The organism is Streptomyces sp. NPDC031100 (assembly GCF_055570785.1).
The window spans coordinates 167,130-211,080 of the sequence record NZ_JBVIGN010000016.1; the positions used below are offsets into that span (position 1 = coordinate 167,130).

At 69.5% G+C, this 43,951-nt stretch carries 44 protein-coding genes, 4 tRNA genes and 1 pseudogene (1 of these 49 running past the window's edge); 26 read left to right on the plus strand and 23 right to left on the minus strand.

All coding sequences use genetic code 11. The features are described 5' to 3' along the window. From ACZ5DS_RS36020 to ACZ5DS_RS36035, 4 genes are all read left to right on the plus strand, one after another. Positions 1-455: the 3' portion of an NADH-quinone oxidoreductase subunit M gene (locus tag ACZ5DS_RS36020; protein WP_468247078.1), read on the plus strand. The gene continues 1,120 nt to the left of window position 1, outside the view; only the last 455 of its 1,575 coding nucleotides appear in the window; its start codon lies beyond the left edge, outside the window; it ends in the stop codon at positions 453-455. Beyond that, positions 452-1,975, plus strand: coding sequence for an NADH-quinone oxidoreductase subunit N (locus ACZ5DS_RS36025; protein ID WP_468247080.1), 1,524 nt, complete (start codon positions 452-454; stop codon positions 1,973-1,975). The genes ACZ5DS_RS36020 and ACZ5DS_RS36025 overlap by 4 nt, the downstream gene beginning before the upstream one ends. Positions 1,976-2,187: 212 nt before the next feature. Beyond that, positions 2,188-3,051, plus strand: coding sequence for a zinc metalloprotease HtpX (gene htpX / locus ACZ5DS_RS36030; protein ID WP_468247083.1), 864 nt, complete (start codon positions 2,188-2,190; stop codon positions 3,049-3,051). Beyond that, on the plus strand, positions 3,048-3,440 hold the full coding sequence (locus ACZ5DS_RS36035) for a YccF domain-containing protein (RefSeq protein ID WP_468247084.1): 393 nt from the start codon (positions 3,048-3,050) through the stop codon (positions 3,438-3,440). Before htpX ends, ACZ5DS_RS36035 begins: the two co-directional genes overlap by 4 nt. Position 3,441: 1 nt before the next feature. On the opposite strand, the gene ACZ5DS_RS36040 is transcribed toward ACZ5DS_RS36035, so the two are convergent. After that, positions 3,442-4,719 carry an APC family permease gene (locus ACZ5DS_RS36040; RefSeq protein WP_468247085.1) on the minus strand — a complete coding sequence of 426 codons (1,278 nt, stop codon included), beginning with the start codon at positions 4,717-4,719 and terminating at the stop codon, positions 3,442-3,444. Positions 4,720-4,874: 155 nt separating this feature from the next. Here ACZ5DS_RS36040 and ACZ5DS_RS36045 point away from each other — a divergent pair, with 155 nt between their 5' ends. Beyond that, the gene (locus ACZ5DS_RS36045; RefSeq protein ID WP_468247088.1) at positions 4,875-5,141 is read left to right on the plus strand and encodes a GlsB/YeaQ/YmgE family stress response membrane protein; all 267 of its coding nucleotides are present in this window, start codon (positions 4,875-4,877) and stop codon (positions 5,139-5,141) included. Between the two features lie 56 nt (positions 5,142-5,197). Here ACZ5DS_RS36045 and ACZ5DS_RS36050 read toward each other — a convergent pair whose 3' ends face one another. Then, entirely contained in the window at positions 5,198-5,686 is a 489-nt protein-coding gene (locus tag ACZ5DS_RS36050; RefSeq protein WP_468247090.1) for a YajQ family cyclic di-GMP-binding protein, read from the minus strand. A gap of 212 nt (positions 5,687-5,898) precedes the next feature. Between ACZ5DS_RS36050 and ACZ5DS_RS36055 the strand changes: the two genes are divergently transcribed. After that, positions 5,899-5,980: transfer RNA gene (locus ACZ5DS_RS36055), tRNA-Tyr, on the plus strand. A 110-nt stretch (positions 5,981-6,090) separates the two neighbouring features. On the opposite strand, the gene ACZ5DS_RS36060 is transcribed toward ACZ5DS_RS36055, so the two are convergent. Then, on the minus strand, positions 6,091-6,747 hold the full coding sequence (locus ACZ5DS_RS36060; protein WP_468247092.1) for an NAD(P)H-binding protein: 657 nt from the start codon (positions 6,745-6,747) through the stop codon (positions 6,091-6,093). A gap of 139 nt (positions 6,748-6,886) precedes the next feature. After that, on the minus strand, positions 6,887-8,152 hold the full coding sequence (locus ACZ5DS_RS36065; protein WP_468247095.1) for an amidohydrolase family protein: 1,266 nt from the start codon (positions 8,150-8,152) through the stop codon (positions 6,887-6,889). 309 nt (positions 8,153-8,461) lie between these two features. Here ACZ5DS_RS36065 and ACZ5DS_RS36070 point away from each other — a divergent pair. The 6 genes from ACZ5DS_RS36070 (at position 8,462) to ACZ5DS_RS36095 (ending at position 11,080) form a co-directional block, all read left to right on the plus strand. Next, a tRNA-Thr gene (locus ACZ5DS_RS36070) sits at positions 8,462-8,534 on the plus strand. Positions 8,535-8,579: 45 nt separating this feature from the next. Then, positions 8,580-8,652: transfer RNA gene (locus ACZ5DS_RS36075), tRNA-Met, on the plus strand. Positions 8,653-8,741: 89 nt separating this feature from the next. Beyond that, positions 8,742-8,906, plus strand: a complete 165-nt coding sequence (gene rpmG, locus ACZ5DS_RS36080; protein WP_003948671.1) for a 50S ribosomal protein L33 — start codon at positions 8,742-8,744, stop codon at positions 8,904-8,906. 106 nt (positions 8,907-9,012) lie between these two features. Then, a complete protein-coding gene (locus tag ACZ5DS_RS36085) occupies positions 9,013-9,465 on the plus strand; it encodes an FAS1-like dehydratase domain-containing protein (RefSeq protein ID WP_468247097.1) in 453 nt (150 codons plus the stop codon). 7 nt (positions 9,466-9,472) lie between these two features. Then, positions 9,473-9,901, plus strand: coding sequence for a MaoC family dehydratase (locus ACZ5DS_RS36090; protein WP_468247099.1), 429 nt, complete (start codon positions 9,473-9,475; stop codon positions 9,899-9,901). 123 nt (positions 9,902-10,024) lie between these two features. Beyond that, a complete protein-coding gene (locus ACZ5DS_RS36095; RefSeq protein WP_468247101.1) occupies positions 10,025-11,080 on the plus strand; it encodes a UDP-N-acetylmuramate dehydrogenase in 1,056 nt (351 codons plus the stop codon). A 31-nt stretch (positions 11,081-11,111) separates the two neighbouring features. Here ACZ5DS_RS36095 and ACZ5DS_RS36100 read toward each other — a convergent pair whose 3' ends face one another. After that, positions 11,112-11,744, minus strand: a complete 633-nt coding sequence (locus tag ACZ5DS_RS36100; protein ID WP_468247103.1) for an NAD(P)-dependent oxidoreductase — start codon at positions 11,742-11,744, stop codon at positions 11,112-11,114. A 108-nt stretch (positions 11,745-11,852) separates the two neighbouring features. On the opposite strand from ACZ5DS_RS36100, the gene ACZ5DS_RS36105 reads away from it, so the two are divergent. Together ACZ5DS_RS36105 and ACZ5DS_RS36110 are read left to right on the plus strand one after the other, a co-directional pair. Beyond that, entirely contained in the window at positions 11,853-12,488 is a 636-nt protein-coding gene (locus ACZ5DS_RS36105; RefSeq protein WP_468247105.1) for a TetR/AcrR family transcriptional regulator, read from the plus strand. An 18-nt stretch (positions 12,489-12,506) separates the two neighbouring features. Continuing rightward, positions 12,507-13,217: a hypothetical protein gene (locus ACZ5DS_RS36110; protein WP_468247107.1), complete on the plus strand. Its 711-nt coding sequence runs from the start codon at positions 12,507-12,509 to the stop codon at positions 13,215-13,217. Here the strand turns inward: ACZ5DS_RS36110 and ACZ5DS_RS36115 are convergent. Beyond that, positions 13,162-14,202, minus strand: coding sequence for an adenosine deaminase (locus ACZ5DS_RS36115; RefSeq protein WP_468247109.1), 1,041 nt, complete (start codon positions 14,200-14,202; stop codon positions 13,162-13,164). The genes ACZ5DS_RS36110 and ACZ5DS_RS36115 overlap by 56 nt on opposite strands. A gap of 123 nt (positions 14,203-14,325) precedes the next feature. After that, positions 14,326-15,552 (minus strand): pyridoxal phosphate-dependent aminotransferase, encoded by a 1,227-nt coding sequence (locus ACZ5DS_RS36120; RefSeq protein ID WP_468247111.1) that lies wholly within the window; start codon positions 15,550-15,552, stop codon positions 14,326-14,328. 260 nt (positions 15,553-15,812) lie between these two features. Between ACZ5DS_RS36120 and ACZ5DS_RS36125 the strand changes: the two genes are divergently transcribed. From ACZ5DS_RS36125 to ACZ5DS_RS36170, 10 genes are all read left to right on the plus strand, one after another. Further along, positions 15,813-15,885: transfer RNA gene (locus ACZ5DS_RS36125), tRNA-Trp, on the plus strand. A 107-nt stretch (positions 15,886-15,992) separates the two neighbouring features. Beyond that, positions 15,993-16,280, plus strand: a complete 288-nt coding sequence (secE, locus tag ACZ5DS_RS36130) for a preprotein translocase subunit SecE (protein ID WP_468247113.1) — start codon at positions 15,993-15,995, stop codon at positions 16,278-16,280. Positions 16,281-16,360: 80 nt separating this feature from the next. Next, positions 16,361-17,236, plus strand: coding sequence for a transcription termination/antitermination protein NusG (nusG, locus tag ACZ5DS_RS36135; RefSeq protein WP_468247115.1), 876 nt, complete (start codon positions 16,361-16,363; stop codon positions 17,234-17,236). A gap of 169 nt (positions 17,237-17,405) precedes the next feature. After that, positions 17,406-17,840 carry a 50S ribosomal protein L11 gene (gene rplK / locus ACZ5DS_RS36140; RefSeq protein WP_316750050.1) on the plus strand — a complete coding sequence of 145 codons (435 nt, stop codon included), beginning with the start codon at positions 17,406-17,408 and terminating at the stop codon, positions 17,838-17,840. 81 nt (positions 17,841-17,921) lie between these two features. After that, positions 17,922-18,647: a 50S ribosomal protein L1 gene (gene rplA, locus ACZ5DS_RS36145; RefSeq protein WP_023547414.1), complete on the plus strand. Its 726-nt coding sequence runs from the start codon at positions 17,922-17,924 to the stop codon at positions 18,645-18,647. A 164-nt stretch (positions 18,648-18,811) separates the two neighbouring features. After that, positions 18,812-19,747 (plus strand): SCO4651 family lipoprotein, encoded by a 936-nt coding sequence (locus ACZ5DS_RS36150; protein WP_468247118.1) that lies wholly within the window; start codon positions 18,812-18,814, stop codon positions 19,745-19,747. A gap of 338 nt (positions 19,748-20,085) precedes the next feature. Continuing rightward, complete coding sequence (rplJ, locus tag ACZ5DS_RS36155; protein WP_100827740.1) at positions 20,086-20,616, plus strand: 50S ribosomal protein L10; 531 nt, start codon at positions 20,086-20,088, stop codon at positions 20,614-20,616. A gap of 116 nt (positions 20,617-20,732) precedes the next feature. Continuing rightward, a complete protein-coding gene (gene rplL, locus ACZ5DS_RS36160; RefSeq protein WP_468247121.1) occupies positions 20,733-21,116 on the plus strand; it encodes a 50S ribosomal protein L7/L12 in 384 nt (127 codons plus the stop codon). A gap of 568 nt (positions 21,117-21,684) precedes the next feature. Next, positions 21,685-25,170, plus strand: coding sequence for a DNA-directed RNA polymerase subunit beta (rpoB, locus tag ACZ5DS_RS36165; RefSeq protein ID WP_468247123.1), 3,486 nt, complete (start codon positions 21,685-21,687; stop codon positions 25,168-25,170). Between the two features lie 98 nt (positions 25,171-25,268). After that, on the plus strand, positions 25,269-29,168 hold the full coding sequence (locus tag ACZ5DS_RS36170; RefSeq protein WP_468247125.1) for a DNA-directed RNA polymerase subunit beta': 3,900 nt from the start codon (positions 25,269-25,271) through the stop codon (positions 29,166-29,168). 61 nt (positions 29,169-29,229) lie between these two features. On the opposite strand, the gene ACZ5DS_RS36175 is transcribed toward ACZ5DS_RS36170, so the two are convergent. From ACZ5DS_RS36175 to ACZ5DS_RS36235, 13 genes and pseudogenes are all read right to left on the minus strand, one after another. Continuing rightward, positions 29,230-29,496: a hypothetical protein gene (locus tag ACZ5DS_RS36175; RefSeq protein ID WP_468247128.1), complete on the minus strand. Its 267-nt coding sequence runs from the start codon at positions 29,494-29,496 to the stop codon at positions 29,230-29,232. A gap of 95 nt (positions 29,497-29,591) precedes the next feature. After that, a pseudogene (locus ACZ5DS_RS36180) lies at positions 29,592-29,804 on the minus strand (hypothetical protein); the annotation flags it as partial. Between the two features lie 26 nt (positions 29,805-29,830). Continuing rightward, the gene (locus ACZ5DS_RS36185) at positions 29,831-30,739 is read right to left on the minus strand and encodes a peptidoglycan-binding protein (protein ID WP_468247130.1); all 909 of its coding nucleotides are present in this window, start codon (positions 30,737-30,739) and stop codon (positions 29,831-29,833) included. Between the two features lie 112 nt (positions 30,740-30,851). Continuing rightward, positions 30,852-31,262 (minus strand): ATP-binding protein, encoded by a 411-nt coding sequence (locus ACZ5DS_RS36190; RefSeq protein ID WP_468247131.1) that lies wholly within the window; start codon positions 31,260-31,262, stop codon positions 30,852-30,854. 17 nt (positions 31,263-31,279) lie between these two features. Next, on the minus strand, positions 31,280-31,990 hold the full coding sequence (locus ACZ5DS_RS36195; RefSeq protein ID WP_468247133.1) for a hypothetical protein: 711 nt from the start codon (positions 31,988-31,990) through the stop codon (positions 31,280-31,282). Next, on the minus strand, positions 31,990-33,093 hold the full coding sequence (locus ACZ5DS_RS36200; protein WP_468247135.1) for a hypothetical protein: 1,104 nt from the start codon (positions 33,091-33,093) through the stop codon (positions 31,990-31,992). The genes ACZ5DS_RS36195 and ACZ5DS_RS36200 overlap by 1 nt, the downstream gene beginning before the upstream one ends. 27 nt (positions 33,094-33,120) lie before the next feature. Next, positions 33,121-34,140: a hypothetical protein gene (locus tag ACZ5DS_RS36205; RefSeq protein ID WP_468247137.1), complete on the minus strand. Its 1,020-nt coding sequence runs from the start codon at positions 34,138-34,140 to the stop codon at positions 33,121-33,123. A 23-nt stretch (positions 34,141-34,163) separates the two neighbouring features. Then, complete coding sequence (locus ACZ5DS_RS36210) at positions 34,164-35,225, minus strand: hypothetical protein (protein WP_468247140.1); 1,062 nt, start codon at positions 35,223-35,225, stop codon at positions 34,164-34,166. Positions 35,226-35,239: 14 nt separating this feature from the next. Beyond that, positions 35,240-36,454, minus strand: a complete 1,215-nt coding sequence (locus ACZ5DS_RS36215; RefSeq protein WP_468247142.1) for a hypothetical protein — start codon at positions 36,452-36,454, stop codon at positions 35,240-35,242. Positions 36,455-36,533: 79 nt separating this feature from the next. Then, positions 36,534-37,454 carry a phage distal tail protein gene (locus ACZ5DS_RS36220; RefSeq protein ID WP_468247143.1) on the minus strand — a complete coding sequence of 307 codons (921 nt, stop codon included), beginning with the start codon at positions 37,452-37,454 and terminating at the stop codon, positions 36,534-36,536. Between the two features lie 27 nt (positions 37,455-37,481). After that, the gene (locus tag ACZ5DS_RS36225) at positions 37,482-38,750 is read right to left on the minus strand and encodes a phage tail family protein (RefSeq protein ID WP_468247145.1); all 1,269 of its coding nucleotides are present in this window, start codon (positions 38,748-38,750) and stop codon (positions 37,482-37,484) included. Continuing rightward, the gene (locus ACZ5DS_RS36230; protein WP_468247146.1) at positions 38,747-39,937 is read right to left on the minus strand and encodes a phage tail protein; all 1,191 of its coding nucleotides are present in this window, start codon (positions 39,935-39,937) and stop codon (positions 38,747-38,749) included. The genes ACZ5DS_RS36225 and ACZ5DS_RS36230 overlap by 4 nt, the downstream gene beginning before the upstream one ends. 27 nt (positions 39,938-39,964) lie before the next feature. Beyond that, positions 39,965-40,834, minus strand: a complete 870-nt coding sequence (locus ACZ5DS_RS36235) for a hypothetical protein (protein WP_468247147.1) — start codon at positions 40,832-40,834, stop codon at positions 39,965-39,967. Positions 40,835-40,925: 91 nt separating this feature from the next. Here ACZ5DS_RS36235 and ACZ5DS_RS36240 point away from each other — a divergent pair, with 91 nt between their 5' ends. Beyond that, positions 40,926-41,357, plus strand: a complete 432-nt coding sequence (locus tag ACZ5DS_RS36240) for a hypothetical protein (protein WP_468247150.1) — start codon at positions 40,926-40,928, stop codon at positions 41,355-41,357. Positions 41,358-41,584: 227 nt separating this feature from the next. Here the strand turns inward: ACZ5DS_RS36240 and ACZ5DS_RS36245 are convergent, their stop codons facing one another. Next, the gene (locus ACZ5DS_RS36245; RefSeq protein ID WP_468247152.1) at positions 41,585-41,791 is read right to left on the minus strand and encodes a hypothetical protein; all 207 of its coding nucleotides are present in this window, start codon (positions 41,789-41,791) and stop codon (positions 41,585-41,587) included. Between the two features lie 488 nt (positions 41,792-42,279). Between ACZ5DS_RS36245 and ACZ5DS_RS36250 the strand changes: the two genes are divergently transcribed. Next, positions 42,280-43,044, plus strand: a complete 765-nt coding sequence (locus tag ACZ5DS_RS36250) for a hypothetical protein (protein ID WP_468247154.1) — start codon at positions 42,280-42,282, stop codon at positions 43,042-43,044. 18 nt (positions 43,045-43,062) lie between these two features. On the opposite strand, the gene ACZ5DS_RS36255 is transcribed toward ACZ5DS_RS36250, so the two are convergent. Both ACZ5DS_RS36255 and ACZ5DS_RS36260 read right to left on the minus strand, forming a co-directional pair. Next, positions 43,063-43,437 (minus strand): hypothetical protein, encoded by a 375-nt coding sequence (locus ACZ5DS_RS36255; RefSeq protein ID WP_468247174.1) that lies wholly within the window; start codon positions 43,435-43,437, stop codon positions 43,063-43,065. 65 nt (positions 43,438-43,502) lie between these two features. Beyond that, entirely contained in the window at positions 43,503-43,793 is a 291-nt protein-coding gene (locus tag ACZ5DS_RS36260) for a hypothetical protein (protein WP_468247156.1), read from the minus strand. Positions 43,794-43,951: the final 158 nt, after the last annotated feature.

Below are 43,951 nucleotides of genomic sequence, written 5' to 3' on the forward strand. Positions count from 1 at the left end.
AGGACCGCACGGGCACGACCGACCTCGACAGCCTTGCCGAGGAGACGGGCGCCGCGCTGTACGGCAAGGCGCCGCGCCTCGGCGGACTGCTCGCCTTCGGCGCCGTCGCCTCGCTCGGCCTGCCCGGACTCGCCGGGTTCTGGGGCGAGATGCTCGCCCTGTTCGGCGCGTTCAAGCCCGCCGCCGACCTCAGCCGGCCCGCGTTCCTCACCTTCATGGCGATCGGCGCGTTCGGCACCCTGCTGACGGCCGCGTACATGCTGATCGTGGTCCGCCGGGTCTGCATGGGCGCCACACCACAGGACATGCCCAAGCTCGCAGACGTCCACGGCTACGAGTTCGCGGCCTGGACCCCGCTCGTCGCCCTCACCGTCGTCGCCGGGCTGTGGCCGAGGGCCCTGCTCGGCCTCACCGACCCGGCCGTGCAGCAGCTCCTCGCAGGAGGCACCCGATGAGCGCCCTGGCCCAGCCGTCGGCCGAGTCCTTGATCCAGTCCGTCGACTGGCTCGCGATCGCGCCGCCGACCATCGCCGCGGTGGTCGCGCTCGCCGTGCTCGTCGCCGACCTGTTCGTCCCCGAGGCACGCAAGCCCCTGCTCGGCTGGGCCTCCGTCGCGGGCCTCGCCGCCGCCACGCTGATGCTGCTGCCCCTGCTGGACGGCGACCGCAGCACCTTCTGCCTGACCGGCCACGCGCGCGTGTGCAGCTACACCGCCGACCACTTCACCCTCGTCATCCAGTTCCTCGCCCTCGGCGGCGCCCTGGTGGCAGCCCTGATGTCGATGACGAACCTCAAGGACGAGCACCGGCGCGTCCCGGCAGGGGAGTTCTGGTTCCTGCTGCTGTCCTCCGCGGCCGGCGCCGCCCTGCTGCCCGCCTCCCGCGACCTGGCCACGCTGATCGTCGCCCTGGAGGTCGCCTCCCTGCCCGCCTTCGCCCTCGTCGGCATCCGGCACGGCGACAAGCGGTCCTCCGAGGCAGCCCTGAAGTTCTTCCTGTCCTCGGTCACCGCCACCGCGGTGAGCCTGCTGGGCATCAGCTTCGTCTACGCCTCCACCGGCACCCTCTACCTCACCCAGGTCGCCCAGCGGATCCAGCACGTCGACGGGCAGCTCCACACCCTCGCCCAGACCGGCGTCGTCCTCACCCTCGTCGGCTTCGCCTTCAAGACGGCCGCGGTCCCGTTCCACTTCTGGGTGCCCGACACCTACGTGGGCGCGCCGCTGCCCGTCGCCGCCTACCTGTCCGTCGTCGGCAAGGCGGTCGGCTTCTCCGGCCTGATCCTCGTCACCGTCGTCGCCCTCCCGTCGTACGGCGACATCTGGGGGCCCGCGCTCGCCGCGCTGGCCGCCCTCACCATGACCGTCGGCAACGTCGGCGCCCTGCGCCAGCAGGCCACGCGCGCGTACAGCGCCGTACGACTGCTCGCCTGGTCCTCCGTCGGCCAGGCGGGCTACCTCCTGGTGCCGATCGCCGCCGCCGGCTACGTCAAGGACGGCCAGAAGGCCATCGGCTCCACGGTCGCGTACGCCCTCATGTACGGCGCCGTGAACCTCGGCGCCTTCGCGGTGGCGGCCCTGGTGGGCCGTACGAAGTCCCTGAACCGGATCAGCGACTACCGGGGCCTGTCCGCGTCCAACCCGGCCGCCGCCCTCCTCCTGGCGTTCTTCCTGCTGTGCCTCGCCGGGCTGCCGCCGGGCATCATCGGCCTGTTCGCCAAAGTCACCGTGTTCTCGGCGGCCGTCGACGCGGGTCTGGGCTGGCTGGCCGTGGTGATGGCCGTCAACGTGGTGATCGCCCTCTTCTACTACCTCCAGTGGACGGCCCTGCTGTTCCGCGCCCCCGAGGGCGCCCCCGCCCGGCACCTGGTCCCAGCCCCCCTCACCGCCGCGCTCGCCCTCACCGGCGTCCTCGGCGTGGTCCTTTCCGGCGCGCCCCAGCTGGTCCTGCGCTTCGCGGCCACCGCACTGTTCTGAGGACCCGCCACGCGCGCGTGGGACACCCGTGCTCCCACGCGCGCGGAGGGGCTCAAGAGGCGTGCGAAAGGACGTAACAGCACGTCACCCGTACGGCCGACGCCCGCCGACGCCCACTCAAGGGAACTTGCGGCCGCCGCCTGGCGTTGACCAGAGCGGGAGGGTCCACTGGACCAAAGGGTTCCCCTGCGGCACGACTTGGAGGGCGTACCGTGCACCGCCGGCACAACGGGCTAAGGACGGCAGTACTCCTCGGAGGGCTGTCCGCACTCATTATCGTCATCGGCAGCTTCTTCGGCCGTACGGGTCTGATCGTGGCGGTCCTGATCGCGCTGGGGACGAACGCGTACGCGTACTGGAACAGCGACAAGCTGGCGCTCCGCGCGATGCGCGCCCGCCCGGTGAGCGAGTTCGAGGCCCCGGCGCTCTATCGGATGGTCCGCGAGCTGTCCACGCAGGCCCGCCAGCCCATGCCCCGCCTGTACATCTCCCCGACGGAGGCCCCCAACGCCTTCGCGACGGGCCGCAACCCGCGCAACGCCGCCGTGTGCTGCACCGAAGGCATCCTGCGCCTGCTCGACGAACGCGAGCTGCGCGGAGTCATCGGCCACGAGCTGAGCCACGTCTACAACCGCGACATCCTGATCTCCTCCGTGGCCGGAGCCCTGGCCTCGGTGATCATGTTCCTGGTCAACTTCGCCTGGCTGATCCCGATCGGCCGCTCGGACGACGACGACGGCCCCGGCCTGCTGGGCCTGCTGCTGATCATGATCCTGGGACCGCTCGCCGCCACCCTCATCCAGCTGGCCATCAGCCGCTCCAGAGAGTACGAGGCGGACGCCTCGGGGGCCCAGCTCACCGGCGACCCGCAGGCCCTGGCCAACGCCCTGCGCAAGCTGGAGGTCGGCACCCAGCAGCTGCCGCTGCCCCCCGAGCCCCGGATCGAGACCGCGAGCCACATGATGATCGCGAACCCCTTCCGCGCGGGCCAGGGTCTGTCCAAGATGTTCTCCACACACCCGCCGATGGCGGAGCGCATCACCCGGCTCGAAAAGATGGCAGGTCGCAACCGGTGAAGACCATCCTGAACATCATTTGGCTCGTCCTGAGCGGCTTCTGGCTGTTCCTCGCCTACCTGCTCGCGGGCGTGATCCTCTGCATCACGATCATCGGCATCCCGTTCGGCATAGCGGCCTTCCGTATCGGCCTCTACGCCCTGTGGCCCTTCGGGTACACCACGGTCGAGCGCCGGGACGCGGGCGCGCCCTCCTGCATCGGCAACGTGCTGTGGCTGATCCTGGCCGGCTGGTGGCTGGCCCTCGCCCACATCACGACCGGCATCGCCCTGTGCCTGACGATCATCGGCATCCCGTTCGGCATCGCCAACTTCAAGCTGATCCCGGTCTCCCTGCTGCCGCTGGGCCGCGAGATCGTCCCCACGGACCAGCCGTTCGCGGCGCGCTGACCTACCGGCCGGAGGCCTCGTCGGCCGTGTCGGAGCGGCGCCCCGCCCACCACCGCCGTACCCCGTAGGCGACCACGCCCACGGCCAGCACGCCCGCCCCCACGCCGACCGAGACGGCCGGGAGGGCGAACGCCAGCGTCGCGCAGCCCAGCAGCCCCACGGCCGGGACCAGCCGCGCCGAAAGGGCCGGGCTCAGCGTCCAGGCGGAGGCGTTGGCCACGGCGTAGTAGGCCAGCACGCCGAAGGAGGAGAAACCGATCGCACCGCGCACGTCCACCGTCGCCGCCAGCACGGCGACCACCGCGCCCACGGCCAGCTCGGCCCGGTGCGGGACCTGGAACCGCGGATGCACGGCGGCCAGCACCCTGGGCAGATGACCGTCACGGGCCATGGCCAGCGTCGTCCGGGACACACCGAGGATCAGCGCGAGCAGCGACCCCAGCGCGGCCACCGCGGCCCCCACCCGCACCACGGGTACGAGCCCCGGCACCCCGGCCGCCCGCACCGCGTCGGCCAGCGGGGCCGCCGCATGCCCCAGACCGTCCGCGCCGAGGACACCGAGCACGGCCACGGCCACACCCACGTACACCACCAGCGCGATCCCGAGGGCCAGCGGAATGGCGCGCGGAATGGTGTGCGCGGGATCCCGCACCTCCTCGCCCAGGGTCGCGATCCGCGCGTACCCGGCGAAGGCGAAGAACAGCAGACCGGCCGCCTGAAGCACCCCGCCCGCACCCGACGACAGCCCGACGCCGAGCCGCCCGGCATCGGCCTCGCCGGACGTCAGGCACACGACCACCACGCACGCGAGGACCGCCAGCACCACGGCCACGATCACCCGTGTCAGCCACGCCGACTTCTGGATGCCGCCGTAGTTCACGGCGGTCAGCGCCACCACGGCCGCCACCGCCACAGCGTGCGCCTGCCCCGGCCACACATACGCGCCCACCGTGAGCGCCATGGCCGCGCAGGAGGCCGTCTTGCCGACCACGAACGCCCAGCCGGCGAGATAGCCCCAGAACGTGCCCAGGCGCTCCCTGCCGTACACGTACGTCCCGCCCGACGCCGGATAGCGGGCGGCCAGGCGGGCCGAGGACATGGCGTTGCAGTAGGCCACCACGGCGGCGACGGCCAGGCCGATCAGCAGCCCCGGCCCGGCGGCGCGCGCTGCGGGCCCCAGGGCGGAGAAGACGCCGGCCCCGACCATCGAGCCGAGGCCGACGACCACGGCGTCCCGTACGCCCAGGGAGCGGCGCAGGCCGGTGCCGGAAGGTGTCATGCGCCGCACCCTACTGATCGCCGCAACCGGCCGATGGACCCGTGACGTCCTCTTCATCGACAGAGCACGAACACGCGCGCGACGTACAGCCGATCCTCACCGGATTCTCAAGGGCCGGACAGCACGGGTACAGCGCGGGAGGGCAGGTTCACGGCATGAGCATCATCGGTTGGATCATCCTCGGGCTCCTGGCCGGAGCCATCGCCAAGGTCCTGCTGCCGGGCCGTGACCCGGGCGGCTTCATCGGTACGACCCTCATCGGCATCGCGGGCGCGTTCATAGGCGGCTGGATCTCGGCGCGCTGGCTGGACCACCCGATCAGCAAGCACTTCTACGACGGCCCGACCTGGGCCGCCGCGATCGGCGGCTCGCTCGTGCTGCTGATCCTCTATCGCATCCTGTTCGGCAACTCGCGCGACTGACCGACGGGTGGGCACCACGAGGTGCCCACCCTTTCTGCTCGGGGCCCTCCGGTGATCTACCGGTAGTTCACGAACTGCAGCGCGAAGTCGAAGTCCTTGCCCTTCAGGAGGGCGATCACGGCCTGCAGGTCGTCGCGGCTCTTGGAGCTGACCCGCAGCTCGTCGCCCTGGACCTGGGCCTTCACGCCCTTCGGGCCCTCGTCGCGGATGATCTTCGCCACCTTCTTGGCGTTGTCCTGGGAGATGCCCTCCTCGATCGACGCGAAGATCTTGTACTCCTTGCCGGACAGCTGCGGCTCGCCGGCGTCCAGCGCCTTGAGCGAGATGCCGCGCTTGATCAGCTTGGACTGGAAGACGTCGAGGACTGCGTTCACCCGGTCCTCGGAGTTCGCCACCATGAGGATCTTGTCACCGGACCACTCGATCGAGGCGCCCACGCCCTTGAAGTCGTAGCGCTGCGAGATCTCCTTGGCGGCCTGGTTGAGGGCGTTGTCGACCTCCTGCCGCTCGACCTTCGAGACGATGTCGAAACTGGAGTCGGCCATGTCCTGTGGCTCCTTGTATCGGGGGGCGTGTCGGTGTGTGGCGGCGGCCGCCGAGCCCGGCGTGGCGCCGGGCCGCATCCGCACCAGCCTAGTCACCTCATGACCGGAGGGACGCAGATCAATCGGGTGGCGAAGCACCCCTCCGTATCGGGTATTGTTTACGTCGTTGCCAGGGAGCACCGCCGAAAAGCGGTTCGAACGGCAGCAACCCCGGCGGTGTGCCCGAGCGGCCAAAGGGAGCAGACTGTAAATCTGCCGGCTCAGCCTTCCCAGGTTCGAATCCTGGCGCCGCCACACTGGGGAAGACCCCCTTCAACTGCGGAAACGCGGTCGGAGGGGGTCTCTTCGTATGGGGCGCGGGAGAGCGGAAAACCCGTCTCGGGCGAACGGCCGGGGGCCGGGGCTCAGTTCCCCGCGATCGACTTCACGGCCACCGACACCGGCGTCGATCCACTGATCAGCTCCAGCGTCAGGCCTGCCGTCGCCGGGGTGTCCACCAGCTCCGCCAGTACGGCCGCCACGTCGTCCCGGGGGATCGCGCCGCGCCCGGTGTGGGCCTCCAGCCGGACCAGGCCCGTGCCCGCGTCGTTCGTCAGCGAACCGGGGCGCAGGATCGTCCAGTCGAGGGCGTCCTGACGGGTGATGTACGTGTCGGCCTCGCCCTTGGCGCGCAGGTAGACGTCGAACACCTCGTCGCCCTGGTGCGCGGGGTCCGCGCCCATCGAGGAGACCACCACGAAACGGCGTACACGCGCGCGGACGGCCGCGTCGGCGAACAGCACCGCCGCACCCCTGTCCACCGTGTCCTTGCGGGCCGTACCGCTGCCCGGGCCCGCGCCCGCCGCGAAGACCGCCGCGTCCGCGCCCTGCAGATGCGCCGCGACCTCCTCCACCGAGGCGGACTCCAGGTCGAGCAGGACCGGTTCGGCGCCGGCCGCCCTCAGGTCGTTGCCCTGCTCGGCCTTGCGGATGATCCCCGCTACCTCGTCCCCGCGCGCGGAGAGCAGCTGCTCCAGCCGCAGCGCGATCTGACCATGACCACCAGCGATGACAATGCGCATGAATCCGACCGTACGCCCGAAGAGGCGTGACCGCCGCACGAGTTAAGGCCGGGAGCGCGCCGTGGCGCCGGGGCGCATCGGCGCACGATCCGGGGCGCGTGTCCGGGAGTGCGCGCCCCATGCGCAAACGGGTGCCCCCTCAGGACAACTCCTTGCGCCCTTGCCGCGGCAGCCCCAGTTCCGCCGCTGCCGCCGAGTTGCAGTACTCGCGGACCGCGCTCGTGCGGGCCACCACGCGCCCCCGGTGCACCACGATCCGGCTGTAGGCGAGCGAGAGGGCGCCGGACAGCCGATCGCCGCGTACGGCGAGGAGTTCGGCGGGGAAACCGGCCTCCACGCGGACCTCGGGCAGGCCCAGGACCGCGCGGGCCGAGATGCTCACCGCGTCGTAGGCGTCCTCGGGGCGCAGGCCGTGGACGGACGCGAGGAGATAGGCGGCCTCCAGGGGGTCGCCACGACCCACGGGGTTCGACACGTCCCGGAGGGCGCCGCTGCCGGCGGCCACCCGCACCCCGGCCGCGCGCAGCAGCCGTACCGGGGCCGTGCCCCGCCGCTCCGCGCCCCCGCAACCGCCCTGGGGCAGGCACACCACCGTCACGCCGGCCGCCGCGAGCTGGTCCGCGAGCCGGGTGGCGGCCTCGGCGGGCAGGCGCGCGAGACCGGCGCACGGGCCGATCGTCACGCCGGGGCGCAGACCACCCGCCATGGCCGCGAGCCGGGACAGCCGGGCCGGGTCGGCGGCGTCCGTGTGCAGGTCCACCGGGCAGCCGTGCTCCGACGCCACCTCCAGCACGGCCTCCACGTAGCCCGTGGGATCCGGGTCCAGGTCCGGGCAGCCGCCCACCACGGAGGCACCCATCTTGACCGCGTCCCGCAGCATCGCGAGCCCGTCGGCCCCGGCCGCCCCGGTCAGCAGGCGCGGCATCGCCACCGTGGTCAGCTCCGCGAGCCCGCGCAGGGAGCGGCGTGCCTGCAGTACGGCGCCGAGCGAGCCGAGGCCCTGGACGTCGCCCACGCGCACGTGCGCGCGTACCGCCGTGGCCCCGTGGCCGAGTTGGAGCAGCGCCGCCTCCGTGGCCCGGCGCTGGACGTCCTCGGGGGCGTACGAGACCGGTCCGGGGTGCTCGGCGGAGAGCGCCGTGTCGCTGTGGGCGTGCGGTTCGGCCGGGGCGGGGAGGAGCAGGTAGCCGCCGAGGTCCACGCGCGCGGCGCCCTTCCGGGCCGGCCCGGACGTCAGGCTGCCGGCCGTACCGACCGCCTCGATGCGCCCGCCGCCCAGCCGTACGTCCACCATCCGGCCGTCGGTGAGCCGCGCCCCGCACAGCAGCAGGGCGGCCGGGTCGGGCTGTCCGGAGGACCCTGACGAGTTCGACGACGGGGGCGGCTGCGGATGGCTGTCGGGCATCGGACTCCAGGGGTCGGGCCGGGGGCTCGGGCAGGGCCGCGTGAGGGTGCGAAGCTGCTGTGGACCCAAGATCACGCAGAGTGAGTCGAGCCTAGGGTGGCGAGCCGTGCGGGGCGCGGAGGAGCGCAATAGTCGTACCGGTGTGGTCTGCCCGTCGCGGGGCGCCTCCCCACACGCGTGTGCCAGGGCCGCACGGGGCTTGCGAGGCTGCCGGGAGGCCGGGGAAACGGCCCGGCAAGTGGGCTGCGGAGGGCGGCCGGATACGGATTTGGGTGAACGGCGGCGGACCGTGTAATGTCTTCATCGCTCGCCCCAATAGCTCAGTCGGCAGAGCGTCTCCATGGTAAGGAGAAGGTCAACGGTTCGATTCCGTTTTGGGGCTCTGGTGTGAGAGGTTCCCGCCGCAAGGCGGGGCCGATCTCATCAAAGCGGTGTAGCTCAGTCGGTAGAGCAAGCGGCTCATAATCGCTGTGTCACCGGTTCAAGTCCGGTCACCGCTACTGACAGTAGCCGATTGCGGGGTCGGTCCTTCGATCGGCTACTCTTTCTTGCGTTAATTCATTCCATCCGTTCGTCAAGGAGCACTCACGTGGCTGCCACCGACGTCCGCCCGAAGATCACGCTGGCCTGCGTGGAGTGCAAGGAGCGGAACTACATCACCAAGAAGAACCGGCGTAACAACCCGGACCGTCTTGAGATGAAGAAGCACTGCCCGCGTTGCAACGCGCACACCGCGCACCGCGAGACGCGATAAATCAGGCTCATACGTGAGGCCGCCCCCACAAGTCGGGGGGCGGCCTCACGTCGTTTCACACGCTGCTGAGAGCAGTCACGCTGCCGAGACCAGGAGGTGCCGGGCCATGGCGCTGGACCAGTCCTTCGTCGGGCGGACCTATCCGCCCACCGAGCCCTACGAGGTGGGCCGGGAGAAGATCCGCGAGTTCGCCGAGGCGATCGGGGATACCAACCCCGCGTACACGGACCCGGAGGCCGCCAAGGCGTTCGGCCACCCCGATGTGATCGCCCCGCCGACCTTCGTGTTCTCCATCACCTTCCGGGCAGCCGGACAGGTCGTCGAGGACCCGCAGCTCGGTCTCGACTACAGCCGTGTGGTGCACGGCGACCAGAAGTTCGCCTACGCCCGCCCGGTGCGCGCCGGTGACCGGCTCACGGTCACCTCGACCATCGAGACGATCAAGTCCCTCGCGGGCAACGACGTGCTGGAGATCCGCGGCGAGGTGCACGACGAGGCGGGCGAGCACGTGGTGACCGCCTGGACCAAGCTCGTGGCCCGTGCGGCCGAGGAGGCGTGAGACAGCGATGACGGCGAAGATCGCGTACGACGACGTCGAGGTCGGCACCGAACTTCCGGCGCAGACCTTCCCCGTGACCCGCGCCACGCTGGTGCGGTACGCGGGTGCCTCCGGGGACTTCAACCCGATCCACTGGAACGAGAAGTTCGCCAAGGAGGTGGGCCTGCCGGACGTCATCGCGCACGGCATGTTCACCATGGCCGAGGCGATCCGCGTGGTCACCGACTGGACCGGCGACCCGGCCGCGGTCGTGGAGTACGGCGTCCGCTTCACCCGGCCGGTCGTCGTGCCGAACGACGACAAGGGCGCGGTGATCGAGGTCAGCGGCAAGGTCGCGGCCAAGCTCGACGACAACACGGTGCGCGTGGACCTGACCGCCATGAGCGACGGCCAGAAGGTGCTGGGCATGTCCCGGGCGGTCGTACGCCTGGCCTGACGGCCCGCATGAGGTGCTGATGTAAGGGGCGTCCGCAATTGCGGGCTGCCCCTTACGCGTACCCGTCTTCAGAAGCGGTGCCGTCTCGCAGCGCTGTCCGTGCCGTCTCGTAGTCTTGAGCGCGTGCAGGAACTCCACGACGCCCCCCTGGCCCCGCTGACCACCTTCCGGCTGGGCGGCCCCGCCACCCGGCTGGTCACCGCGACGACCGACGCCGAGGTGATCGCCGCCGTCCGGGACGCCGACGACACCCGGACCCCGCTGCTGCTCATCGGCGGCGGATCCAACCTGGTCATCGGCGACAAGGGCTTCGACGGCACCGCCCTGCGCATCGCCACGACCGGCTTCGAACTGCGCGGCACCACGCTGGAGCTGGCGGCCGGCGAGGTCTGGACGGACGCCGTCGCCCGCACCGTGGAGGCCGGGCTCGCCGGGATCGAGTGCCTCGCCGGGATCCCCGGCTCCGCGGGCGCGACCCCGATCCAGAACGTGGGCGCCTACGGCCAGGAGGTCTCCTCGACCATCACCGAGGTGATCGCCTACGACCGCCGGGCCGGCGAGACGGTCACGCTGACGAATGAGGAGTGCGCCTTCTCGTACCGGCACAGCCGCTTCAAGGCCGACCCCGAGCGCTACGTCGTCCTGCGCGTCCGCTTCGAGCTGGCGGACGCGGACGGGCTGTCGGCGCCGGTCAAGTACCCCGAGGTGGCCCGGGCGCTCGGTGTGGAGCCGGGGGAGAGGGTGCCGCTCGCCGTGGCCCGCGAGACCGTGCTGAAGCTGCGCGCCGGCAAGGGCATGGTCCTCGACCCCGAGGACCACGACACCTGGTCCGCCGGGTCGTTCTTCACCAACCCGATCCTCACCGAGGCGCAGTTCACCGCGTTCCACGCGCGCGTGCAGGAGCGGCTGGGCGAGGGCGTCGAGCCGCCCGCGTACCCGGCGGGGGAGGGCCGTACGAAGACCTCGGCGGCCTGGCTCATCGACAAGGCGGGCTTCACCAAGGGGTACGGCACCGGGCCCGCCCGCATCTCCACCAAGCACACGCTCGCCCTGACCAACCAGGGCGAGGCGACCACCGAGGACCTGCTGGCCCTGGCCCGCGAGGTCGTCGCCGGAGTCCGCGAGGCCTTCGGGATCACCCTGGTCAACGAGCCGGTGACGGTCGGCGTGAGCCTGTAGCCGCAGGCGGTGGGCGTGCGGCCGTAGCGGCTCAGTACGCGACCCCCACCCCCTGCTTCACCGTCCCCGTGTCGTCGATCATCGACAGCATCGCGTGGGCGACGTCCGCGCGCGCGATGAAGCGGCCCTTGTGCGGGAAGCCGCCGACGACCGTGCGGTAGCGGCCGGTGAGCGGCTTGTCCTGCAGGCGCGGCGGCCGTACCGACGTCCAGTCCGTGCCGCTGCGCGCCAGTTCGGCCTCCATCTCGCGCAGGTCGGCGTAGACGTCCTTGAGGATCGCCGACACCAGCCCCCGCATCCCGCGGTCCAGGAGGCCGTCGTCCTCGGGGGTCGGTCCGACCGGGGCGGCGCTGACCACCAGCAGCCGCCGCGCCCCCTCGGCCTCCATGGCCGCGAGGACCGTACGGGTGAGCCGGGCGGCCACCCCCGCGTCCTTGGTGCTGCGCGCGCCGAGGCCCGACAGGACCGCGTCCCGGCCGGCGACGGCGGCGCGCAGCTCCCCCGGGTCGGTGAGGTCCGCCCGGAACACCTCCAGCGCGTCCCCCGTGGCGGTCAGCCGGGCCGGATCGCGGACGACGGCGGTCACCTGATGACCTGCGCCGAGCGCCTGACGGACGATCTCCTGGCCGATCCCGCCGGTGGCGCCGAAAACGGTGAGCTTCATGGGGACTCCCGTACTCCCGTACCAAGGTGGGTGAGCATTCACTCACCCGGATGTTTCTCTAGAGTGAGTAAGCACCCACCCACCCGTCAAGCCCCGATTGGACGTCCCATGGAGACGAAGCCGGCGCGTGTCCGCATCCTCGACGCCGCCCACGAGCTGATGCTCACCATCGGACTCGCCCGTGCCACGACCAAGGAGATCGCCAGGGCGGCCGGCTGTTCCGAGGCGGCGCTCTACAAGTACTTCGAGAGCAAAGAGGAGCTGTTCGTCCGGGTGCTCACCGAGCGACTGCCCCGGCTCGCCCCCCTGCTGACCGGCCTCGCGGCCGAGCCGGGCCGGGGCACCCTGGAGGAGAACCTCACCGAGATCGCCCGCCAGGCGGCCCTCTTCTACGAGCAGAGCTTCCCGATCGCCGCCTCCCTGTACGCCGAGACACAGCTCAAGCGGCGGCACGACGACGTGCTGCGGAAGATCGGCTCCGGCCCCCACATGCCGATCCGGAGCCTGGACGCCTATCTGCGCGCCGAGCAGACGGCCGGCCGGGTCTCCGCCGACGCCGACACTTTCGCCGCCGCCTCGCTCCTCCTCGGCGCCTGCGCCCAGCGCGCGTTCGCCTACGACGCCACCGAGAGCGGCGCACGACCGCCCGTGGACGCGTTCGCCGCCCGGCTCGCCCGCACCCTGCTGGGCGGCATCGCCGCGGAAATCCCCGTTGCGGAGGACCCGGGCCGACCGCGAACCTGAGGCCGTGAGGCATCCCGTATGCGGCTGAGGCCGCGCGAGTTCAGGTTCCGGACCGGGCCGCACGAACACCGTGTGGTCCAGCCCTGGCAACCCCTGCGGCACACGTCACTGCGCGACCCGGCGCCGTACGGCGTCCTGACCGGCGACCACGACGGGCTCAACCGGCTGGCCGGCCTGTTCTCCTTCGCCGCCTACTCGCGGCACACCGTCGTCCACGTCCCGCTGCGCGACACCGTCACAGAGCACCACGGGGGCTGCGGCGAGCCGGTCGACCTGGTTCTGGTCCACCACACCTACGGACTGCGGCCCAGCACATGGCCCGAGCTGCGCCGCAGGCCGACCAAGGGCACCCCGCTGACCGTCCGCACCGACGAGGCACGCACCGCGCGGGACGCGGCCGCCTGGGAACGGCGCCGCTACGACAGCGGCCTGAGGGACGAGCTGCGCCACACCACCCACGCGCGGACGTTCTTCCTCGTCGGCAGCCGCGACGCCTTCGCCCAGACGTCCATGGAATGTGCGTCCGCGGCGGGCTGGGGACCGCGCCAGAAGCGGATCGTGAAGGGCGGCTCCGCCCTCATGGGCTGCATCAGCGGCCTGCAGTCCGAGGCGGACCCGTGGCGGAGCCCCGAGGTGCTGATCTGCTTCCAGGCGTATCCGCCCTACGCCCACTTCAGACGGCCGGGCGAGCCAGCCAGTCGTCCACGCCGGCCAGCAGCCGCGCCCTGACGTCCCCCGGCGCCGCCGACGCCCGCACCGACTGCCGGGCCAGCTCCGCGAGTTCCGCGTCCGTGAAATCGTGGTGCCGCCGGGCGATCTCGTACTGGGCGGCCAGCCGGGAGCCGAAGAGCAGCGGGTCGTCGGCGCCGAGGGCCATCGGGACGCCCGCCTCGAACAACGTCCGCAGCGGAACGTCCTCCGGCTTCTCGTAGACGCCGAGCGCCACGTTCGAGGCCGGGCAGACCTCGCAGGTCACGCCCCGGTCGGCGAGCCGCTTCAGCAGCCGCGGGTCCTCGGCCGCCCGCACCCCGTGCCCGATCCGCGAGGCATGCAGGTCGTCCAGGCAGTCGCGCACCGACGCCGGGCCGGTCAGCTCGCCGCCGTGCGGTGCCGACAGCAGGCCGCCGTCGCGCGCGATGGCGAAGGCACGGTCGAAGTCCCGCGCCATGCCCCGCCGTTCGTCGTTGGAGAGCCCGAAGCCGACCACGCCCCGGTCGGCGTACCGCACCGCGAGCCGGGCCAGCGTGCGCGCGTCCAGCGGGTGCTTCATACGGTTCGCCGCCACCAGGACCCGCATCCCGAGCCCGGTCTCCCGCACCGTCGTGTCCACCGCGTCCAGGATGATCTCGAGAGCCGGGATCAGCCCGCCCAGCCGGGGCGCGTACGACGTCGGGTCCACCTGGATCTCCAGCCAGCCCGAGCCGTCCTTCAGATCCTCCTCGGCGGCCTCCCGGACCAGCCGCTGGATGTCCTCCGGCTGCCTCAGGCAGGAGCGCGCCGCGTCGTACAGGCGCTGGAACCGGAACCAGCCGCGCTCGTCCGTGGCGCGCAGCCTGGGCGGCTCGCCGCTGGTCAGTGCCTCGGTCAGGGCCTCGGGCAGGCGCACGCCGTACTTGTCGGCCAGCTCCAGGACGGTCCCCGGCCGCATCGAGCCGGTGAAGTGCAGGTGCAGATGGGCTTTCGGCAGCTCAGAGAGGTCACGTACACGCTCCATCCCAGGATCCTGCCGTACGTCCCGGCCGCACCGGTAGCTCTTTCCCCGAACGTGGTCTTGCTCGCACAAAGGGACGGGGGCAGCTCCCGAAAAGGGGAGCTGCCCCCGTACGAGCAGGGGACCTCAGTCCCGCGCCTCCGCCAGCAGCTTCTGCATCCGGCTCACACCCTCGACGAGGTCCTCGTCGCCGAGCGCGTACGACAGCCGCAGGTAGCCCGGCGTGCCGAAGGCCTCGCCCGGGACGACCGCGACCTCGGCCTCCTCCAGGATCAGCGCGGCCAGCTCCACGGTGTCCTGCGGACGCTTGCCGCGGATCTCCTTGCCGAGCAGGCCCTTGACCGACGGGTAGGCGTAGAACGCGCCCTCGGGCTCCGGGCAGAGAACGCCGTCGATCTCGTTGAGCATCCGCACGATCGTCTTGCGGCGCCGGTCGAAGGCCTCGCGCATCGTCGCGACGGCCTCCAGGTCGCCGGAGACGGCGGCCAGGGCGGCCACCTGGGCCACGTTGGAGACGTTCGAGGTGGCGTGCGACTGCAGGTTCGTCGCGGCCTTGACGACGTCCTTCGGGCCGATGACCCAGCCCACGCGCCAGCCGGTCATGGCGTACGTCTTCGCCACACCGTTGACCACGATGCACTTGTCGCGCAGCTCCGGCAGGAGCGCCGGCAGCGAAGTGAACGTCGCGTCGCCGTAGACGAGGTGCTCGTAGATCTCGTCCGTGAGGACCCACAGGCCGTGCTCGACGGCCCAGCGGCCGATCGCCTCGGCCTCCTCCTGGCTGTAGACGGCGCCGGTCGGGTTGGACGGGGAGACGAAGAGCACGACCTTCGTCCTCTCCGTGCGTGCCGCCTCCAGCTGCTCCACGCTCACCCGGTAGCCGGTCGTCTCGTCGGCGACGACCTCCACCGGGACACCGCCGGCCAGCCGGATCGACTCCGGGTACGTCGTCCAGTACGGCGCCGGGACGATGACCTCGTCACCCGGGTCGAGGATCGCGGCGAACGCCTCGTAGATGGCCTGCTTGCCGCCGTTGGTCACCAGGATCTGGGACGGGTCGACCTCGTAGCCCGAGTCGCGCAGCGTCTTCGCGGCGATCGCGGCCTTCAGCTCGGGCAGACCGCCGGCCGGGGTGTAGCGGTGGTACTTCGGGTTCTTGCAGGCCTCGATCGCGGCCTCGACGATGTAGTCCGGGGTCGGGAAGTCGGGCTCGCCGGCGCCGAAGCCGATCACCGGACGCCCGGCGGCCTTCAGGGCCTTGGCCTTGGCGTCCACGGCGAGGGTGGCGGACTCGGAGATCGCGCCGACTCGGGCGGAGACCCGGCGCTCGGTGGGTGGGATTGCAGCGCTCATGGGGCCATCGTTCCAGACCCGAAATGCCCCCGGCACGCGGGTTTCACAGACTGAACATCAAGGGGTCGAGACGTGAACAGGGGTCCGAATCCGGCCCGCGGCCAGGACGATCTTCGGCCTCGCGACCCCGGTCAGGCACTTTCTGTTCGACGCAGGGGCCTGGACCACGTACACTCTCACCTCGTTGGCCTTCAGTAGCCGCTCCCCAACCGGTGCACACCGAGCACCCGGTCGGATGCGGTACGTTGGGGGACACACAAAGGGTCGTAGCTCAATTGGTAGAGCACCGGTCTCCAAAACCGGCGGTTGGGGGTTCAAGTCCCTCCGGCCCTGCTACACACACCGCCAGGATGTGTGCGCATGTACGTACAGCATTGCACCGCCGTGCGGCTCAGAAACCGGGCGCGGCACGGCCATGACCCGGGATCAGGTGAGGACGAATGACGGACGCCGTGGGCTCCATCGACACGCCTGATGCCCAGGACGAGGCGCTGGAGACGAAGAAGAAGGGCCGCAAGGGCGGCAAGCGCGCCAAGAAGGGCCCGCTGAAGCGCCTCGCCATCTTCTACCGCCAGATCATCGCGGAGCTCCGCAAGGTCGTCTGGCCGTCGCGCAACCAGCTGACGTCGTACACCACTGTGGTGATCTTCTTCGTCGCCATCATGATCGCCCTGGTGACCGTGATTGACTATGGGCTCAACCACGCGGCCAAGTACGTCTTCGGCTGAGCCAAGAGCGAAGGGCGCCGTGGTACCGGCGCCCGTTTTCGCATGTTCCACCCCTATGTATCCAGGAAGAAGCAGCCATCGTGTCTGACCCGAACCTGAACGACGACGCCACCGAGCCTCGCGGGGCTGCTGCCGAGACGGTGGACGACGAGCTCGACATCGTCGAGGGCGCGGACGAGCAGGACGAGTTCGAGGCTGCCGAGGCCGAGGCGGGCGAGCCGGCCGAAGAGACCGCGCTGCACGTCGAGGACGAGGAAGGCGAGGACGTCGACACCGGCGAGCCCGTCACCCTGGCCGACGAGGCCGCCGAGGAGGAGCCCGCCGAGCCCGCCGAGCCTGTCGACCCGATCGCGGCCCTGCGCGAGGAACTGCGCACCCTGCCCGGCGAGTGGTACGTCATCCACACCTACGCCGGCTACGAGAACCGCGTGAAGACCAACCTGGAGCAGCGCGCCGTCTCGCTGAACGTCGAGGACTACATCTTCCAGGCCGAGGTGCCGCAGGAAGAGGTCGTCCAGATCAAGAACGGCGACCGCAAGACGATCAAGCAGAACAAGCTGCCGGGTTACGTCCTGGTCCGCATGGACCTGACCAACGAGTCCTGGGGCGTCGTCCGCAACACCCCCGGCGTCACCGGCTTCGTGGGCAACGCCTACGACCCCTACCCGCTGACTCTGGACGAGATCGTCAAGATGCTCGCCCCGGAGGCGGAGGAGAAGGCCGCCCGCGAGGCCGCTGAGGCCGAGGGCAAGCCCGCCCCGCAGCGCAAGGTCGAGGTCCAGGTGCTGGACTTCGAGGTCGGCGACTCGGTCACCGTCACCGACGGCCCGTTCGCCACGCTCCAGGCGACCATCAACGAGATCAACCCCGACTCGAAGAAGGTCAAGGGCCTGGTGGAGATCTTCGGCCGCGAGACGCCGGTCGAGCTCTCCTTCGACCAGATCCAGAAGAACTAGTTTTTTCTGGGTGTACCGCTTCCGCGCAGGTCAGGCGATCGCTCGAGCGTCCGCCTGACCTGCTCGGTTTTTGGCCGCGCATCCATACCCGTTATCGTTGTGCGGTATGCCTGCGTCCGGGTGGTCCCCGGAAGCGGGCAGGACCCGAATCGAAAGGACCCGGAGAGCTATGCCTCCCAAGAAGAAGAAGGTCACGGGGCTCATCAAGCTCCAGATCCAGGCCGGCGCCGCCAACCCGGCCCCGCCGGTCGGCCCCGCGCTGGGTCAGCACGGCGTCAACATCATGGAGTTCTGCAAGGCCTACAACGCCGCGACCGAGTCGCAGCGCGGTTGGGTCATCCCGGTGGAGATCACGGTCTACGAGGACCGTTCCTTCACCTTCGTCACCAAGACGCCGCCGGCCGCCAAGATGATCCTCAAGGCCGCGGGCATCGAGAAGGGCTCCGGCGAGCCGCACAAGACCAAGGTCGCCAAGATCACCGAGGCGCAGGTCCGCGAGATCGCCCAGACCAAGCTGCCCGACCTCAACGCCAACGACCTGGACGCCGCCGCGAAGATCATCGCCGGTACCGCGCGCTCCATGGGCGTCACGGTCGAGGGCTGACCCCCACCTTCGTAGAACCACCGTGGTAGGGCCTGCTCGGCCCGTACACCACGACTCCTCACCGAACACACAGGAGCAGTTGTGAGCAAGCGCAGCAAGGCTCTCCGCGCTGCGGACGCCAAGGTCGACCGGGAGAAGCTGTACGCCCCGCTCGAGGCCGTCCGTCTCGCCAAGGAGACCTCCACGACCAAGTTCGACGGCACCGTCGAGGTCGCCTTCCGTCTGGGTGTCGACCCGCGCAAGGCCGACCAGATGGTCCGTGGCACCGTGAACCTTCCGCACGGCACCGGTAAGACCGCCCGGGTCCTGGTCTTCGCGACCGGTGACCGTGCCGAGGCCGCGCGTGCCGCGGGCGCCGACATCGTCGGCGCCGACGAGCTGATCGACGAGGTGGCGAAGGGCCGTCTGGACTTCGACGCCGTCGTCGCCACCCCGGACCTCATGGGCAAGGTCGGCCGCCTCGGCCGCGTCCTCGGCCCGCGTGGTCTGATGCCGAACCCGAAGACCGGCACCGTGACCCCGGACACCGCCAAGGCCGTGACCGAGATCAAGGGCGGCAAGATCGAGTTCCGCGTCGACAAGCACTCGAACCTGCACTTCATCATCGGCAAGGCGTCCTTCGACGACGCCAAGCTGGTGGAGAACTACGGCGCCGCGCTGGAGGAGATCCTCCGTCTGAAGCCGTCCGCCGCCAAGGGTCGCTACATCAAGAAGGCCGCCATCACCACCACGATGGGCCCCGGCATCCCGGTCGACCCGAACCGCACCCGCAACCTCCTCGTCGAGGAGGACCCGGCCGCCGTCTGAGCCTCCCGCTCACCCCGGTAGCCGCGTCAGGTACGCGTCTGTAGAGGGCGGGCCCTGGAACCTTCGAGGTTCGGGGCCCGTCCTTTCTTTGTGCGACTTTTCGTACGACTGTCAGTGGCCTGGATCACGGTGCAGGCACAGGACGCGCATAGGGGTGGGACTCCATGAAGAGCACGACCGTACGCCGAGTGACCCTTTCCGTCGCGGTGGTGACCGCGCTGACCGGGGTGGCCGCCTGCGGCTCCCAGGAGGCCGGAAAGGGCGACAAGGCGGCCGGCAGGAGTGTCACGCATGCCAGCCCCCTCGCCGCCCTGCGCTCCGCCGAGAAGTCGACCGACAAGGCCGAGTCCGCCAAGGTCCGCTCCAGCACGACCATCGGCGACGCCATGTCGATGACGGCGAACGGCGCCCTCACCTGGGGCGACGGCCTCAAGGGCAACCTCACCATCACGTACACCGGCGGCAGGATGGCCGAGGCGATGCGCAAGGCCGGCACCGCGTCGATGGAGGCCCGCTATCTGCCGGACGCCTACTACGCCAAGATGAGCGAGAAGTTCGCCCAGCAGTTCGGCGGCCAGCACTGGATCAGGTACGCGTACGACGACCTCGCGAAGGTCGCGGGCAGCTCCGGCGCGTATCTGCGGGACCAGATGCAGAACACCACGCCGAACCAGTCGGTGAAGCTGCTGCTGGCCTCCGGCGACGTGAAGAAGGTCGGCGAGGACACGGTCGAGGGCGTCCACGCCACGCACTACTCGGGCACGGTCGACGTCGCCGACCTCGCCGGCAAGAACAGCAACCTCACCGCCGACCAGCTGGCCGGCCTGAAGAAGCAGCTCACCCAGGCGGGCGTCACCACGGAGACCGTCGACATCTGGGTCAACGACCAGGACCTGCTGGTCAAGAAGGTCGAGAAGGCGGACATGACGACCGGCGCCATGACCAGCACGGCCTACTACAGCGACTACGGCGTGAAGGTCTCCGCCGAGGCGCCCCCGGCCGCCGACACCAAGGACTTCAAGGACCTCATGAAGTCCGGCGGGACCGTGTCGAGCGGCAGCGAGACCTCCCTGCCGGGCGGCTCCGGCACCAGCTCCTGACGCCTGCGGCCGCCATGACCGGGGGCCGCCTCGGAAAGCCCTGGACCGGGGCGCCGTAGAGCCCGATTTGCTCGGCGGCGCCCCGGTCCCGTACTCTCCTACAGAAGCCAAAGACCGCTGGTCGTTGCCGTGCGCTCGAACGAGGGCGCGGTGGCCGAAGGATCCGCTGCAAAGTGGACGACCCGCGCAGGTGACAGTGGAAGAACTCCCGGGGCACACGCTCACGTGTGTGCGGCCGGTCGAGTCCGCCCCGTGCGCCTGCGCCGGGGCGTTTCGTTTTCCCCAGTCCTCCTTCGGGTCCGCGCGGTCCGAATCACCCGGAAGGAGGCCGAGGCTCTATGGCGAGGCCCGACAAGGCTGCCGCGGTTGCCGAGCTGACGGACAAGTTCCGCAACTCGAACGCCGCTGTGCTGACCGAGTACCGCGGTCTCACCGTGGCGCAGCTCAAGACGCTGCGCCGGTCGCTCGGTGAGAACGCCCAGTACGCCGTGGTGAAGAACACGCTGACCAAGATTGCGGCCAACGAGGCCGGGATCACGACGCTGGACGACCAGTTCAATGGTCCGACGGCTGTCGCCTTCATCACCGGTGACCCGGTGGTGTCGGCGAAGGGTCTCCGTGACTTCGCCAAGGACAACCCGAATCTCGTCATCAAGGGCGGTGTCCTTGAAGGCAAGGCGCTGTCTGCCGACGAGATCAAGAAGCTTGCGGACCTCGAGTCCCGCGAGGTTCTGCTCTCCAAGCTGGCGGGTGCCTTCAAGGGCAAGCAGTCCCAGGCTGCTCAGCTCTTCCAGGCGCTTCCCTCGAAGCTCGTCCGCACCGTGGACGCTCTTCGTGCCAAGCGGGACGAGCAGGGCGGTGCCGAGTAATTCGGCTCGCTTTCCGATCCTCGCCGCCTGACGTGGCGAGGGTCTAGCGGGCCGACGTACGCCCGCCTTACCCAGTACATCCGGCACCTGCCGATTTGAGTGGAAGGACCGCCATCATGGCGAAGCTCAGCCAGGAAGACCTGCTCGCCCAGTTCGAGGAGATGACCCTCATCGAGCTCTCCGAGTTCGTGAAGGCCTTCGAGGAGAAGTTCGACGTCACCGCCGCCGCCGCGGTCGCCGTTGCCGGCCCCGCCGTCCCCGGCGCCCCGGCCGAGGCCGTCGAGGAGAAGGACGAGTTCGACGTCATCCTCACCGGCGCCGGCGACAAGAAGATCCAGGTCATCAAGGTCGTGCGCGAGCTCACCTCCCTGGGCCTCAAGGAGGCCAAGGACCTGGTCGACGGCACCCCGAAGCCGGTCCTCGAGAAGGTCAACAAGGAGGCCGCTGACAAGGCTGCCGAGGCCCTCAAGGGCGCCGGTGCCTCCGTCGAGGTCAAGTAAGACCTTTCGGAGTCTCCACGACTCTCTCCGCGCGCTGAGTACGGCCTCCTAGGGCTGTAACGCGACCGCACCGAAGAGCGATCACCCATCCGGGTGGTCGCTCTTCGGCGTATCGGAGGTCCGGCCTCGGTTACCTTGCAGCCCCGGTGGCGAGGGGTATGGTGATCTTCGTCGTGTCTCCGGTCGGCCCAGTTTGGGCTGGGGGGCCTTGACGAACCGCACGCAGCGCGCAATTCTCAGGACGCGTCGTCACAAGGATCCGAATCCGAGGCATGGATCGACGACGAAGAGGGCAGTATGAACGTGCGTTGAGGGCAGGCATGCCGAGGGCGTTGACGAGGGCGTTGAGAACAACGAGGGTCTCGAACAACCCGCACTGGACATCAGTGTGCCAAGTGGCTACACTGACCCTTTGCGCTGCCTGTTAGCTGTCCCCTGCCCGTCACCAGGGGTCTGCCCTCACTCGAGCACCGATGACCGAAGCTCCCTTGACCTGGGGTTTCTGTCTCTGTGTACGGGAGGGAACGGCACGCGCGTAGTGAGTCCGAGCCCTCGGAAGGACCCCCTCTTGGCCGCCTCGCGCAACGCCTCGACCGCGAATACGAACAACGGCGCCAGCACCGCCCCGCTGCGCATCTCCTTTGCAAAGATCAAGGAGCCTCTCGAGGTTCCGAACCTGCTCGCGCTGCAGACCGAGAGCTTCGACTGGCTGCTCGGCAACACCGCCTGGCAGAGTCGGGTCGAGGAGGCTCTTGAGAACGGTCAGGACGTCCCCACCAAGTCCGGTCTGGAGGAGATCTTCGAGGAGATCTCCCCGATCGAGGACTTCTCTGGGTCGATGTCCCTGACGTTCCGGGACCACCGCTTCGAGCCGCCGAAGAACTCCATCGACGAGTGCAAGGAGCGCGACTTCACGTACGCCGCCCCGCTCTTCGTCACCGCCGAGTTCACCAACAACGAGACCGGCGAGATCAAGTCCCAGACCGTCTTCATGGGCGACTTCCCGCTCATGACGAACAAGGGCACTTTCGTCATCAACGGCACCGAGCGTGTCGTGGTGTCCCAGCTGGTCCGTTCCCCCGGTGTCTACTTCGACTCCTCCATCGACAAGACGTCCGACAAGGACATCTTCTCGGCCAAGATCATCCCGTCCCGGGGTGCCTGGCTGGAGATGGAGATCGACAAGCGCGACATGGTCGGTGTCCGTATCGACCGCAAGCGCAAGCAGTCCGTGACCGTCCTCCTGAAGGCGCTCGGCTGGACCACCGAGCAGATCCTCGAGGAGTTCGGCGAGTACGAGTCCATGCGCGCCACCCTGGAGAAGGACCACACCCAGGGCCAGGACGACGCGCTGCTCGACATCTACCGCAAGCTGCGTCCGGGCGAGCCCCCCACGCGTGAGGCCGCGCAGACGCTTCTGGAGAACCTGTACTTCAACCCGAAGCGCTACGACCTGGCCAAGGTCGGCCGCTACAAGGTCAACAAGAAGCTGGGTGCGGACGCCCCGCTCGACGCGGGTGTCCTGACCGTCGAGGACGTCATCTCGACGATCAAGTACCTGGTTCAGCTGCACGCCGGCGAGACCGAGACCACTCTCGAAAACGGCCAGACGATCGTTGTCGAGACGGACGACATCGACCACTTCGGCAACCGTCGTCTGCGCAGCGTCGGCGAGCTGATCCAGAACCAGGTCCGTACGGGTCTCGCCCGTATGGAGCGCGTCGTGCGCGAGCGCATGACCACCCAGGACGTCGAGGCGATCACGCCCCAGACCCTGATCAACATCCGGCCGGTCGTCGCCTCCATCAAGGAGTTCTTCGGCACCAGCCAGCTGTCCCAGTTCATGGACCAGAACAACCCGCTGTCGGGTCTCACCCACAAGCGCCGTCTGTCGGCTCTTGGTCCGGGTGGTCTCTCCCGTGAGCGGGCCGGCTTCGAGGTCCGTGACGTGCACCCGTCGCACTACGGCCGTATGTGCCCGATCGAGACGCCTGAAGGCCCGAACATCGGTCTGATCGGCTCGCTCGCCTCCTACGGCCGGGTCAACGCGTTCGGTTTCGTCGAGACCCCGTACCGCAAGGTCATCGACGGCCAGGTCACCGACGAGGTCGACTACCTGACCGCCGACGAGGAGGACCGCTTCGTCATCGCGCAGGCCAACGCCACGCTGGGCGACGATCTGCGGTTCGCCGAGGCGCGTGTCCTGGTCCGCCGCCGTGGCGGTGAGGTCGACTACGTCAGCCCCGAGGACGTCGACTACATGGACGTCTCGCCGCGCCAGATGGTGTCGGTCGCGACGGCCATGATCCCCTTCCTCGAGCACGACGACGCCAACCGTGCCCTCATGGGCGCGAACATGATGCGTCAGGCCGTTCCGCTGATTAAGTCGGAGGCCCCGCTCGTCGGCACCGGCATGGAGTACCGCTCCGCCGTCGACGCCGGCGACGTGGTCAAGGCCGAGAAGGCGGGTGTGGTCCAGGAGGTCTCCGCGGACTACATCACCACCGCCAACGACGACGGCACGTACATCACGTACCGCCTGGCCAAGTTCGCCCGCTCCAACCAGGGCACCTCGGTCAACCAGAAGGTCGTCGTCTCCGAGGGCGACCGGGTCGTCGAGGGCCAGGTCCTCGCCGACGGTCCGGCCACCCAGAACGGCGAGATGGCCCTCGGCAAGAACCTGCTCGTGGCGTTCATGCCGTGGGAGGGTCACAACTACGAGGACGCGATCATCCTGTCGCAGCGCCTCGTGCAGGACGACGTCCTCTCCTCGATCCACATCGAGGAGCACGAGGTCGACGCCCGTGACACCAAGCTCGGCCCCGAGGAGATCACCCGGGACATCCCGAACGTCTCCGAGGAGGTCCTCGCGGACCTGGACGAGCGCGGCATCATCCGTATCGGTGCCGAGGTCATCGCCGGTGACATCCTCGTCGGCAAGGTGACCCCGAAGGGTGAGACCGAGCTGACCCCCGAGGAGCGCCTGCTGCGCGCGATCTTCGGTGAGAAGGCCCGTGAGGTCCGTGACACCTCGCTGAAGGTGCCGCACGGCGAGACCGGCAAGGTCATCGGCGTGCGCGTCTTCGACCGCGAGGAGGGCGACGAGCTTCCCCCCGGTGTGAACCAGCTGGTGCGCGTCTACGTCGCGCAGAAGCGCAAGATCACCGACGGTGACAAGCTCGCCGGCCGTCACGGCAACAAGGGTGTCATCTCGAAGATCCTTCCCATCGAGGACATGCCGTTCCTCGAGGACGGAACTCCGGTCGACATCATCCTCAACCCGCTCGGCGTCCCGTCCCGAATGAACCCGGGACAGGTCCTGGAGATCCACCTCGGCTGGCTCGCCAGCCGCGGCTGGGACGTCTCCGGGCTCGCCGACGAGTGGGCCCAGCGCCTGCAGGCCATCGGTGCCGACCAGGTCGCCCCGCGCACCAACGTCGCCACCCCGGTCTTCGACGGTGCCCGTGAGGACGAGCTGGCGGGTCTGCTGCAGCACACCATCCCGAACCGCGACGGCGAGCGCATGGTGCTCCCGTCCGGCAAGGCGCGGCTGTTCGACGGCCGTAGCGGTGAGCCGTTCCCGGACCCGATCTCGGTCGGCTACATGTACATCCTGAAGCTGCACCACCTGGTCGACGACAAGCTGCACGCCCGCTCGACCGGCCCGTACTCGATGATCACCCAGCAGCCGCTGGGTGGTAAGGCCCAGTTCGGTGGCCAGCGGTTCGGTGAGATGGAGGTGTGGGCCCTCGAGGCCTACGGCGCCGCGTACGCCCTCCAGGAGCTGCTGACCATCAAGTCCGACGACGTCACCGGCCGCGTGAAGGTCTACGAGGCCATCGTCAAGGGCGAGAACATCCCCGAGCCCGGCATCCCCGAGTCCTTCAAGGTGCTCATCAAGGAGATGCAGTCGCTCTGCCTGAACGTGGAGGTGCTGTCCAGCGACGGTATGTCCATCGAGATGCGTGACACCGACGAGGACGTCTTCCGCGCTGCGGAGGAGCTCGGCATCGACCTGTCCCGGCGCGAGCCGAGCAGCGTCGAAGAGGTCTGACGGGAGTCTGGCGGGGCCCTCACCCTTAAGGGCCCCGCCGACCCCCAGGCCCCCGTTTCAGACCAAAGACTTTCGACCCTGAGAGGGATTGACGCATAGTGCTCGACGTCAACTTCTTCGACGAGCTCCGGATCGGCCTGGCCACCGCTGACGACATCCGTCAGTGGAGCCACGGTGAGGTCAAGAAGCCCGAGACCATCAACTACCGCACCCTGAAGCCCGAAAAGGACGGACTCTTCTGCGAGAAGATCTTCGGTCCGACCCGGGACTGGGAGTGCTACTGCGGCAAGTACAAGCGCGTCCGCTTCAAGGGCATCATCTGCGAGCGCTGTGGCGTCGAGGTCACGCGCGCCAAGGTGCGCCGTGAGCGGATGGGCCACATCGAGCTGGCCGCGCCCGTCACGCACATCTGGTACTTCAAGGGTGTTCCTTCGCGCCTCGGCTACCTGCTGGACCTGGCGCCGAAGGACCTCGAGAAGGTCATCTACTTCGCGGCGTACATGATCACGTACGTCGACGAGGAGCGCCGTACCCGCGACCTGCCCTCCCTGGAGGCGCACGTCTCGGTCGAGCGCCAGCAGATCGAGAACCGCCGCGACGCCGACCTGGAGGCCCGCGCCAAGAAGCTCGAGGCCGACCTGGCCGAGCTCGAGGCCGAGGGTGCCAAGGCCGATGTGCGCCGCAAGGTGCGCGAGGGTGCCGAGCGGGAGATGAAGCAGCTGCGTGACCGTGCGCAGCGCGAGATCGACCGCCTCGACGAGGTGTGGACCCGGTTCAAGAACCTCAAGGTCCAGGACCTCGAGGGCGACGAGCTGCTCTACCGCGAGCTGCGTGACCGCTTCGGCACGTACTTCGACGGTTCGATGGGTGCCGCGGCGCTGCAGAAGCGCCTGGAGTCCTTCGACCTCGACGAGGAGGCCGAGAAGCTCCGCGAGATCATCCGCACCGGCAAGGGCCAGAAGAAGACCCGTGCGCTCAAGCGCCTGAAGGTCGTCTCCGCGTTCCTGCAGACCAGCAACAGCCCCAAGGGCATGGTGCTGGACTGCGTGCCGGTCATCCCGCCGGACCTGCGTCCGATGGTGCAGCTGGACGGTGGCCGCTTCGCGACCTCCGACCTGAACGACCTGTACCGCCGTGTGATCAACCGCAACAACCGTCTGAAGAGGCTCCTGGACCTCGGTGCCCCGGAGATCATCGTCAACAACGAGAAGCGCATGCTTCAGGAGGCTGTTGACGCCCTCTTCGACAACGGTCGTCGTGGTCGCCCGGTGACGGGCCCCGGCAACCGCCCGCTGAAGTCCCTCAGCGACATGCTGAAGGGTAAGCAGGGTCGATTCCGTCAGAACCTGCTCGGCAAGCGTGTCGACTACTCGGCGCGTTCCGTGATCGTCGTCGGTCCGCAGCTGAAGCTGCACCAGTGCGGTCTGCCGAAGGCGATGGCGCTGGAGCTGTTCAAGCCGTTCGTGATGAAGCGCCTGGTGGACCTGAACCACGCGCAGAACATCAAGAGCGCCAAGCGCATGGTGGAGCGCGGCCGCACGGTCGTGTACGACGTCCTCGAAGAGGTCATCGCCGAGCACCCGGTGCTGCTGAACCGTGCTCCCACCCTGCACCGCCTCGGCATCCAGGCCTTCGAGCCGCAGCTGGTCGAGGGCAAGGCCATCCAGATCCACCCGCTCGTCTGCACCGCGTTCAACGCGGACTTCGACGGTGACCAGATGGCCGTGCACCTGCCGCTGTCCGCGGAGGCGCAGGCCGAGGCCCGCATCCTGATGCTGTCCTCGAACAACATCCTCAAGCCCGCCGACGGCCGTCCGGTGACGATGCCGACCCAGGACATGGTCCTCGGTCTGTTCTTCCTCACCACCGACGGCGAGCTGCGTGACACCAAGGGCGAGGGCCGGTCCTTCGGCTCCACGGCCGAGGCGATCATGGCGTTCGACGCCGGCGAGCTCGCGCTGCAGTCCGCGGTCGACATCCGCTTCCCGGTGGGCACCATCCCGCCGCGCGGCTGGACCCCGCCGGTGCGCGAGGAGGGCGAGCCCGAGTGGCAGCAGGGTGACACCTTCCGCCTGCGGACGACCCTGGGCCGTGCGCTCTTCAACGAGCTGCTGCCCGAGGACTACCCGTTCGTCGACTACTCGGTGGGCAAGAAGCAGCTCTCCGAGATCGTCAACGACCTCGCCGAGCGCTACCCCAAGGTCATCGTGGCGGCGACGCTCGACAACCTGAAGGCGGCCGGCTTCTACTGGGCGACCCGTTCCGGTGTCACCGTGGCCATCTCCGACGTCGTCGTTCCCGAGGCGAAGAAGGAGATCGTCCGCGGCTACGAGGCGCAGGACGAGAAGGTCCAGAAGCAGTACGAGCGCGGTCTGATCACCAAGGAAGAGCGCACTCAGGAGCTCATCGCGATCTGGACCAAGGCGACCAACGAGGTCGCCGAGGCGATGAACGAGAACTTCCCCAAGACGAACCCCATCTTCATGATGGTTGACTCGGGTGCCCGAGGAAACATGATGCAGATGCGGCAGATCGCCGGTATGCGTGGTCTGGTGTCGAACGCGAAGAACGAGACCATCCCGCGTCCGATCAAGGCCTCGTTCCGTGAGGGTCTGTCCGTGCTGGAGTACTTCATCTCCACGCACGGTGCCCGTAAGGGTCTGGCGGACACCGCTCTGCGTACCGCCGACTCGGGTTACCTGACCCGTCGTCTGGTGGACGTCTCGCAGGACGTCATCATCCGCGAGGAGGACTGCGGCACCGAGCGCGGTCTCAAGCTCCTTATCGCGGACCGCGGCGCGGACGGCGTGCTCCGCAAGACGGAGAACGTCGAGACGTCCGTGTACGCGCGCTGCCTCGCCGAGGACATCGTGGTCGACGGCCAGGTGCTGGCCCCGGCCGGCACCGACCTGGGCGACGTCCTCATCGAGGAGCTCGTCGGCCGTGGCGTCGAGGAGGTCAAGACCCGCTCGGTCCTGACCTGCGAGTCCGCCGTCGGTACCTGCGCGATGTGCTACGGCCGTTCGCTGGCCACCGGCAAGCTGGTCGACATCGGTGAGGCGGTCGGCATCATCGCCGCCCAGTCCATCGGTGAGCCCGGTACCCAGCTGACGATGCGTACCTTCCACACCGGTGGTGTGGCCGGTGACGACATCACCCAGGGTCTGCCCCGTGTCGTCGAGCTCTTCGAAGCCCGTACCCCGAAGGGTGTCGCCCCGATCTCCGAGGCCTCCGGCCGCATCCGGATCGAGGAGACCGAGAAGACCAAGAAGATCGTCGTCACCCCGGACGACGGCAGCGACGAGACGGCGTTCCCGATCTCGAAGCGTGCCAAGGTCCTGGTCCGCGAGGGCGACCACGTCGAGGTGGGCCAGCAGCTCACCGTGGGTGCCACCAACCCGCACGACGTGCTGCGCATCCTGGGTCAGCGTGCCGTCCAGGTCCACCTGGTCGGCGAGGTCCAGAAGGTGTACAACTCGCAGGGTGTGTCGATCCACGACAAGCACATCGAGATCATCATCCGGCAGATGCTCCGCCGCGTGACGATCATCGAGTCCGGCGACGCCGAGCTGCTGCCCGGCGAGCTGGTCGAGCGCTCGAAGTTCGAGACCGAGAACCGTCGTGTGGTCCAGGAGGGCGGTCACCCGGCCTCCGGTCGTCCGCAGCTGATGGGTATCACCAAGGCCTCGCTGGCGACGGAGTCCTGGCTGTCGGCCGCCTCCTTCCAGGAGACGACCCGAGTCCTGACGGACGCGGCGATCAACGCCAAGTCCGACAGCCTCATCGGCCTCAAGGAGAACGTCATCATCGGTAAGCTCATCCCGGCCGGTACGGGTCTGTCCCGCTACCGCAACATCCGGGTCGAGCCGACCGAGGAGGCCAAGGCCGCGATGTACTCGGCCGTCGGCTACGACGACATCGACTACTCGCCGTTCGGCACGGGCTCCGGCCAGGCCGTTCCGCTGGAGGACTACGACTACGGTCCGTACAACCAGTAAGCGAGCAGCTTGAACCGAAGGGCGGTCACCCCCATCGCGGGGCGGCCGCCCTTCGGCGTGCTCAGCGTGCGGTCAGCTCCCAGGCCGTGACGACCACCGTCGCCACGGCGGCCAGGGCGCCGATGCTGGCCAGCGGCCAGCGGGCGCGCTCCAGGGCGTCCAGGCGCTGTTCATGGTCGGCGAGCTGCCTGTCGGTCTGGTCGCTGCGCTGGACCAGCAGCGCGAGCGAACCGTCGACCCGGGCGAACCCGGCCTCGACGGTCCCGCGCAGCCGTTCCAGCTCCACGGCGACGGCGGTCGGGTCGGAGAGCGGGTGGAATTCGTTCACACGCCCCTCCGTTCCGTGCCCGGTTCTGTGCCGGCCCCCGGGACCGAATCCGTGCGTGACCCGGTCAGGGAGAGCAGATCGGCGTCCGTGTTGGCGGGCACGTCCGTGCGCAGCCAGGCCGGGAGCAGCGCCTGGACGCCCGGTACGGCCATCACCCGGGTCACGGCCGCGGCGACGGCCAGTGCTCCGGCGGCCCAGGGGAGTGTCCTCGGGATGCCGGCGGTGTCGACGAGGGTCGGCAGCAGCACGCACAGGCCGACAGCGGTTTGCAGGACGGTACGGAGGGTGCGCTTGACGGCCTCTGACATGGGGAACCTCGCTCTTTCCGAAGGGCTCAGGAGTTGTGGGGGACCTTCAGCGCGGCCCAGGACGTCGGGCCGGGCCAGCCGTCGGCGGCGGAGCCGGTGTAGCCGAGCTTGCGCTGCCAGGCGGCGTACGACTCGCGGTCGGCCTCGCTCCAGCGGGAGCCCGGGCCCACGCGGTAGTGGTCGCAGCCCTCGGCGACCAGGCGGCGGCCCATCGCCGTGACGATCGGGGAGTCGGGGCCGGCCTTGAAGAAGGAGATCCCGGGGAACGGCTCGTACCGGGGCGGGCGCGGGGGCTGCGGGGTGTGTCCGCCGCCGTGGGAGGAGGAGAGCCGGGTCTGGATCCGGCGGCGCATGCCGGTCATGGAGAAGCCGCGCGGATCGCTCTTCCAGTCGGACCACTCCAGGTGTCCGATGACGGACTTGGCGCCCCAGCCGTGGGCCCGGCACAGTGCCGCAGCGACCCGCTCGATGGCGTCGAGCTGCACGGCCGGCCAGGGGTCGTGGCCGTCACCGAGGTTGACGCACTCGAAGCCGTAGAAGCGGGAGTTGCCGTCGACGGCGCCCGGGCTGCCCTCGTGCTCGCGCGGGGCGGGCGGCCGGTCGCCGTACGTCTCGGTGATCACGGCCTGCAGGACCGACGGATCGCCGCCGCCTGCGTGGTTGGCGCGGCCGTTGCCGACGAGGTGGACCGTGCCGTCCTTGGCGATGACGCCGTGGCAGAGCGGGCCGGGCAGGGCAGAGTCGCCGTTGAAGCACAGACTGACGCTGGAGCCGGTGCCGGAGCTGACGGTGTGGTGGATGACGACACCGGCGACCGGGCCCCAACTGCCCTTGCGATTGCGGTTGTTGGTGCGCCAGCCGGGGTGTTCGACGACGGTGACGCCCTCGGCCCGCAGGGCGGATACGAGGGCGTCGGCGGACAGGGGTGTGGCCATGTGGACTCCAGACATGGGGAAGCCGGACATGAGAAAGCCGGACATGACAAAGCCCCGGGCCGGTGGGCTCGGGGCGGGGATACGGGGGTGGGGGCTGGAGGGCGTACCTGGATCAGATGCCGGTGCCGGTGCCGGTGCCGGAACCCGTGCCCGAACCGGCCCCTCCCGTCGCCCACTTGGCGCACAGGTCGGCGTACGCGGTCGTGTTGGCCCGGAAGTCGGCCAGGGCGGCGGCGACGGCCCGCTGGACGGCCGTCTGGTCCGGGACGACCGGGTCCGTGCCGATCGGCATCACCGTCACCCGCCCCCAGCCGCGCAGAACGGCACCGTCCGCACCGGTCTCGGTGAACTGGGCGTCGACGGTGACGGCCGAGTAGGTGCCGGTGATCGAGTCCGGCCCGATGACGCTGCTCAGGCTGGTGTCGGAAACGTTGACGTGGATCGTGTGGCCGGCTTCGGTGAGGGTGGCTCGGCCGGCGAAGTCGATCGCGAGACCCCAGGGCTGGCTGGTGTCGATGTCCATGGATGCGTTGCCCTTCCTCAGGTCTGGGTCGTCTGACTGCCGTGCATCAGCACGGGGTTGGCGTAGACGGTTCCGGAGGCGCTGGAGACGTACGCCTGGACCTCGACCTTGATCTGCGTTTTGTAGACCGAGTCGAAGTCGGCGGCGACCGGCCCCGTGTAGTTGAAGTCCGCCGGGACGGCGACGGTGTTGCCCCACTGGGAGCCGTTGACGAGCACCCGGACGTAGCCGGTGGCGCCGGAGCTGGCCCGGGTGTTCACCAGCAGGCGCATGTACGGCTGCCAGACGACGTTGTACGACATCGCGATCGTCGTCCACGAGGTCGCGCCGGTCTGCGGCCAGCGCGCCGTGGAGGTGTCCTGCGGAGGCAGCATGGCGAGCCAGGGCCGGGCGAGGCCGCCGGTGCTGATGTCGTCGGAGAAGATCTCCCGGCCGGAGTTGTCGTAGATCCGCAGCGGCTGGAGCGAGGTGTTGGTGCCGTCGCCGTTGTAGAGGCTGAGGGCGTAGCTGCCGGTCTGGCGGCGGATCGCCAGGCCGAACTCGTCCTTGGACCCCTTGCCGACCCGGAGCACCTCCGGCCCGTTGTTCGGCGCCCGCACGGACAGGTAACCGCCCTCGCCGGCCCCCTTGTTGAGGGCGGGCAGGCCGTTGACGGCGGTGGACAGCTGCTGGATCCGGCGTTCCATCTGGGTCAGCCGGTCGATGATGTCCTCGGGCAGCTGGGGCATCAGACCTCCTCCAGGTACAGGTCGGCGGTGTCCGGACGGCCGCGCTGGGCCGGGCTGACCTTCACGCCGACGATGCGATAGCGGGCGTCCAGGCCCTCGGTCCACCACTCGTCGGTGATCCGCAGCCGGACGGTCCGGCCGAGCAGCGCGGGCGGCACCAGGTCGTCCAGGCGGATGGTGATCTCGGGGATCACCACCGCGCCGGTCGCCTCGGCGAGTTCCGCCTTGGCCAGGGAGTCCAAGGTGGCCTTGACGATGACGTCGGTGTGATCCGAGGACAGGTCGATGCGCGGGTAGCCCGCGTTGATCAGATTCGTGGCGGGCCATTCCGCGGAGCACTGCGGGCGGGACTCGGCGGCCTGGTTGTCGTTGACGGAGGCACCGCGGGTGCGGGCGGTGGTGCCGCCGCGGGTGGCGTCGCGCGGGAAGGAGTACGACAGGATCGCGCCCGGACGGTCCATGACCAGGTCGGTGGTGCCGATCCGGATCCTGGGGCTGCCGAGCTGGAGGCGGCGGACGCGTGCGCCGGTGGCCGGGTCGCGGTAGACGGCGATGCGCTGCTCGAAGCCGTTCTCGACGCCGGCGAGCGCCTCGATGGCCTCCTGGTAGACGGTCTCGTCGCCGTCCCGGTAGGACACCGTGCGGTACTGCCCCGAGGCCTCGGTGCCGTAGGTGACGCCGATGTCGCCACCGGGCAACGAGGTTTGCAGATGCGTCCACAGCGCGCGGGCGATCTGCAGCTGGTCGACACCGGAGTACGACAGGTCGGCGCGGATGCGGCGGCGGCCCGCGTACGACTCGAAGGTCGCCGCCTGGATGCTGAGGGTGAGCACGCCCCGGTCGTCGCTCTGCAGGGTGGCGGTCCAGACGATGCCGCCCCACCACAGGTCGGTGCCGCGCTGGAGATAGACCGCGGTGCGGCCCTCCTCGATCCGGCGGACCCGGGCCGCCACCGCGGCGTCGGGCACGGGGATGGTGCCGGACAGGGATCCGGCCTTGCCGATGTAGTCGTCGACGGTGACGTCCCGCAGCGGCAGGATGTCGATGGTCGTGTCGGTGCGCAGATCGCAGAAGATCGCGCGGTACGGAGTGTTCGTGGTCATAGGGCGTTCAGCTCCTCGGCGCGGTCGTCACAGCACGAAGCAGGCGGAGAGCCGCACGGTGTTGCCGGTCTGGATGACACCGCTGGTCGACCAGGTGAGCAGCTGGACCGAACCGTCGGCGAGAATGCGGGCGGCTCCGTCGGCGTACCCGTCCGTGACGGTCGCGTAGGTCTCGACGGCCGGGCGCCAGCCCGCCGGCAGGGTGGCGATCAGCTGGTCGGCGACATTGCCCGGGTTGGTGGTGCCGGCGGCGGTGGCGGTGATGGTGGCGCCGGTGCGGCCCAGGACCAGGGTGAAGGAGCACACCCCGCGGGTGCGGCGGGCGCTGTAGCTCGTCACCGACCAGTCGGTGGCCGCGGTGGCCCCGGTGGTGGCCGTCTCCACGGCCACCGGGGGCTGGTAGTCGGCCCAGGCGGTGCCGTTCCAGCGCTGGAGCACGCCGCCCAGGTCGCGGTACTGGCCCGGGTAGGCGCCGTTGGCGGTGTCGGTGGTGACCGGCAGGATGCCGCCGAGCGCGACCGTGGTGGTGCGACGGCCGGTGAGGACCGAACTCCAGTTCGGCGCCTGGGTCGCGCTCGATCCCTTCGGTATGCGCGCCTCGTACAGCGGGATCGCCAGGGCGGGTGTGGCCGGTGCGGCCGGGAGGGCCGCCGGCGTGCCCTGGACGATCTCGACGGCGGCCTCGGTGCGGGCCGAGCCGTCGTAGGCGTCGTCGTGGACGCGCAGGACGACCAGGTCGATCCGGTCGTACTGGGCGTCGCCGTCTGCGAAGGTGAGCGTCAGGTCCTCCGTGAGGGCGACCGGGTAGGCGCCCTGTGCGTCGGGGCCCTGGATGACCGCCCGGCCGGGGTGGACGACGGCGGTCATGGTGTTCGTGACGCCGTCGACGGTGAAGCCGGAGAGACGGGTCTGTCCGTCGGCCGAGCCCGGCAGGACGCCGGAGCGGGTGGCGACGGGCGAGACCGGGGTCAGCGCGCCGAGCGACACGAGTCGGGTGTCCTCCCGGGACTGACCGTCGGGAGAGAGCCAGCCGGAGCGTACGGGCATGTCGGCTCCTTTCGGGTAGAGGGTCAGCCGGCCCAGTCGACGCGCAGGAAGATGTTGTCGAACCAGCAGGTGACGGCGGCGTCGCTGGAGCGGTGCATGGCGGTCGTCGTGTAGGTCGTGCCGGGGGTGAGCCCGTACAGCCGCCACATGGTGGAGACGGAGGAGCCCACGGTGCCGCCGTACGAGCAGGAGTAGTCGTCGGTCGGGGCGAAGTACACGGTGCTGCCCTGGGTGACCTTCGGCGCCATGAACGCGGAGGCCGTGGTGCTGTTGGCGGTCCTCATGCGGGCGCCGAAGTGGAGCATGACCGCGCCGGTGGGCGGGGCGACGAAGGAGACATCCAGCGACGGCACGGTCGTGCCCGTCAACGCGGCCGTGTACGTCGTCGACGCGGTGGAGCCGGCGGTCAGAGACCCGTTGTAGTACGGCGTGGCGACCCGCTGCCAGAGCGAGCCGTTCCAGCGCTGCAGGATGCCGTTCGGTGCGTCGCGGTACTGGCCCGGGTACGCGCCGTTCACGCTGTCGGCGGTGGTGGCCGGCAGGATGCCGCCGATCGCGACGGTGGTGGTGCGCAGGTCGGTGCGCGCGGTGTTCCAGTCGATGCCCTTGGTGGCACTGGCGCCGGCCGGAACCGTCACGGTGAACAGGGCCAGCGCGGCGTCCGGGGCGACCGGCGCGGCCGGGGTGGCGGCCGGGGTGCCCGGGATGACCTCGATGGCGGCCTCGCTGCGGGTGGAGCCGTCGTAGGCGTCGTCGTAGATCCGCAGGACGACCAGGTCGACGCGGCTGTACTGGGCGTCGCCGTCCGCGAAGGTGAGCGGGACCGGGTCGGTGACGGCCACCGGGTAGGTGCCACGGGTGACGGAGGACTGGATCACCGCCCGGCCCACCCCGACGGTCGCGGTCATGGCACCGGTGCCGGTCAGCGCCAGCCCCGTGACGCGGCTCTGTCCGTCGAAGGAGCCGGGCAGGACGCCCGAGCGGCCCTTGATGTCGGTGACCGGGGTGATCGCCCCGATCTGGGTGACCCGGGTGTCCGCCCGGGTCTGGCTGTCCGGGGACAGCCAGGCGGAGTTGATCGTCATGGCGGTCCCCCGTCTCAGGAAGCGGATTCGTAGGTGCCGTGGATGGACAGCACGTCGCCCGCGGTCCAGGGGAACGGCAGCGACTTGCCCCACAGACCGGTGGTGGCCTTGAGGGTGTCGCGCATCGAGCGGACGTATCCGACGCCGTTCGTCACCGCGAGCAGACCCGAGCCCTGGGAGAAGAGGTTGGCCGAGGAATCGAAGGCCTCCACGGTGAGCACCCGGCCGTCCAGCTTCCAGGCCTGCTTGGAGTTCGGCGCGACCGGCAGCGAGAACGTCCAGCGGCCGTCGGTGCTCTGGGCGGACAGATTGGTCGTCGAACCGATCTTGAGGTAGATCCGCACGTGCACCAGGTTGTTGATCTTCACGTACGACCCGGCCAGCGTGCCGTTGCCGATGCTGGGAGCGGTGCCGGCCTCGGCGCCCCAGGCCGGGGTGTAGTCGGTCCAGTTCGGCTGGTAGGCCACCCACGCCGAACCGTTCCAGCGCTGCAGCCCGGCGGAGGTGTCGCGGTACTGGCCGGTGTAGCTCGCGGTGCCGACCGCGCCGGCCGGGGCGATCCCGCCCAGCACGCTCGGGTACGACACCCAGGCCGAGCCGTCCCAGCGCTGCAGGGCGCCGCCGAAGTCGCGGTACTGGCCCGGATAGGCGCCGTTTCCGGTGTCGCCGACGGCCGGCAGGATGCCGCCGACGGCGACCGTGGTGGTGCGCAGGTCGGCCACGTCGGTGTCCCAGTGGATGCCACCGTTGCCGGCGCCGGCCCCGTGGCGGACGGTGACCTGGTAGAGCGGCAGGCAGATCGGGGGAAGCGCGGGCAGTGCCGGGGTGGGACCGGCGGTGCCCTTGACGATCTCGACCGCGACCTTGTTGGAGCCGGACTTGTCGTACATGTCGTCGTAGACATGCAGGACGACCACGTCGATGCGGTCGTACGAGGCGTCGCCGTCGGCGAAGGTGAGCTTCAACTGCTCGGGCAGCGTGACCGGGTAGGCACCCTGACCACCGGCGGCCTGGACGACGGCGCGGCCCTCGTGCACGGTCGCGGTCATGGCGCCCGCGTCACCGTTCAGCCAGAAGCCGCCGAGGCGGTACAGGCCGTCGTAGGTGCCGGGCAGGATGCCGGAGCGGACGTCGATCGGGTTGACCGGGGTGGTCGCGCCCAGCTGGGTCAGGCGGGTGTCCTCGCGGGTCTGGCCGGTCGTGGCCACCCATGAGCTGCGCAGGTTCATATGAGAGTCTCCTGGGATCTCCGAAGCGGGCGGGAAGGGTGAGGGGGCGCCAGGACGGGCGTCGCGCGTCCGCGTGCGATCACCACTCCGCGGAGCGCCAGCGGACCGTCAGCTGCGCCCCGGAGCCGAAGGCGTCGGGGCGGAAGGCCAGCTGGGCGCGGCCCGGTTCGAAGGCGAACAGCTCCTCGGGGCTGCTGTCGGCGGCCGCGGTGTTGCGCCGGGAAGCGGTGCCGTTGAGGGTGACCGTGCCGGCGGCGGTGTCGATGACCAGCTCGTCACCGGCGGCCAGGCCGATCTCGTAGCGCAGCCGGCGGCCGGAAATGCGCTCGGTCACGGTCGGGTTGACGCACGGGCCGGTGAAGGTGAGCACCGGATGGGTGGGCGCCGATCCGTCGTTGTCGGCGTCCACGTCACCGGTGGACGCCGTCTGACCCCAGTACAGCGGCCAGGTCAGGGGCCAGGTCAGGCCGCTCTCCGGCTGCGGAGGACCGGTCACCGCGGTCTGCTCGGTGACGGAGTAGCGGCGCGGGTCGGTGGCGTACCACTGCACGCTCGCCTTGGAGACGCCCTGGGTGGTGTAGGTACGGTCGGCGGCCAGCACCCGCTGGCTGACCCGGGCGCGCACCGCCAGCGTCTCGCCGTGCAGCCGCACCGCGAGCCAGCGCTCGGCGTCGCCCAGCAGCAGGGCCTGGCGCAGGGCGCGCATCGCGGCCAGCGAGGAGGCGGTGTCGTCCTGCGGCGGTACGGTCCACACCGTGCCGCCGACCTTGCGGGGCTTGGCGTAGCGGGCGCCCGGCCAGGCGCCGTGCGAGGTGGGATGGTCGGCGTCGGAGGTGTCGTAGTCGGGCAGGTCCTCCCAGCCGGTGAGTCCGCCGCCGTCGATCTCGTACGGCGTGCCGGGGCCCATCAGCAGTCCGGCCCACTGCATCTGCCCGTCGAGGGTGATGAGCGAGCCGGGTGGGACGTCGTCGGTGTATGCGGTTGTGGTCGTATCGGCCATGGGGCCGTCACCTCACTGTCGTGACTGTCATGCGCAGGCGTGGGCGGAGGCCAGGAAGAGGAGGTCTTCTGCCGTACCGAAGGCGCCGGCGCCCCGGCTCTCGTGGAACTCCTTGATGCGGTGGCGGTGCTGGGCGGTCGTCCGGTGCCGGGCGGCGAGCGCGCGCTGCCGTTCCAGGCTGGTGAGGGGCAGCACCCGGCCCGCGCGGGGGTGGGCGCCGGGGACGGCGATGCCGCCTTCCGCGAGCATCGGGATCTTGTCCAGGTGCACGCCGAACTTCTTGCCGAAGAAGCTGAAACTGAGGCTGTTGAGCCCGTCGATGATCCAGTTGGCGAAGGCGATCAGGCCCTGGATCGGTCCCTTGACGACCCCGGCGACGGTCTGGGCGCCGGTGGTGACGAACTGGTCCATCCCGCGCAGGGTGCCCGAGACGGCGTCCTTGACCTGCTGGAACATCCGGGGGACCGTCTTGCTGATCCAGTCCAGCACGGGCTTCAAGGTGTCCTTGAAGCCGCGCCAGATCGCCGACACCTTGCCGCTGAGAGCGTGGGTGTCGCCGGTGGTGAGCGCCTTCAGGACGGCGAAGCCGGTGCCGATCAGCGCGCTGAGGGCGGTGAGCGTGCCGGCGGTGACGCGCAGGTAGCCGGTCACATAGGTGCTCACCGCGCTCGCGATGACCTTGAGCACGGGTGCGAGGACGGTCAGGACCATCTCGACGTACTTCAGCACGAGCGTGGCGAGCTGCTCCATCAGCCGTTGCCCGGTCTCGGAGTTCATCGCGACGTCCAGCAGCCAGCCGGCCATCGGGAGCAGGATGCCGGTGACGAAGCCGATGGGGTTGGCGCGGGTGATGAGGTTGATCAACATCATCACGCCGGAGCCGATGGTCATGGCGGTGCCGAACGTGTCCAGGAGGCCGCCGAGGACACCGGAGGCACTGAGGAGCGCGCCGACGAGGGCGAAGACACCGCCGAGACCGTCCTTGAGCTTTCCGAGCGTCCTTCCGGCTCTCTTGGCCTTGGTGCCGACGGCCTTGATGCCCGACTTGGCGCTGCTTGCGATCCGTCCGGCCCTGGTGACGGATCTGGCGGCGGTGTCGGCGTTCGTCTTGATCTTCTGGACGGCGGTGGCGCTCTGCCGGGCGGGAGTCCCGACCCGGTCGAGGTCGTGGACGGCACCGTTGACGCGCTCGGTGAAGGACCGCATTCCGGCCTGGGCCTGCTCCGCCTTGGCCCGGAAGGAGCGCAGGACGGGTACGGCCCCCTTGAACGGGTTGCGTACGACCGTGCTGCTCATCCGCGTGCCTTGGCGAGGAACATCAGGGCGTCGGCGGTCCGCTGCGGGCTGCTCTGCTCGGCCGCGTAGTAGTGCTCGATGTGCAGAGCGCCTCCGTCGGAGCCACCGTTGTACGCCCGGCCCTGTGCGGCGGCCCTGCGGAGCAGCCGGTCGAGCTTGCTGAGCGGCAGCACGGCCTCGGCCTCACCGGCCTCCGCCAGGAGCGCCGGGACACCGCCGGAGCGGGGCATGACGACACCGCCGGTGGCGAGCGCGGGGATGTGCGGCAGGCTGACGCCGAACGTCTTGCCGCCGACCATCGGCACCCAGCCCGGGATGGACACGTGGATGCCGTTCAGTGCGCTGATCGCGCGGTTGATGATGCCGATGACGCCGTTGATCGGGCCGGTCACCGCACTCTTGATGCCGTTGAAGGCGTTGCTCGCGATGCCCTTCAGGCCGCCCCAGATGCTGGAGAGCCGGTCCTTGACGGCCCGGAAGGCGTTCGGGATCGCGGACTTGATCCAGCCGACGACCGGTGAGATGACGGCCTTGATGCCCTTCCAGGCGCCGGAGACGACCGACCTGATCGCCTTCAGCGTGTTGCTGATGATCGACTTCCAGGCGTTGACGTTGGACCGGATGACGTCGACGATCGCCTTGACGACGGACGAGATCGCCGACTTGATGCCGGCCCACACCGACTTGATCAGCTTCGCGGCGTTCTTCATGATCGGCCCGATGGCCTTCATGACGCTGCTGATCACGGATCTGATGACGGTGAAAGCCTGCTTCAGGACCTTCTGCATGGTCTTCGAGTTGGTCACCATGTCGATGACCTTGTCGATGAGCGGCTGCAGCAACTGCATGAGCAAGCCGAAGAAGTTGCCCTTCATCGACTTGTTCATCTTGTCCTGGCCCTTGGCCGCCTTGCTCGCCCCGGACTCGTACTTCCCGAGATTCCTGCCCGCGCTGGAGCCGGTCTTGCCTGCCTTGCCGAGGGACTTCTCGGTCTTGTCCGCCGCCGTCTTGAGGTCCTTCAACTCCTTCCCGGAACCATCGGCGGCCGTCTTGAGGGCCTTCAGCTGACCGGCGCCCTTCTGGCCGGCGCTGCCGATTCCCTTGGCCGACGTGGCGGCGCCGGAAGCCTTGGACTTGAAGTCCTCCAGAGAGCCGGACGCCTTCTTCAGGGAACTAACGAGAGTCATTGCGCACCTCCTTCGGAGAGAGCGGGGTCATCCGGCGATGGAGTTGGCGGCGCCGGTGGAGGCGGTGGCCAGGTCCTGGAACATCTTCTTGACGTTCTCGGCGTTCCGATGGAGATCCTTTGCGGCATCGGAGATGTCCCGAAGCATCCGAGGCTTGGGAAGTTTGTCGTGGTTGAAGGGTTCGAGCTTCGAATGAAGATCCCCGATGGCCGCGGCCACGTCCTTGATGTCTTGCTCGGGGCTCGGGTTCAGCTTTTCCTTCAGGTCCCCGATGGCCTTGGTGATCTTCTTGATCGTGCTCGCGGACTTCATGTCCCTGGTCGCCGAATTGAAGTCACGGATCTTCGCGGGGAGCCCATCGAGTGCGGTCTTGAGGTCGTTGAGCTGCTGCGGGCTGATGTTGTGCGGATTGATGGACACGGCGTTGAGGCCGTCCATCTGCGCGCGGGTCATGGATTGCGGGAGGCCGTTCTCTCCGACGGCGAGAACGCGCCCAGTATTGCGTTCGGTGCGTCCGGCACGCCTGTCCCGCCAGTTCAGGAAGGATCGGGAGACCTTTTCCAATGCCGCGTTGAAAAGCTTTCCGAAGTCGGCCATTTTGCCGATCACCACAGCTGCAAGGGCGCCGAAGGCCAGCATGAGTTTGCTGCCCCAGTCAGCTCCGTCCTTGAAGGCGGCGAACAGGTCCTTGAGGCCGAACGCTTCGAAGAGAGATTCGAAGATGTTCTTGCTTGTTTCCGGCCCCTCCTTGATGGCCTTAAGGATCTTGTCCGTCTTTGTGCCGAGCTCCGCTTTAGTGGCGACGTTCGAGGGGGAGACGAGTACTTTGACATCATCAACGCCCTTCTGAACGTCTCCTACTTTCTTCAGGATTTCGTCTTCTGTGCGCTGGGACACGGGTACCTCCAGTGAATGCGGGGTGGGGTTGACTCACGTGGCGGGTATTGGTAACGTGCGCGTGCATATATAAGAAAAAAGGGGGGCGTCGATGAGCACTGCTCTGGCTGTTACCGGATTTATCCTGATGTTTCTTGGCGCGCTGGCTTGCTTCGCGAATTCGGGGGGTCTCGTCAAGTTCCTGAAACTACGAAATCTGCAACGTCATGGAGTCGAGGGCGAAGCGGTTTCCACGCTTCAGGAGTGGATCAGCAGCGGACATCGCGTCTACTACGAAATTCTTCTTCCCGGGGCCGCGCCCGAGAAGCGGGCTCCCCGGTTCATCGAGGTCGGGCCGGAGCCGCGAGGACCGGTGGGCACGGTGGTGCCTGTGGTGTACGACCGAAGGAAGCCGAAGCGGGCCAAGACCGGCACCCTGGCGGACATCGACTCATCCGACGAGCGGGACATGGTGGTGTTCTTCTGGGGGCCCGGGCTGGCATGCATCGCCGTGGGGGCGGTGCTTGCGCTTATTTTCTACTGAGCCCGGTAATAGCACTGGGAGGCGCCGGATCCCCTCGAGCATGTCCTTGAGGCTGCAGGGGGGGTTGTTCGGTGGGGAAACCGGGTGGCGTGATCGACCTTGTGGGGATACTCCCGGGCGCGGTGCTCAGGTGTCGCTGGTCCGGCCCTGGTGAGGGTCGGGGCGGTCGGCCGGGCCGCGTCTCCGGCCGACTGGGCGGGTGTCCCGTGGGCCGGCCCCGTCGACGTCTACCGCCGGTGGGACCGCCCTCGCCGCGCCTCGCTCAGCGCGTCCGCCCACCCCGCCGCATACGCCCGTGACTCCCGGGTGAGCAGTTCCTCGTACAGCCGGTCGAGCAGGGCCTCGCGGTCGGGCGCGGGGGAGCGCAGAAGGTCGGCGAGGCGGGTGTAGGTGTCGGTCGGCTGCTGCGGGATGTTGCTCGTGCCAGTCGCCATGTCGTCCTGCTTTCCGGTCTGTCCGCTGGGCTGCGCTGGTGGTACAGGCGGCGCTCCTGTGGCGTTCGAAGCGTCTGTTCGAACTAGTGTACGAGTAATCCGGTGATGCCGGTGCGTGTTTGCCGAGGACTCTCCGTGGCCGTGCGGGCACTACCTGCGGTGATGTGGGGGTGGGGTGGAGGGTGTGTCAATGCCGTGGAGTAGGATCCGGCCGTTCCTCCCGTCGGTGAATCACGAGCGAACAGCAAGGTGTCGCAGGAGTTCTGAGGACCAGTCACACGACGGTGGACGGCGATCGGGCAGCCGTTCTCGCGCGGGGGGCGCGATGGGGCAGGGGCGAGAGCAAGGCCAACGGGGTGGACGGGGACGCGAGCAACGCGCGACAACGGCACGTGATCGATTGGCTTGAACAGGCCCCGGATCTGCCACATCTCATCGCACGTCTGTCCGAGCTAGTCCTCCGCCTCGGCCACGAACCCGAAGATCTCGTGATCCTCCCGCGCGCCGAACTCGACCGGCGCGAGCTGGCCGCCTACAGCGCGGGCTGGGCCGATGTCGTCGACGAGCAACTCCCGGCCGTCCGGCAGGCGTACGAGCAGCGGATCACCGCCGCCTACCTCCAGGGGCAGGAGGACGCCCGCACCGGCCGCCGGCCGCGCCGGGGCCGCCGTCCCGAGGGCGAGCGGGAGGGCAGCGGCGGCGGTGAGGTCATTCAGCTGCCCTACGTCCAACTGCTGCGACCTCCCTCGGAATTGACGCGAGTGGAGCAGCGTGGTGAGCGGGAGCGGTCCGTGGCGGACGGGACTCCGGTGCCTGTGTTCGAGGGCCGTGCCGGGGAGGACGCCGATCCCGCACCTGGAGGGGATGAACGGGCGTACGACGAGGCTCTCGGCTCGGTGGTGGCCGACGGCCCGGCCGGAACGGAGACGGAGAGCGATTCCGGCTCCACTGCCGGCCTTCTGCTCTCCGCCCGTGAGGTGCGGGAGAAACGACCGGCCCCGTCGGAACGGCGACCAGTCGTCCGGCGCAACGGCCGCCCCAGCGTGCCTCCGCTCGCCAGGCAGGGCGAGGCGGGCGCCGGGCGGGACAAGGGGCGCCGTACGGAGGCGCAGGAACAGCCGGGCCCGCCGGGCGCCCGGGGCGAGGACCGGCCCCGTCTCTCCGACAAGGCCCGAGCCCTCGCCGACGAGCTGGAGGGCAGGGCCCCGGCCCGTCGACGCGACGACCAGCCGGGCCCGCCGGGACGGCGGTGAGCCCGGCGGGTCGGTCGGTCAGCCGAAGAACCGGGCCAGTTGGCTCGGGGAGGGTGTCTGCCCGCCCGTCGAGCCGTGGCCGGCCCCGGACGGCTCCCTGTCCCGGGGCGCCTCCTCGGCTTCCTCGTCCTCCTCGCCGTCCCGGTACTCCGGGCGCGGCACCGGCTGCGGATACTCCGGCTGGTCGCCCTCGTCCGAGTTGACGCAGGCGAACATCCAGTTGGCGGCCGCCAGATGGTCCACCGCCGCCGCCAGCAGATGATCCGTCACCGACCACTCGGCGGCCTCGCCGTGCAGTGCGCGGTTGAGTGCGCTGTCGCGCGGCAGATGCTTGATGAGCAGCGCGAGCCGCCGTGCGGACAGCGTCTCGCGATGCCAGTCGAGCAGGTCGATGCCGTAGTAGCGGAGCAGGTCCGCTTCGAGGGCCTCGGCGTGTTCGTCGACGAACCCGACGAGGCTCAGTCTTCCCCCAGGCCGAGCCCGGTCTCCTTGCCGTAGGCCTCCAGGATGGCGGCGATGTCCTGCATGGTGACCTCGTGCTGCTCGAAGCGGGCGAACTGCTTCTCGCCCATGAGCAGCCTCAGCAGCCCGTCCACGTCGTTGTCGTCGAGCTTGCGCAGCGCCTTGGCGGTGGCGCGGGTCAGCTCCGTGGGCAGGGTGTAGCTCTCGCCGTCGAGGTCGAACGACCAGGTGCGGCCGAGGGCTTCGAGGCGCTGGGCGCGGGCTGCGTTGACGTCGAAACGGGCCATGGTGATGCGTACTCCTTGAAGTCCGTGGGACAGGTGAGGGAGGGGTGGGGGGGGGGGGGGGGGGGGCCCCCCCCCCCCCGCGACCCGTCGGGCCACCCACCGGATGCGACAAAGCCCCCCCCCCAAAAAGTGGCAACGGGAGAGGGTCTCCCCCAGAG

Excerpts from the sequence above, each read along its gene's own strand:
- ACZ5DS_RS36025 (WP_468247080.1), top strand. The coding sequence starts at position 452 with ATGAGCGCCCTGGCCCAGCCGTCGGCCGAGTCCTTGATCCAGTCCGTC.
- ACZ5DS_RS36040 (WP_468247085.1), bottom strand. The coding sequence starts at position 4,719 with ATGACACCTTCCGGCACCGGCCTGCGCCGCTCCCTGGGCGTACGGGAC.
- ACZ5DS_RS36045 (WP_468247088.1), top strand. The coding sequence starts at position 4,875 with ATGAGCATCATCGGTTGGATCATCCTCGGGCTCCTGGCCGGAGCCATC.
- ACZ5DS_RS36050 (WP_468247090.1), bottom strand. The coding sequence starts at position 5,686 with ATGGCCGACTCCAGTTTCGACATCGTCTCGAAGGTCGAGCGGCAGGAG.
- ACZ5DS_RS36060 (WP_468247092.1), bottom strand. The coding sequence starts at position 6,747 with ATGCGCATTGTCATCGCTGGTGGTCATGGTCAGATCGCGCTGCGGCTG.
- ACZ5DS_RS36065 (WP_468247095.1), bottom strand. The coding sequence starts at position 8,152 with ATGCCCGACAGCCATCCGCAGCCGCCCCCGTCGTCGAACTCGTCAGGG.
- ACZ5DS_RS36085 (WP_468247097.1), top strand. The coding sequence starts at position 9,013 with ATGGCGCTGGACCAGTCCTTCGTCGGGCGGACCTATCCGCCCACCGAG.
- ACZ5DS_RS36090 (WP_468247099.1), top strand. The coding sequence starts at position 9,473 with ATGACGGCGAAGATCGCGTACGACGACGTCGAGGTCGGCACCGAACTT.
- ACZ5DS_RS36100 (WP_468247103.1), bottom strand. The coding sequence starts at position 11,744 with ATGAAGCTCACCGTTTTCGGCGCCACCGGCGGGATCGGCCAGGAGATC.
- ACZ5DS_RS36105 (WP_468247105.1), top strand. The coding sequence starts at position 11,853 with ATGGAGACGAAGCCGGCGCGTGTCCGCATCCTCGACGCCGCCCACGAG.
- ACZ5DS_RS36110 (WP_468247107.1), top strand. The coding sequence starts at position 12,507 with ATGCGGCTGAGGCCGCGCGAGTTCAGGTTCCGGACCGGGCCGCACGAA.
- ACZ5DS_RS36115 (WP_468247109.1), bottom strand. The coding sequence starts at position 14,202 with ATGGAGCGTGTACGTGACCTCTCTGAGCTGCCGAAAGCCCATCTGCAC.
- ACZ5DS_RS36120 (WP_468247111.1), bottom strand. The coding sequence starts at position 15,552 with ATGAGCGCTGCAATCCCACCCACCGAGCGCCGGGTCTCCGCCCGAGTC.
- secE (WP_468247113.1), top strand. The coding sequence starts at position 15,993 with ATGACGGACGCCGTGGGCTCCATCGACACGCCTGATGCCCAGGACGAG.
- rplK (WP_316750050.1), top strand. The coding sequence starts at position 17,406 with ATGCCTCCCAAGAAGAAGAAGGTCACGGGGCTCATCAAGCTCCAGATC.
- ACZ5DS_RS36150 (WP_468247118.1), top strand. The coding sequence starts at position 18,812 with ATGAAGAGCACGACCGTACGCCGAGTGACCCTTTCCGTCGCGGTGGTG.
- rplJ (WP_100827740.1), top strand. The coding sequence starts at position 20,086 with ATGGCGAGGCCCGACAAGGCTGCCGCGGTTGCCGAGCTGACGGACAAG.
- rplL (WP_468247121.1), top strand. The coding sequence starts at position 20,733 with ATGGCGAAGCTCAGCCAGGAAGACCTGCTCGCCCAGTTCGAGGAGATG.
- ACZ5DS_RS36185 (WP_468247130.1), bottom strand. The coding sequence starts at position 30,739 with ATGGCCACACCCCTGTCCGCCGACGCCCTCGTATCCGCCCTGCGGGCC.
- ACZ5DS_RS36190 (WP_468247131.1), bottom strand. The coding sequence starts at position 31,262 with ATGGACATCGACACCAGCCAGCCCTGGGGTCTCGCGATCGACTTCGCC.
- ACZ5DS_RS36195 (WP_468247133.1), bottom strand. The coding sequence starts at position 31,990 with ATGCCCCAGCTGCCCGAGGACATCATCGACCGGCTGACCCAGATGGAA.
- ACZ5DS_RS36200 (WP_468247135.1), bottom strand. The coding sequence starts at position 33,093 with ATGACCACGAACACTCCGTACCGCGCGATCTTCTGCGATCTGCGCACC.
- ACZ5DS_RS36205 (WP_468247137.1), bottom strand. The coding sequence starts at position 34,140 with ATGCCCGTACGCTCCGGCTGGCTCTCTCCCGACGGTCAGTCCCGGGAG.
- ACZ5DS_RS36210 (WP_468247140.1), bottom strand. The coding sequence starts at position 35,225 with ATGACGATCAACTCCGCCTGGCTGTCCCCGGACAGCCAGACCCGGGCG.
- ACZ5DS_RS36215 (WP_468247142.1), bottom strand. The coding sequence starts at position 36,454 with ATGAACCTGCGCAGCTCATGGGTGGCCACGACCGGCCAGACCCGCGAG.
- ACZ5DS_RS36220 (WP_468247143.1), bottom strand. The coding sequence starts at position 37,454 with ATGGCCGATACGACCACAACCGCATACACCGACGACGTCCCACCCGGC.
- ACZ5DS_RS36225 (WP_468247145.1), bottom strand. The coding sequence starts at position 38,750 with ATGAGCAGCACGGTCGTACGCAACCCGTTCAAGGGGGCCGTACCCGTC.
- ACZ5DS_RS36230 (WP_468247146.1), bottom strand. The coding sequence starts at position 39,937 with ATGACTCTCGTTAGTTCCCTGAAGAAGGCGTCCGGCTCTCTGGAGGAC.
- ACZ5DS_RS36240 (WP_468247150.1), top strand. The coding sequence starts at position 40,926 with ATGAGCACTGCTCTGGCTGTTACCGGATTTATCCTGATGTTTCTTGGC.
- ACZ5DS_RS36245 (WP_468247152.1), bottom strand. The coding sequence starts at position 41,791 with ATGGCGACTGGCACGAGCAACATCCCGCAGCAGCCGACCGACACCTAC.
- ACZ5DS_RS36260 (WP_468247156.1), bottom strand. The coding sequence starts at position 43,793 with ATGGCCCGTTTCGACGTCAACGCAGCCCGCGCCCAGCGCCTCGAAGCC.